Origin of the sequence: Burkholderia sp. E168m22 (assembly GCF_001319805.1) — a bacterium.
Classification (GTDB): Bacteria; Pseudomonadota; Gammaproteobacteria; order Burkholderiales; family Burkholderiaceae; genus Burkholderia; species Burkholderia orbicola.
On record NZ_BBSK01000094.1, the window covers coordinates 1 to 57671 of the forward strand.

The 57671-nt window shown below is 68.7% G+C and carries 50 protein-coding genes (1 of these 50 running past the window's edge); 24 read left to right on the forward strand and 26 right to left on the reverse strand.

Annotated elements, in window-relative coordinates:
- Nucleotides 1-123: 123 nt before the first annotated feature.
- Nucleotides 124-810 (reverse strand): type 1 glutamine amidotransferase domain-containing protein, encoded by a 687-nt coding sequence (locus tag AP428_RS20845; RefSeq protein WP_011547806.1) that lies wholly within the window; start codon nt 808-810, stop codon nt 124-126.
- Nucleotides 811-1165: 355 nt separating this feature from the next.
- Nucleotides 1166-2194 carry a substrate-binding domain-containing protein gene (locus AP428_RS20850; RefSeq protein ID WP_054928361.1) on the reverse strand — a complete coding sequence of 343 codons (1029 nt, stop codon included), beginning with the start codon at nt 2192-2194 and terminating at the stop codon, nt 1166-1168.
- 187 nt (nt 2195-2381) lie between these two features.
- Between AP428_RS20850 and AP428_RS20855 the strand changes: the two genes are divergently transcribed.
- Nucleotides 2382-3965, forward strand: coding sequence for a glycoside hydrolase family 68 protein (locus tag AP428_RS20855; protein ID WP_054928362.1), 1584 nt, complete (start codon nt 2382-2384; stop codon nt 3963-3965).
- A gap of 175 nt (nt 3966-4140) precedes the next feature.
- Nucleotides 4141-5778 carry a glycoside hydrolase family 32 protein gene (locus tag AP428_RS20860; RefSeq protein ID WP_054928363.1) on the forward strand — a complete coding sequence of 546 codons (1638 nt, stop codon included), beginning with the start codon at nt 4141-4143 and terminating at the stop codon, nt 5776-5778.
- A gap of 68 nt (nt 5779-5846) precedes the next feature.
- Here AP428_RS20860 and AP428_RS20865 read toward each other — a convergent pair whose 3' ends face one another.
- Both AP428_RS20865 and AP428_RS20870 read right to left on the reverse strand, forming a co-directional pair.
- Nucleotides 5847-6596: an SDR family oxidoreductase gene (locus AP428_RS20865; protein WP_054928367.1), complete on the reverse strand. Its 750-nt coding sequence runs from the start codon at nt 6594-6596 to the stop codon at nt 5847-5849.
- 122 nt (nt 6597-6718) lie between these two features.
- On the reverse strand, nt 6719-7636 hold the full coding sequence (locus AP428_RS20870; protein WP_011694720.1) for a LysR family transcriptional regulator: 918 nt from the start codon (nt 7634-7636) through the stop codon (nt 6719-6721).
- A gap of 165 nt (nt 7637-7801) precedes the next feature.
- Here AP428_RS20870 and AP428_RS20875 point away from each other — a divergent pair, with 165 nt between their 5' ends.
- The 3 genes from AP428_RS20875 (at nt 7802) to AP428_RS20885 (ending at nt 10250) form a co-directional block, all read left to right on the forward strand.
- A complete protein-coding gene (locus AP428_RS20875) occupies nt 7802-9286 on the forward strand; it encodes a PLP-dependent aminotransferase family protein (protein ID WP_011547812.1) in 1485 nt (494 codons plus the stop codon).
- Nucleotides 9287-9382: 96 nt separating this feature from the next.
- Nucleotides 9383-9820 (forward strand): carboxymuconolactone decarboxylase family protein, encoded by a 438-nt coding sequence (locus AP428_RS20880; protein ID WP_006479143.1) that lies wholly within the window; start codon nt 9383-9385, stop codon nt 9818-9820.
- A 10-nt stretch (nt 9821-9830) separates the two neighbouring features.
- The gene (locus AP428_RS20885) at nt 9831-10250 is read left to right on the forward strand and encodes a cupin domain-containing protein (protein ID WP_011547813.1); all 420 of its coding nucleotides are present in this window, start codon (nt 9831-9833) and stop codon (nt 10248-10250) included.
- Nucleotides 10251-10352: 102 nt separating this feature from the next.
- Here AP428_RS20885 and AP428_RS20890 read toward each other — a convergent pair whose 3' ends face one another.
- Nucleotides 10353-11573 (reverse strand): porin, encoded by a 1221-nt coding sequence (locus tag AP428_RS20890; protein ID WP_011547814.1) that lies wholly within the window; start codon nt 11571-11573, stop codon nt 10353-10355.
- 480 nt (nt 11574-12053) lie between these two features.
- A complete protein-coding gene (locus AP428_RS20895) occupies nt 12054-13121 on the reverse strand; it encodes a squalene/phytoene synthase family protein (protein WP_011547815.1) in 1068 nt (355 codons plus the stop codon).
- A 393-nt stretch (nt 13122-13514) separates the two neighbouring features.
- Here AP428_RS20895 and AP428_RS20900 point away from each other — a divergent pair, with 393 nt between their 5' ends.
- Nucleotides 13515-14660: a glycerophosphodiester phosphodiesterase gene (locus AP428_RS20900; RefSeq protein WP_011547816.1), complete on the forward strand. Its 1146-nt coding sequence runs from the start codon at nt 13515-13517 to the stop codon at nt 14658-14660.
- A 69-nt stretch (nt 14661-14729) separates the two neighbouring features.
- Here the strand turns inward: AP428_RS20900 and AP428_RS20905 are convergent, their stop codons facing one another.
- Both AP428_RS20905 and AP428_RS20910 read right to left on the reverse strand, forming a co-directional pair.
- Complete coding sequence (locus AP428_RS20905) at nt 14730-16355, reverse strand: rhodanese-related sulfurtransferase (RefSeq protein WP_041489399.1); 1626 nt, start codon at nt 16353-16355, stop codon at nt 14730-14732.
- Between the two features lie 105 nt (nt 16356-16460).
- Entirely contained in the window at nt 16461-17027 is a 567-nt protein-coding gene (locus tag AP428_RS20910) for a cysteine dioxygenase (protein ID WP_011547818.1), read from the reverse strand.
- 17 nt (nt 17028-17044) lie between these two features.
- On the opposite strand from AP428_RS20910, the gene AP428_RS20915 reads away from it, so the two are divergent.
- Nucleotides 17045-18019 carry a LysR family transcriptional regulator gene (locus AP428_RS20915; protein ID WP_011547819.1) on the forward strand — a complete coding sequence of 325 codons (975 nt, stop codon included), beginning with the start codon at nt 17045-17047 and terminating at the stop codon, nt 18017-18019.
- A 79-nt stretch (nt 18020-18098) separates the two neighbouring features.
- Here the strand turns inward: AP428_RS20915 and AP428_RS20920 are convergent, their stop codons facing one another.
- Entirely contained in the window at nt 18099-19457 is a 1359-nt protein-coding gene (locus AP428_RS20920; RefSeq protein ID WP_011547820.1) for an acyl-CoA dehydrogenase family protein, read from the reverse strand.
- A 246-nt stretch (nt 19458-19703) separates the two neighbouring features.
- Here AP428_RS20920 and AP428_RS20925 point away from each other — a divergent pair, with 246 nt between their 5' ends.
- The 8 genes from AP428_RS20925 (at nt 19704) to AP428_RS20960 (ending at nt 27821) form a co-directional block, all read left to right on the forward strand.
- Nucleotides 19704-20789 carry an LLM class flavin-dependent oxidoreductase gene (locus AP428_RS20925; protein ID WP_011547821.1) on the forward strand — a complete coding sequence of 362 codons (1086 nt, stop codon included), beginning with the start codon at nt 19704-19706 and terminating at the stop codon, nt 20787-20789.
- A 33-nt stretch (nt 20790-20822) separates the two neighbouring features.
- Nucleotides 20823-21662, forward strand: a complete 840-nt coding sequence (locus tag AP428_RS20930; RefSeq protein ID WP_011547822.1) for a class II aldolase/adducin family protein — start codon at nt 20823-20825, stop codon at nt 21660-21662.
- Between the two features lie 31 nt (nt 21663-21693).
- Complete coding sequence (locus AP428_RS20935; RefSeq protein ID WP_011547823.1) at nt 21694-22728, forward strand: ABC transporter substrate-binding protein; 1035 nt, start codon at nt 21694-21696, stop codon at nt 22726-22728.
- 4 nt (nt 22729-22732) lie between these two features.
- Entirely contained in the window at nt 22733-23830 is a 1098-nt protein-coding gene (locus tag AP428_RS20940; protein WP_011547824.1) for an ABC transporter permease, read from the forward strand.
- The gene (locus AP428_RS20945; protein ID WP_011547825.1) at nt 23824-24645 is read left to right on the forward strand and encodes an ABC transporter ATP-binding protein; all 822 of its coding nucleotides are present in this window, start codon (nt 23824-23826) and stop codon (nt 24643-24645) included. Before AP428_RS20940 ends, AP428_RS20945 begins: the two co-directional genes overlap by 7 nt.
- Nucleotides 24646-24695: 50 nt before the next feature.
- Complete coding sequence (locus AP428_RS20950; protein ID WP_011547826.1) at nt 24696-25880, forward strand: cytochrome c; 1185 nt, start codon at nt 24696-24698, stop codon at nt 25878-25880.
- A gap of 33 nt (nt 25881-25913) precedes the next feature.
- Complete coding sequence (locus AP428_RS20955) at nt 25914-26867, forward strand: ABC transporter substrate-binding protein (RefSeq protein ID WP_006479154.1); 954 nt, start codon at nt 25914-25916, stop codon at nt 26865-26867.
- An 87-nt stretch (nt 26868-26954) separates the two neighbouring features.
- Nucleotides 26955-27821, forward strand: a complete 867-nt coding sequence (locus AP428_RS20960; RefSeq protein ID WP_011547827.1) for an MOSC domain-containing protein — start codon at nt 26955-26957, stop codon at nt 27819-27821.
- Between the two features lie 55 nt (nt 27822-27876).
- Here the strand turns inward: AP428_RS20960 and AP428_RS20965 are convergent, their stop codons facing one another.
- The 3 genes from AP428_RS20965 to AP428_RS20975 all read right to left on the reverse strand — a co-directional run bounded on the left by AP428_RS20965 (nt 27877) and on the right by AP428_RS20975 (nt 31333).
- A complete protein-coding gene (locus AP428_RS20965) occupies nt 27877-29301 on the reverse strand; it encodes a sensor histidine kinase (RefSeq protein ID WP_011547828.1) in 1425 nt (474 codons plus the stop codon).
- Entirely contained in the window at nt 29298-29972 is a 675-nt protein-coding gene (locus tag AP428_RS20970; RefSeq protein WP_006479157.1) for a response regulator, read from the reverse strand. Before AP428_RS20970 ends, AP428_RS20965 begins: the two co-directional genes overlap by 4 nt.
- A 125-nt stretch (nt 29973-30097) precedes the next feature.
- Nucleotides 30098-31333, reverse strand: a complete 1236-nt coding sequence (locus AP428_RS20975) for a multidrug effflux MFS transporter (protein WP_054928364.1) — start codon at nt 31331-31333, stop codon at nt 30098-30100.
- Between the two features lie 101 nt (nt 31334-31434).
- On the opposite strand from AP428_RS20975, the gene AP428_RS20980 reads away from it, so the two are divergent.
- From AP428_RS20980 to AP428_RS21000, 5 genes are all read left to right on the forward strand, one after another.
- Entirely contained in the window at nt 31435-32916 is a 1482-nt protein-coding gene (locus tag AP428_RS20980; RefSeq protein WP_054928365.1) for a PLP-dependent aminotransferase family protein, read from the forward strand.
- 193 nt (nt 32917-33109) lie between these two features.
- The gene (locus AP428_RS20985) at nt 33110-34210 is read left to right on the forward strand and encodes an ABC transporter substrate-binding protein (RefSeq protein WP_054928366.1); all 1101 of its coding nucleotides are present in this window, start codon (nt 33110-33112) and stop codon (nt 34208-34210) included.
- A 108-nt stretch (nt 34211-34318) separates the two neighbouring features.
- The gene (locus tag AP428_RS20990; RefSeq protein WP_006479161.1) at nt 34319-36091 is read left to right on the forward strand and encodes an iron ABC transporter permease; all 1773 of its coding nucleotides are present in this window, start codon (nt 34319-34321) and stop codon (nt 36089-36091) included.
- Nucleotides 36084-37151 carry an ABC transporter ATP-binding protein gene (locus AP428_RS20995; RefSeq protein WP_006479162.1) on the forward strand — a complete coding sequence of 356 codons (1068 nt, stop codon included), beginning with the start codon at nt 36084-36086 and terminating at the stop codon, nt 37149-37151. Before AP428_RS20990 ends, AP428_RS20995 begins: the two co-directional genes overlap by 8 nt.
- Nucleotides 37152-37303: 152 nt before the next feature.
- Complete coding sequence (locus AP428_RS21000; protein WP_011547834.1) at nt 37304-38395, forward strand: porin; 1092 nt, start codon at nt 37304-37306, stop codon at nt 38393-38395.
- A 145-nt stretch (nt 38396-38540) separates the two neighbouring features.
- Here the strand turns inward: AP428_RS21000 and AP428_RS21005 are convergent, their stop codons facing one another.
- Together AP428_RS21005 and AP428_RS21010 are read right to left on the reverse strand one after the other, a co-directional pair.
- Complete coding sequence (locus tag AP428_RS21005; RefSeq protein WP_011547835.1) at nt 38541-39503, reverse strand: zinc-binding alcohol dehydrogenase family protein; 963 nt, start codon at nt 39501-39503, stop codon at nt 38541-38543.
- A 32-nt stretch (nt 39504-39535) separates the two neighbouring features.
- Entirely contained in the window at nt 39536-39787 is a 252-nt protein-coding gene (locus AP428_RS21010) for a hypothetical protein (RefSeq protein ID WP_006479165.1), read from the reverse strand.
- Between the two features lie 95 nt (nt 39788-39882).
- Between AP428_RS21010 and AP428_RS21015 the strand changes: the two genes are divergently transcribed.
- On the forward strand, nt 39883-40674 hold the full coding sequence (locus AP428_RS21015) for a helix-turn-helix domain-containing protein (RefSeq protein WP_011547836.1): 792 nt from the start codon (nt 39883-39885) through the stop codon (nt 40672-40674).
- Nucleotides 40675-40749: 75 nt separating this feature from the next.
- Here the strand turns inward: AP428_RS21015 and hpaI are convergent, their stop codons facing one another.
- The 7 genes from hpaI to AP428_RS21050 are packed head-to-tail and all read right to left on the reverse strand — an operon-like array spanning nt 40750 to nt 46664.
- The gene (gene hpaI, locus AP428_RS21020; protein ID WP_011547837.1) at nt 40750-41556 is read right to left on the reverse strand and encodes a 4-hydroxy-2-oxoheptanedioate aldolase; all 807 of its coding nucleotides are present in this window, start codon (nt 41554-41556) and stop codon (nt 40750-40752) included.
- A gap of 12 nt (nt 41557-41568) precedes the next feature.
- Nucleotides 41569-42372, reverse strand: a complete 804-nt coding sequence (gene hpaH / locus AP428_RS21025) for a 2-oxo-hept-4-ene-1,7-dioate hydratase (protein WP_006479168.1) — start codon at nt 42370-42372, stop codon at nt 41569-41571.
- 19 nt (nt 42373-42391) lie between these two features.
- Nucleotides 42392-42784 carry a 5-carboxymethyl-2-hydroxymuconate Delta-isomerase gene (locus AP428_RS21030; protein ID WP_011547838.1) on the reverse strand — a complete coding sequence of 131 codons (393 nt, stop codon included), beginning with the start codon at nt 42782-42784 and terminating at the stop codon, nt 42392-42394.
- A gap of 44 nt (nt 42785-42828) precedes the next feature.
- Nucleotides 42829-43677 (reverse strand): 3,4-dihydroxyphenylacetate 2,3-dioxygenase, encoded by an 849-nt coding sequence (hpaD, locus tag AP428_RS21035; protein WP_011547839.1) that lies wholly within the window; start codon nt 43675-43677, stop codon nt 42829-42831.
- 46 nt (nt 43678-43723) lie between these two features.
- Nucleotides 43724-45187, reverse strand: a complete 1464-nt coding sequence (gene hpaE / locus AP428_RS21040; protein WP_011547840.1) for a 5-carboxymethyl-2-hydroxymuconate semialdehyde dehydrogenase — start codon at nt 45185-45187, stop codon at nt 43724-43726.
- 26 nt (nt 45188-45213) lie between these two features.
- Nucleotides 45214-45978 carry a fumarylacetoacetate hydrolase family protein gene (locus AP428_RS21045; protein ID WP_006479172.1) on the reverse strand — a complete coding sequence of 255 codons (765 nt, stop codon included), beginning with the start codon at nt 45976-45978 and terminating at the stop codon, nt 45214-45216.
- Entirely contained in the window at nt 45975-46664 is a 690-nt protein-coding gene (locus AP428_RS21050) for a fumarylacetoacetate hydrolase family protein (RefSeq protein WP_011547841.1), read from the reverse strand. Before AP428_RS21050 ends, AP428_RS21045 begins: the two co-directional genes overlap by 4 nt.
- A gap of 152 nt (nt 46665-46816) precedes the next feature.
- Here AP428_RS21050 and hpaR point away from each other — a divergent pair, with 152 nt between their 5' ends.
- The gene (gene hpaR, locus AP428_RS21055) at nt 46817-47257 is read left to right on the forward strand and encodes a homoprotocatechuate degradation operon regulator HpaR (protein ID WP_012338289.1); all 441 of its coding nucleotides are present in this window, start codon (nt 46817-46819) and stop codon (nt 47255-47257) included.
- Between the two features lie 75 nt (nt 47258-47332).
- On the opposite strand, the gene AP428_RS21060 is transcribed toward hpaR, so the two are convergent.
- Entirely contained in the window at nt 47333-48547 is a 1215-nt protein-coding gene (locus AP428_RS21060) for an SDR family oxidoreductase (RefSeq protein WP_011694717.1), read from the reverse strand.
- A gap of 653 nt (nt 48548-49200) precedes the next feature.
- Here AP428_RS21060 and AP428_RS21065 point away from each other — a divergent pair.
- Nucleotides 49201-49548, forward strand: a complete 348-nt coding sequence (locus AP428_RS21065) for a DUF3564 family protein (protein ID WP_011547844.1) — start codon at nt 49201-49203, stop codon at nt 49546-49548.
- Nucleotides 49549-49968: 420 nt separating this feature from the next.
- Nucleotides 49969-51867, forward strand: coding sequence for a penicillin-binding protein 2 (locus AP428_RS21070; RefSeq protein ID WP_011547845.1), 1899 nt, complete (start codon nt 49969-49971; stop codon nt 51865-51867).
- Between the two features lie 27 nt (nt 51868-51894).
- Here AP428_RS21070 and AP428_RS21075 read toward each other — a convergent pair whose 3' ends face one another.
- The 4 genes from AP428_RS21075 to AP428_RS21090 all read right to left on the reverse strand — a co-directional run.
- On the reverse strand, nt 51895-53610 hold the full coding sequence (locus tag AP428_RS21075; protein ID WP_011547846.1) for a cation:proton antiporter: 1716 nt from the start codon (nt 53608-53610) through the stop codon (nt 51895-51897).
- 207 nt (nt 53611-53817) lie between these two features.
- Nucleotides 53818-55245 (reverse strand): cytochrome c, encoded by a 1428-nt coding sequence (locus tag AP428_RS21080; RefSeq protein WP_011547847.1) that lies wholly within the window; start codon nt 55243-55245, stop codon nt 53818-53820.
- A complete protein-coding gene (locus AP428_RS21085; RefSeq protein WP_011547848.1) occupies nt 55242-57020 on the reverse strand; it encodes a GMC family oxidoreductase in 1779 nt (592 codons plus the stop codon). Before AP428_RS21085 ends, AP428_RS21080 begins: the two co-directional genes overlap by 4 nt.
- Nucleotides 57020-57671: the 3' portion of a gluconate 2-dehydrogenase subunit 3 family protein gene (locus AP428_RS21090; RefSeq protein ID WP_012338290.1), read on the reverse strand. The gene runs 89 nt beyond the window's last position; 652 of the gene's 741 nt are visible here — the last part of the coding sequence; its start codon lies off the right edge, out of view; it ends in the stop codon at nt 57020-57022. The genes AP428_RS21085 and AP428_RS21090 overlap by 1 nt, the downstream gene beginning before the upstream one ends.

A 57671-nucleotide genomic window follows, 5' to 3' on the forward strand; every position in this document is an offset into this window, starting at 1 on the left:
GGTTCGAACAGGGCAGACATCCACGACTCCTTTGCTTGGTTCTGCAAAACGGCTGGAAATGCGCCATGCGGTGCGCACGACGCAGCGATGCGGGCCATCGGCGGGCCGGCCGGCGCCATGCTTTCAGCGGTGACCGAGCTTCGCGAGCAGCGCCTCGGCCGCGGGCGCCGACGACGCGGGGTTCTGCCCGGTGATCAGCAGCCCGTCGGTGACGACATGCGGCGCCCAGTCGGCGCTGCGCTCGAATTCCGCGCCGTTGGTCTTCAGCATGTCCTCGACGAGGAACGGCACGACTTCGGTCAGCTCGACGGCCGCTTCCTCGCTGTTGGTGAACCCCGTCGCGCGCTTGCCGCGCACGACCGACTCGCCGGTCTGCGGGTTCTTCACGTGGCGCAGCACACCCGGCGCGTGGCACACCGCCGCGACCGGCTTGCCGGCCGCGAGCGCGCGCTCGATCAGGCCGATCGAATGCAGATCCTCGGCGAGATCCCACAACGGGCCGTGGCCGCCTGGGTAGAACACCGCGTCGTAGTCGTCCACCGACACATCGGCCAGCTTGCGCGTCGACGCGAGTTCGGCCTTGGCCGCGGCATCGGCGTCGAAACGGCGCGTCGCGTCGGTCTGGGCCGTCGGGTCGCTGCTTTTCGGATCGAGCGGCGGCTGGCCGCCCTTCGGCGACGCGAGCGTCAGCTCGATGCCCGCATCCTTGAACGTGTAGTACGGCGCGGCCAGTTCCTCGAGCCAGAAGCCGGTTTTCTTGCCGGTGTCGCCGAGCGTGTCGTGCGAGGTCAGGACAACCAGGATCTTCATGATCGGACACTCCTTCGAAAATGAACGGGGAAACGGGGCCGCACGTCGGCGTGCCACGCCTGTCGGTTAGTCAGCCGGCGCGCGGCAACGTGCGATTCATTCATCCGCATGCGATATATGCCTATTAGACCAGTCGTCTAGACGCGGCCGAAATAAAACGACGACATCTCGCTGCTTGAATCTGCCTGAGGCGTCGCCGCATTCACAAGCACGGATGATAGCCTCGGATTAGACCGGTCGTCTAGAAGAACGCGTATTCGCCCCTGCCATCGTCATGGCCTTTGCGACGGGGGCGCCGTTCAGCAACGGCCGCCGTCGCTTGCCCGCCCGCCGTCGCCTCGCCGCTGGGTGCGGGCTACCCGCGCAACGGACCGTCCGTGTCGCCCGCCTCGATGGCCGGCGCTTCGAGCCGTTGATCGCACACGCCATCGTCCAGCAGCCGCAGCATCAGTTCCGCGAGCGCACGCCCCGACGCGTGGCCGGTCGGCTGCACGACCGCCGTGACGCGATACGGGTGCGCGATATCGGCCGGCACGCCGTCATAGACGATCAGCGACAGGTCCGTCCCCAGGCGCAGCCCGTTGTCGACCAGCACGCGAAACGCGCCGCTGCCCGCGATGTTGTTGTCGACCAGCAGCGCGGTCGGCGGCTCGGCGCGCGCGAGCAACGCCCGCGCCGCCTGCCGCCCGCCGTCGGGCGTGAACGGGCATTCCACGAGCAGCGCCGGATCGGCGTCGATACCGGCTTCGCGCAAGGCCGACAGATAACCGGCACGCCGCTGCGCGGCGAAATTCAGCGTCAGCGGCGCGCTGATCATCGCGATGCGCCGATGCCCGAAGCCGATCAGCCGGCGCACCGCGTCGCGCGCGCCCGCCTCGTTGTCGAAGTCGAACCACGCGTACGGGCCGGCGGCCTGCGTGCGACCGTACGCGACATACGGAAACGCGCTCGCTTGCAGGTACGCGATCCGCGGATCGTCGACCCGCGTGCGCGCGACGATCAACCCGTCGACGAGCTTGCCGTCGACGATCCGCCGATAGGTGTCCAGTTCCGCGTTCGGTCGCGCGGACGCGATGATGAAATCGAGATTGCGCTCGGCGAGCCGCTCGGTGATGCCCGCGACGACCTCGGCGAACCGCGGATCGCCGAGATCGCCGGCGCCGAACGGATACACGATCCCTATCATGTCGGCCCGTCCGGTCGCGAGCCGGCGCGCGGTCGGATCGGCCACGTACCCCATTTCCCGCGCGGCCTTCGCCACGCGTTCGCGCGTCGCCTCGCTCACGTCGTCGTAACCGTTCAACGCGCGGCTGACCGTCGTCCGCGACAGGCCGAGCGCGTCCGACAGCGCCTTCAGATTCACCTTCACCGTCACTCCTCGCATGCGTCGATCCGCCCGGCTGCCCGAATCCCGGGACGCGCCGACCGGGTAATTATTTCCAATTGGTAACGATTACCGTCAAATAAATATCTTTTGCGTTCCAAACCGGTTTGAAATAGCATCCAAACCGGTTTGGACATCGATGCCCACTCAGCCGTTCACTTTCACCTTTCCAGGAAACAACGACGAGATGACATACTTTCCCCTTTTCCGTCCGGTCGCGGCCAAACGTTTGCTGCTCGCTGGCGGCGCACTCGCCGCCTTCGCGTCCGTCGCGCACGCGCAGTCCAGCGGCACGGGCGCGCCCGTGCCCACGCCCCATACCCAGCAAGCCTACGATCCCGAAGGCAACTTCACGATGCGCTGGACGCGGGCGGACATCCGCCAGATCGTCGCGCAATCGCACACCGCGGGCGCCGACAAGAATTCGCTGCCGCAAGCGCTGACGATGCCGGACATCCCGCAGGATTTCCCGCTGATCAACTCGAACGTGTGGGTGTGGGACACGTGGCCGCTGGCTGACCTGCGCGCGAACCAGCTCAGCTACAAGGGCTGGGAGGTGATCTTCTCGCTCACCGCCGATCCGCACGCGGGCTACACGTTCGACGACCGTCACGTCCACGCCCGCATCGGCTTCTTCTATCGCCGCGCCGGCATCCCCGCATCGCAGCGCCCCGCGAACGGCGGCTGGACCTGGGGCGGCCACCTGTTCCCCGACGGCGCGAGCGCCCGGGTGTTCGGCACCGCGCCGATGACCAACAACGCCGAATGGTCGGGCTCCGCGCGCCTGACGAACGGCAGCAACGTCAGCCTCTACTACACCGCGACGTCGTTCAACCGCTCGGCGCCCGGCGGCGCCGACATCACGCCGCCGCAGGCGATCATCACGCGCGCCGACGGCAACATCCACGCCGACGACAAGCACGTGTGGTTCACCGGCTTCGACGATCACAAGGCGCTGCTGCAGCCGGACGGCAACTACTACCAGACCGGCCAGCAGAACACCTACTTCTCGTTCCGCGATCCGTTCGTGTTCACCGATCCCGCGCATCCGGGCAAGACCTACATGGTGTTCGAGGGCAACACCGGCGGCCCGCGCGGCTCGCGCACCTGCACCGAGACCGATCTCGGCTACGCGCCGAACGATCCGAACCGCGAAGATCTCAACGCGGTGATGAATTCGGGCGCAGTGTATCAAAAGGCCAACGTCGGCCTGGCGGTCGCGACGAACCCGCAACTGACCGCGTGGAAGTTCCTGCCGCCGATCCTGTCGGCGAACTGCGTCGACGACCAGACCGAGCGCCCGCAGATCTACCTGAAGGACGGCAAGTACTACCTGTTCACGATCAGCCACCGCACGACGATGGCGGCCGGCGTCGATGGCCCGGACGGCGTGTACGGCTTCGTCGGCAACGGCATCCGCAGCGACTTCCTGCCGCTGAACGGCGGCAGCGGCCTCGTGCTCGGCAACCCGACCGACTTCTCCGCACCGGCCGGCGCACCGTACTCGCAGGACCCGAACCAGAACCCGCGCGAATTCCAGTCGTATTCGCACTACGTGATGCCGGGCGGGCTCGTCGAGTCGTTCATCGATGCGATCGGCCCGCGCCGCGGCGGCACGCTCGCGCCCACGGTGAAGGTGAACATCAACGGTACGTCGACGGCGGTCGACCGCACGTATGGACGCGGCGGCCTCGGCGGCTACGGCGACATCCCGGCGAACCTGCCGGCGACGGGGGCCGGCCACAACGACGGCAACGGCCAGGGCAACTAGGCAACCCAAAATAACCGTCGTCGATAAAGGCACGAGGTTCAGGAGGTGCGTATCGCGCGTGTCGCGTGTGCGCCTCCTCTTTTTCTTTCGACTTTTCCTTTGACCGTTGCGCAGGCCGTCGTTGCAAACGGCCTGCGCCCTTTCCCGCTTCGCCCGACGAAGCGCCTGGTCCCGCATGAATTCGACGTCTTTCCGCTTTTTCGTCCGGCTCGTCCGGCTGCTGTTCGCCTGCGTGGCCTGCACGCAGGCCGTGGCCGCTCCGTGCCACGCGCCGCCCGACAACGGCACGCCGCGATGGCGGCCCGCCCTCCACTACACGCCGCAACGCAACTGGATGAACGACCCGAACGGGCTCGTCTACGCGAACGGCCGCTATCACCTGTTCTATCAGTACAACCCGCTCGGCAACGACTGGGGCAACATGTCGTGGGGGCACGCGACCAGCACCGATCTCGTTCACTGGCGCGAGCAGCCGGTCGCGATGCGCGCGAACGCCACCGAGGAAATCTTCTCGGGCTCGATCGTCGCCGACACCCTGAACACGTCCGGCCTCGGCACGCCGGGCCACACGCCGCTCGTCGCGCTTTATACGAGCGTCTACAAGCCCGGCTCGGGTCACGCGCCCGGCATCCAGGCGCAGTCGCTCGCGTACAGCCTCGATCAGGGCACGACCTGGCAGCCATATGCGCACAACCCGGTGCTGACGCTCGATCCGGAATCGAAGGAATTTCGTGATCCGAAAGTGTCGTGGTACGCGGCGGGCGGCTACTGGTTGATGACGACGGTCGTTGCCGACGCGCACGTCGTGAAGCTCTATCGCTCCGACGACCTGATCCACTGGTCGTTCCTGAGCGACTTCACGCTGCCGGACGTGCCGCATGCGGGCGCGCTGTGGGAAATGCCGGACCTCATACCGTTGCCGCTCGACGGCGATCCCCGCCGCATCAAGTGGGTGATGATCGTCAACGTGAATCCGTGGTCGATCGCGGGCGGTTCCGGCGCGATGTACTTCGTCGGCAACTTCGACGGCCGCACGTTCGTGCCCGACCGCGTCGCACCCGCCGGTTCGGACCCCGCGCAATTCCACTGGGTCGACCACGGCGCCGATTTTTACGCGGCCGGCACGTTCTCCGGCGCACCGGGCGCCCGGCCGGTCGCGATCGCATGGATGAGCAACTGGGATTACGCGGCCAAGGTGCCGACCACCCCATGGCGTGGCGCGACCACGCTGCCGCGCGAACTGGCGCTGAAGACGATCGACGGCGAGCCGACCCTCATCGTCGTGCCGGCCGCCGCCTTCGACGCGTGGGCCGACGGCCGGCCCGCCGTGCATGAAGGCGACCTGACGGTCGACTCCGCCACCCGCGCGCTGTCGGCCGCGACGCGCGGCGTCGTCCAGCGCATCACGGTGACGATCTCGCCGCAGCGTGCCGCGCGCGCGGGCCTGATCGTCCGGCGCTCGACCGACGGCTCGATCGGCACCCGGATCGTGTACGACACGGCGAAGCGCACGCTGACGCTCGACCGCTCGCAATCCGGCGAAGCGAATTTCGCCAGCACGTTCAGCCGCGAGCACATCGTCGATCTGCCGCTCGAACACGGGCAACTGCGGCTCGAAATCGTCGTCGATCGCGGCTCGGTCGAAGTGTTCGCGAACGGCGGTCGCGTCGCGCTGACGGACCTGATCTTTCCGCCGCTCGACGCGGATCGCGTGGCCGTGTTCGCCGAGCAAGGCCGCGCGACGTTCGCAGGGTTGACGGTGACGCAGTTGAAAACCGGCGACGACACGCGCGGTGCTTGTGCGCCACGATAGGTGCAGGTGACGGGGCCCGCTCGCCCGGCATCGCATCGCCGGTTACGGGCCCCGCCCGCGTCGCCCCCTTAGAGCAATCCCATCCCGCCCGACGCGATGATTTCCGCGCCGACGATGAACGCGGATTCCGGCGCGCTCAGGTGCAGCACCGTCGACGCGATTTCGTCCGGCGTGCCGAACCGGCCGATCGGCACGAGGCCCTTGATCTTGTCGGCCGTCGCGTCGAGCGTCGCCGCGTCGAGCCCGAGCTTGCCGTACAGCGGCGTCTGCACGGGCCCCGGGCTCACCACATTCACGCGCACGCCATGCGGCAGCAGTTCCGTCGACAGCGTCTTCGCGAACGAATTGACGGCCGCCTTGCTCGCCGCGTACACCGACGAGCCGGGCATCCCGATATGCGCGTTGATCGAGCCGTTGATCACGATCGATGCGCCGCGGTTCAGCAGCGGCACGAGCGACTGGATCTGGAAATACGCGCCCTTCACGTTGGTGTTGAACACGAGATCCCACATCGCTTCGTCGCTGTCGGCGAACGGCGCGAGTTTCGCGACGCCCGCGTTGACGAATACGGCGTCGAGCCGCACGCCGGCGGCGGCGAGCGCGTCGGCCAGCGCGCGGGCCGATGCGACGCTGCCGGCTTCGTTGCGAATTACCAGCGCGCCTTCGCCGAGCGTTTGACGGGCGGCTTCCAGCGTGTCGGCGTCGCGCCCGGTGATGACGACTCGCGCGCCTTCGACCGCGAATGCGCGGGCGGCCGCCAGGCCGATGCCGCTGTTGCCGCCCGTGACGAGGACCGTCTTTCCTTCGAAGCGTTGCATGATGTTCTCCTGTGAACCGGTGAGTTGACCGTGAACACAGGATGCGCGCGGCGCGCGGCCTTGCCGTGCGACGGGCACGACGGACATGTTCGAAAACGTCGAACATGTTTGAGCGAGCGCGCTCAGCCGATCACATCGATCCCGTCGAGCAGCCGCTGCGCGAGCCGCGGCTCGCGCAGTTGCTCCAGCCACCATTGCAGCGCGCGGCCGTCACGATCGCCGTGCCACGCGACGTACAGCAGATTCGGCTCGCGCGGATCGGCCGTCGGCTTCTCGACCAGTTCGCCGCGCGCGAGCAGCGACGCGACGCGCCGGCGCGGCACCCAGCCGACGCCGAGCGCATCGCGCTGCGCGAGGATCTTCGCGCGCATCGACGGCACCGCGAGCACCGCCTGCCCGCCGAGCAGGCCATACGCGCGGCCGGCCGCCCGCCGTGACGAATCGGCGACGACGACCGAGCGGTGCGCACCGATCGCGTCGCGCGTCAGCACCCCGCTCGCGGCCGCCAGCGGATGGCGCGGCGACACCGCGAACACCCACTCCATCGCGCCGAGTTCGAACCACTTGAGGCCCGGCATCGCCGGCGGCTCGTTGGTCGCGCCGACGACCAGATCCGCGCGGCCGTCGCGCAACGCTTCCCAGGTCCCGCCAAGCACCTCGTGCGTGAAACGCAGCGACACGCCGGAATCGAGCGCATCGAACGCGCGGACGACCGGCAGGAGCGTATCGAACTCCAGCACCTCGTCGCTGACGATCCACAGCCGGTCCTCCCAGCCGCTCGCGACCTGCCGCACGCGCTGCGTCAGCCGGGCGACGTCGAGCGCCAGCCGCGCCGCCTCGTCGGTCAGCAATTGTCCGGCCGGCGTGAGCTGCAGCCGGTAGCCGCGCCGGTCGAACAGCAGCGCGTCGAACCGGGTTTCGAGCTGGCGCGCCGCATGCGACACCGTCGACGGCGCCTTGCCGAGCCGCGCGGCGGCACGCGACAGGCTGCCGGTGGCGCGGATCGCGTCGAGCAGCGCCAGTTCGTCTTCGGACAGCATGAGGTCGCTCCGCGGTGAGGTTTGTGGTGGATCGTAAGGCAGCAGCGCACGGCGGTCCAATCGCGCGAGGGCCGGTGCGGCTGCGAGCCCGGAACCGCCGCCGGCGCGGTCGAGTTCCGGTATGCTGATCGAGGTGAAATCACACGAATCGAGGTAACCACTGCGATGGACATCGCGATCCGCATCGAAGGCCGTCACGACCTGACGGGGCAAATCTTCCGGCAACTGCGCACCGCGATCGTCGACGGGCGTCTCGAAGGCGGCGCGCGGCTGCCGTCGACGCGCGATCTCGCGAAACAACTCGGCGTGTCGCGCAAGACGACGCTCGACGCATTCGAGCGCCTGGTGGCCGAGGGTTACCTGACTACGCGCGCCGGCGACGGCACGTTCGTCGCCGATGGCCTCGCGCGCGTGCCGCACGCCGCGGTGACGTCGGCGCCGTCGATCGTCGACGAGCGGCCGCGCATCGATGCGGTCGATGCGCGCGCGCTGTGGAACGACCTGCCCGACGCGCTCGCGATGCCCGCGCCGCAGGATTCGCCCGGCTTCGACTTTCGCGGGGGCGTGACCGACAAGACGCTGTTCCCGTTCGACGCATGGCGGCGCTGCCTGCATCACGCGCTGCGCCAGCAGGCGCGCGGCCCCGGCCAGTACCACGATCCGGCCGGCGATCCGCAGTTGCGCGGCGCGATCGCGCGCTACGCGGGATTCAGCCGCGCGGTCGCCTGCAGCTGGGACGACGTGCTCGTCACGCAAGGCGCGCAGCAGGCGCTCGACCTGCTCGCGCGCGTCGTCGTGCGGCCGGGCGACGTCGTCGCGGTCGAGGACCCCGGCTATCCGCCCGCGCGCGCCGCGTTCGCGTCGCTCGGCGCGACGGTGATCGGCGTGCCGGTCGACGCGCAGGGACTCGTCACGGAACGGTTGCCGGACGACGCGCGGCTCGTCTACGTGACGCCGTCGCATCAGTTCCCGCTCGGCATGCCGATGACGCTCGAGCGCCGCGTCGCGCTGCTCGAATGGGCGCAGCGCCGCCGCGCGGTGATCATCGAGGACGATTACGACGGCGAATTCCGCTTCGAGGGCCGGCCGGTCGAATCGCTGAAGAGCCTCGACCGCACGGGCCTCGTCGCGTACGTCGGCACGTTCTCGAAGACGATCTTTCCCGAACTGCGGATCGGCTACGCGATTCCGCCGCGCGCGCTGCGCGGCGCGCTGGCCAAGGCGAAGCAGATCGTCGACTGGCACACCTGCGCGCTCACGCAGGCGGCGCTCGCGCGCTTCATGCACGAAGGCGATTTCGCGCGGCACCTGAAACGCGTGCAGAAGCACTACGACGCGCGCCGCAAGATGCTGATCGCGCACCTGCGCGGCGCACTCGCGCCGTGGTTCGACGCGATCGTGCCGACCGCCGGCATCCATCTCGCCGCGCGCCTGAAGCCGGGGCTCGACGAAGCGGCGCTGGTCCGCGCGGCGCGGGCGCAGGACATCGGCCTGTACGGGATCTCGGCGTTCCACGTGGGCGTGCCGGTGCGCCCGGGGCTGCTGTTCGGCTATGGCGGGATCGACGCGCTGCGCATCGACACGGCGCTCGCGAAGCTGGCGGGATTGCTGGATGCCGGCATCGCGGACGGGCCGTCACTGGTTACCTGAATTTCCGTTAAATTGGCTATTCAAGCAGGCCAGTGCGACTCGTAAAGTAGGTCCTGTCGCGCCACCCCGGCGCTACCCAACCGAAAAGGACCTGCCATGCAACCGCGCCTGAACTTCTATGCCGCCAGCCCGAATGCGATCAAGGTGATGCGCAACGCCGAGGAATTCCTCGCGAAGAGCTCGATCGAGAAGCCGCTCGCCGAACTCGTCCGCCTGCGCGCGTCGCAGATCAACGGCTGCGCGTTCTGCGTCGACATGCACACGACCGACGCGCGCAAGGGCGGCGAAACCGACCGCCGTCTCGCGACCGTCGTCACGTGGCGCGAAACGCCGTTCTTCACCGAGCGCGAACGCGCGGCGCTGGAATGGACCGAGGCACTGACGCTGGTGGCCAGCAACCACGTGCCCGACGCCGTCTGGGAAGCCGTGAAGCCGCATTTCACCGACGAGGAGCTGTTCGACCTGTCGATGCTGATCGCGACGATCAACTCGTGGAACCGCTTCGCGATCGCGTTCCGCAAGATGCCCGAGTGAGGCGGCGACGATGATCCGTTCCCCGCTCCCTCGCGTCGCGCTGTGCGCCGGGCTCATGCTGGCCGCCGCACTGCCGGCCGGCGCTCACGCGCACGACGCCGGCGACAGCGTGCACGCGATCATGCAGCAAGCCGTGCCCGAGGCGCCCGGCAAACTGGTGGTCGTCGCGACGGTCGACTATGCGCCCGGTCAGGCGTCCGAAGCGCACAAGCACCTCGGCTCGGTGTTCGCCGTCGTGTCGAAAGGCGAAGTGCTGTCGCAGGTGAACGGCGGCCCGCTGCGCCGCTATCGCGCCGGCGAAGGCTGGTACGAACCGCCCGGCTCGCGCCATCAGGTGTCGCGCAACGCGAGCGCGACCGAGCCCGCGCAACTCGTCGTGTTCGGGCTGACGGGCGAGCATCAGCCGCTGAAGTCGCCGATCGATCAGTGATCCGACGGATCGTGCATCGGCTCGCGACGTAAACGAAAAACCGGCCCGAAGGCCGGTTTTCATACCGCATGCCGTGAGCGGCGCTCGCGCGCCGCGCGACATTTAGAAGCGGTGGATCATGCCGACGCCGACGCCGATCTGGTTCTGCTTCGAACCTGCGCCCACGCCGTCACCGATCGACGTGGTCGCCGAGATGATTGCGTTGCCGCGGCCGTTCAGCGTGTTGCCGCTTGCGTGCTGGTAAGCCTCAACCGCGTACAGGCCCGTGCGCTTCGACAGGCTGTAGTACTGCGACAGCGTGACCTGGTGGTACTTGGCCGAGCTCGTGATGCCGTTCGACTGCGTTGCGGCCGTGTACGAGTAGCCTGCCGCGAAGTCCCACTGAGCAGCTGCCTTCCAGTGCAGCACGGCGCCAGCCGTGTTGAAGATTGCCTTGTTCCGGAAGAACGAACCCGTGCCCGGCGTGTACTGGACGTTCGAGTACGACGCCGAAATATCCCATGCCGGCGTGAACTGGTAGCCCGCCGTCACGGCGATACGCTGCTGCGATTGCGCGGTCGCGTAGCCGTTGTTGATCGACGAGACTGCCGGCTGGTTGCCGTCGCCCGCTGCCGTCAGGCCGTTCTGGACCGTCGAGTTCGCGCCCCACACGCCGCCGCCGAGCGTCGAGTTGTTGACCTTCTGATAGCCGACCGCGATGCCTGCCGGGCCGTTCAGGTACTGGATCGCCGCGCTCCACGTCGAGCCGCGGTTCGTCGCGCCTGCGACGCCGCCGAACGAGTACGAACCGCCGACCGTGAAGCCGTAGAACTTCGGCGACATGTAGACGAGCGAGTTGTTCGCGCGGTAGCTGGTATCCAGCGAATCGATATCGCCCGGGTGCGCGCCGTAGTAGCCGGTCAGCCAGGTCGTCGGGCTGTACGGCGACAGCAGCGTGTAGTACGCGGTGTACTGGCGGCCGGCCGTCAGCGTACCGTACGTGGCGTTGGTCAGGCCAACCCATGCCTGACGCGTGAAGATGCCGTTGGTCCACTGCGACGAGCCGTTAGCCGTGTTGACGCCGGCTTCCAACTGGAAAATCGCCTTCGTGCCGCCGCCGAGATCTTCGCTGCCTTTCAGGCCGAAGCGGCTGCCTGCCCACACGCCGGTGGACATCTGCACCTTCGAGTGACCACCCGAGGTTGCGCCGACTGCCGACGAGTTGTTCTGCCAAGCGATACCGTTGTCGACGATACCGTAGAGGGTCACGCTGCTCTGGGCGTGGGCGGCGGTAGCGGCTGCGAGACCGACTGCCGTCATGGCGAAAGCGACGCGCTTTTTCATTGATTCTCCGTCCTCAAAGAATGTTTCTTTTCTGGTGTGGTTTTATGACCGACACATGTGCGAGTACATGCCGACGCGATTCTGACGGATTACCAATTGTTTCCCAACATGTGCAGTCGGTCATCGTATGATCGACGCAACGCGCGGGTTCACCAAACGGTTACATGACAGCCCGAAACGCTTGTGCAGCGGGCGTTTCCGGCATTTGCCGGTGAAAACCCTAGCTTTACATTTTTACGGGCGCACCACGACCGCCCAATGTCGTCAGACGCCTTCGGCACCAAAAGGTCTTACAAATGCGCGATCGAAGCTGACGCCGCGATTCACGCCGCCGCGCAGGATCGCCCACGTTCGTGACACCCACATTTCGAGACACGAAATCATGAAAACGTTTTTAGTCGACGTGCCGGAGACCAGACGGGAACGGCCCGACGAACGCGGGCCGGGAGGCGATGCCGGCGCCTGCCGCGCCGGCGATCTTCAGAGCTGCGTCGCGGGGCGCGCGAGCCGCGCGGTCACCGCATCGGCGAGCGCGGTCAGACGCGAACGGACCGCCGTGTTCGAGCCGACCAGCGCGAGCGACGCCGCCATGATCCGGTAGACGCGCTTTCTCGGCACCTTGGCCGGCTTCGCCGGGTCGAGCCACGCCGCGTGGCCGGCCAGCAGTTCGAGCGTTTCGAGGCCGATCATGATCGGCCACAGGCAGGCGAGCCGCAGCCGCACGAAACGACGCGGAATCGCGAGCGTATACAGGTAGGCGTCGCGATACTGGTCGAGCGCGACGCGCAGCAGGTCGACCAGCACGCCGCGCGCACGTTCCGATGCTTCTGGCTGCATCAGGTCGGCCACCACGAGCCCGTGTGCGCCCAGCACGTCGTCGGGCAGGTAGCAGCGGCCGATGCGCAGATCCTTCGCGCAGTCGCGCAGGATGTTGGTCATCTGCAGCGCCTTGCCGAAACGGATTCCCTTCTCGCGCATGTCCGACAGATCCCAGCCGCGCGCGGCACGCGTGTGCGCGCCCGTCATGTCGGTCCAGAACTCGCCGACGCAGCCGGCGACCAGGTACGTGTAGCGGTCGAGCACGTCGCGCGTCGGCAGCGATGCGACCTGCCCCGACTGCTCGTGCGGAAACGTGCGCAGGTCGAACTCCATCCCCGCGGTGAGCGTCGCGACGACCTTGCGGATCGACGCGCGATCGGCCTCCGGCTGCGCGCGCAGCAGCGCGAGCATCGGCTCCATCGAACCGAGCAGCAGGTGTTCGTGCGAATCGGTCTGCATCCGCGTCACGTCCTCGAGCGAACGCGACAGCGCCGCGCCATCGCCGAGCCGTTCGATGTCGTCGCGCAGGTCGGTCAGCAGCGCCGCGCGGCGATCAGGCGCGACGAGCGCCGTGTCGGCGATCGTGTCGGCCGCGCGCGCGAGCAGATACGCGAGGCCGACCGGGTCGCGCATGCCGTCGGGCAGCACGCGCAGCGTCAGGTAGAAGGAGCGGGAAACGTTCTTCAGCAGTTCGCCGAGCAGATAGGCGGGATCGGTATGGGTCGTCATGGGTCGGGAAAAATCGGTCGGCGCGGGCCCCGGACGCACACGGGCGCCGGGCGCCCGCGCCGGCCCGCGAGTCGCCGCATCGTCGCGCCAGGCGGGCCTCGGCCCCGCTGCGGCGATGCAAAATTCCCGCAAGTTTAGTGCATCCGGCGCACGAACTCGTTGCGACGGCCGGAATGCGGTGCGCAGCAGCCCGCCGTCACTCGCGCTGCCCTGCACGTCGCGCCTTCAAAGCAAAACGGAAAGGTCGAAGTAATACATATGTAATTATTCGATGCGACGATCGCGCACCGTTCGACTCCGTTCAGCCCGGGCTCCCCGCCGGGCCGCCGGCGCGAGCTCCTTTCCGCCTCCTTTCCGCCTCCTTTCCGACTCCGTTTTCGAAGGTTCATCGACATGCTCCTCAAGCGCCCGACCTCCCTGCGCTACGCCCCGTTCGCCTGTGCCGCCGCGTTCCTGCTCGCCGCGTGCGGCGGTGGCGACGATCTGACGCGCGATCCCACGCAGCCAATTTCCGCGAAGGTCCAGGTGGTCGGCCATCGCGGCGCGAGCGCGCTGCGCCCCGAACACACGCTCGCGTCGTACCGCAAGGCGATCGAGGACGGCGCGGACGTGATCGAGCCCGACCTCGTGTCGACCCGCGACGGCGTGCTGGTCGCGCGCCACGAAAACGAGATCTCGGGCACGACGAACGTGTCCGCGCTGCCGCAGTTCGCGAGCCGCAAGGCGACCAAGACGATCGACGGCACGCAGTTGACGGGCTGGTTCACCGAGGATTTCACGCTCGCCGAGCTGAAGACGCTGCGGGCGCGTGAGCGCATCCCGCAGGTACGCCCCGCCAATACCGCGTACAACGACCAGTTCGAGATTCCGACGTTCGACGAGATCGTCGCGCTCGCGAAGCAGATGTCCGCGCAGACCGGCCGCACGATCCACCTGTACCCGGAAACCAAGCATCCGACCTACTTCCAGTCGATCGGCCTGCCGCTCGAGGATCGCCTCGTCGACGCGCTGCTGAAGGATGCGTACACGTCGCGCACCGCGACCGTCTACATCCAGTCGTTCGAAGTCGCGAACCTGAAGACGATCCGCAACCGGATCAAGTCGAGCCAGCCGAACTGGAAGCTCGTGCAGTTGATGGACGAAGCGCAGCAGCGCCCGTACGACTTCGTGAAGGCGAACGACACGCGCACCTACGGCGACCTGTCGACGCGCGACGGCATGCGCGAGATCGCGACCTATGCGAACGGCGTCGGGCCGTACAAGACGTCGATCATCGCGGTCGCCGCGGACGGCACGCTGCAGCAGCCGACGCCGTACGTGCGCTACGCGCACGAGGCCGGTCTCGTCGTGCATCCGTACACGTTCCGCCCGGAGAACAACTTCCTGCCCGCGTCGCTGAAGGACGGCGGCACGCCGGCCACGCGCAACACGGCCGGGTCGGTGCGCGAGATCCAGGCATACCTGCGCGCGGGGATCGACGGCTTCTTCACCGACGATCCGGCCGTCGGCCGCACGGCCGTCGATACGTTCAAGCGCTGATACGAAGCGCCGATCCGCTTCGTGACCGGGCGCCGCGCACGACGCGCCGCACCCGGTTGCCCGCATCGCTCAGATCACGTTGAAGTGGTGCGTGCCGTCCCGCTTCAACTGGTCGACCAGCCCGTATTCCCAGTCGAGATACGCCTGCATCGCGGCGGCCGCGTTGTCGGTGCCTTCGTACGGACGCCGGTAGCGATCGACGCGCGGCGACGCCAGATGCGTCTCGCCGCTCTCCAGCGGCAGCCCGGCCTCGATCCACGCGGCCGTGCCGCCGGTCAGCACCCGGATCTCGGCCGATGCCGGCAGCAGCGCACGCGCGTCATCCGCCGCGAACCGCGCCAGCAGGCTCGATCCGCACGTGAACACGTAGCGCTTCGCGGGCGGAATCGTCGCCAGCGCGTCGCGCAACTGCGCGCGCACGGCAAACCACGCGCCGGGAATATGCCGCTTCACGTAGTTCGCGCTGGCCGTCACGTCGACGATCGCGAGCTCGCCGGGCGCGGCCTCCTTCAGCCAGCCGGCGAGCGTCGCGGGCGACACGTCGGCGGCGGGCGGCGTTGCCGGCACGTCGCGCGGCGGCTGGCCGCGCTCGGAGAATGCCGCGGTGCCCGCCGGCTCGACCACGCGCACGTCCCAGCCCATCTGGGCAAGCCACGAGGCGGTCATGTCCGCGCGCACGCCGTCGTCGTCGGCCAGCACGATCCGCGCGCCGCGCACGGCCGCGTGATGGTCGGTCTCCTGCACGAGCTGGCCGCCCGGCGTGCTCAGGAAGCCCGGCAGATGCCCGGCTTCGTATTCCTCGGGCGTGCGCACGTCGAAGCGGTACAGCGTGCGGCCCGGTTCGTCGAGCGTGGCGACGTCCTCGAGCGCGATGCGCGGCACGCCCGCGCGCTCGGCCACCGCGCGGGCAGCCTGACGGGCTTCGGCGCGCTGCGTCGCGTCGATCTCGTCCGGAAAGCGGCGCGCCGCACCGCGCTCGAGCGTCTGGCCGGCCAGCGTCCAGCCGATCGTGCCGTTGCGCAGCGCGGCGACCGGATTCGGCAGCCCCGCGTTGACGAGCGATTGCGTGCCGATGATGCTGCGCGTGCGGCCCGCGCAGTTGACGATCACCTGCGTGCGCGGATCGGGTGCAAGCGCGCGCACGCGCAGCACGAGTTCCGCGCCCGGCACGCTGGTCGACGTCGGGATGTTCATCGTCTGGTACTCGTCGAAGCGGCGCGCGTCGACGATCACGACATCGGCTTTCGCATCGATCAGCGCCTGGACCTCCTGCGCGGACAGCGACGGCGTATGGCGCTCCGCCTCGACCCATTCGCCGAACGACTTGCTCGGCACGTTCACGTCGATGAACAGTTCGCCGCCCGCCGCGACCCAGCCCGCGAGGCCGCCGTCGAGCAGCCGCACGTCGGTGTAGCCGAGCCGCGCGAGCGTCGCGGCCGCGCGCGGCGCGAGATCCTCGCCGCCCGCTTCCCCGAACACGACGATCGGCGTGTCGCGGCGCGGAATCCGCGTCCATGCGTCGAGTTCGAGCTTCGACAACGGAAAGTTGGCCGCCCACAGCGGGTGGCCCTGTGCGTACGGATCTTCCTCGCGTACGTCGATCAGCGCGATCTCGTCGCGGGCCAGCAGGCGCGCGCGTACATCCTCGTACGACGCGACGGGAAAGCGGGAAATGGAATCGGCGGATTGCGTCACGATGTCTCTATGTTGAATGCGTTGAAGTCGGTGAATGAAGCGGAACGGATCGAGCGTGGCCCTGCCGGCGCGCGCCCGCAACGGGTCACGCCAGCGGGCCGTGCGTCAGGCATTCGAATAGCCCGACACGAACGGCTTCACGGTCCCGTCGTCCAGGTACACCGCGCGCTCGACCTTGCCGATGTTCGCGCCGTACACGTGGATGCTGATCGATACCTGGTCGGCGAACGCGTTGGTCACGCGATGCACGTCGCCGATGCGCGGCGACACGGCCTCGACCTCGCCCGGCCGCAGCCGCACGGCGTCGCCGGCAGGCACCGGCTTGCCGGCCGCGTCGAACCGGTACGGCTGCGAGAACTCGCCGCCGCGCAGCATCCCGATCAGCCCCCACACCGTGTGGTCGTGGATCGGCGTCGCCTGGCCGGGCCCCCACACGAAACTGACGATCGAGAAGCGTTCGTCCGGGTCGAGATGCAGCAGGTACTGCCGGTAGCGCTCGGGATCGGGCTGCGCGAACGCGTCGGGCAACCAGTCGTCGTGTTCGACGAGCGCGGCGAGCAGCGCGCCGCCCTCGTCGAGAATGCGCGCCTCGTTCGCGCCGGACGCGAGCAGCGCATCCAGACCCTCGACGAACGGGCGCAGCGGCGTCTGTTGCAACGAAAGCGTACTCATCGGCCGTCTCCTCGAATATGATGCCGAATATAATGGATCGTCATGATGCACCTGAAAGACCATGCAGAACAAACATGAAAATTAGCGATATCGACGCTTTTGCAGCGGTCGTCCGCTGCCAGACCCTGAGCCAGGCCGCGGCCGAGCTCGGGATGACGCAGCCCGCGATCACGCGGCGCGTCCAGAATCTCGAGGAAGCGCTCGGCGTGACGCTGCTCGACCGCAACACGAAGCCGCCGCGCCCGACCGACATCGGCCGGCAGGTGTTCGAACAGTGTCGCGCGATCCTGCGCGAGGTCGACGCGCTGCGCGAACTGACGGCCGGCCAGCAGCCGCCGGCCGGCGAATTCCGGATCGGGGTCACGCAGGGGCTCGGCGAGCTGATGCTGCCGGCGCTCATCGGCGATCTCGCCGCGCAATGGCCCGCGCTCGCGACGCAGGTCACGACTGCATGGGGCGGCCTGCTCGTCGAACGCATCGCCCGCCGCGAACTCGATGCGGCGCTCGTCTTCCTTGCCCGCGAAATGGTGCTGCCGGCGCAGGTCGAAGGCGTTCGGCTGCTGGACACGCGGCTCGTCGCGGTCGGCCGCAAGGGCGACTGGCCGCGCCGCAGCTACCGGCTCGCCGATTGCCATGCGCGCGGCTGGGTGCTCAATCCGGACGGCTGCGGTTTTCGTGCGGGCCTGCGGCGCGCGCTCGACGCCCAGGGTCTGCCGATGCCGGTCACGCTCGACGCGTACGGCCGCGACCTGCAACTGCAGAGCGTCGCGAACGGGTTCGGCCTCGGGCTGATGCCGCTGCCGCTCGTCGAAGGCAGCCCGCTGCGCGACGCGCTCGACATCGTGCCACTCGCCGATTTCAAGCCGCAGATCGATCTGTGGCTGCTGCGCCGGCACGATGCGGCCCGTTTCGACGCGCCGCTCGCGGCCATCGCCGCGCATGCGCGCGCCGCGTTCGCGCTGCCCGAGCGATCGCACGACAAGGCCGCTTGACCTGACTGTGGCGGCCGTCGTGGCCACGACGGCCGCGCGGCGCGCCACGCCGTTGCCGTGCCCGGCACCCCGGCCCGGCTCACGCATCATGTCGACCGCGTTCGCCCCCGTTGCGTGACGCTGCGTCCGCCGCCGCGTGCGTCTGCCCGCGCGGCGCCGCATCGAGCGCCGCCCGCCCCGCCGCCACCGCGATCGCATCGTCCTGCGGCGTATGCACGCGGCTGCACAGCACGTCGCGATAGTGGCGCTCCAGCGGATTGGTGCGGCTCAACCCGTGATTGCCCGACAGTTTCAGCGCCTGCTCGACCGTCCGGATCGCCTGCTCGGTCACGGTGCGCTTGACGAGACCGCTGGTCGTCACCGACGGCGCATTGCCGGCGTCGGTGCGCGCGATGTGATCGTCGAGCAGCACCCGGTTCGTGTGCAGCCAGCCCTCGATTTCGCCGACCGCCTCCTGCACGCGCGGCAGCGTCGCGAGCGGCGCGCCGAGCCCGCTCGGCGCACGCGTCGTCGCGAATTCGACCAGCCAGTCGCGCGATGCGCGCGCCACCGCGTCGTACAGGCTGCCGAGCAGCGCGACCATCCACGCCTGCTGATCGGCCTGCGCGTCGGCATCCGCATGGGTGGCGGCCGACACGGCCCATGCGTCCGGCGCGCGCACGTCGACCGCATATTCGGCCGGCAGCGGCACCTCGTCGAACACGACTTCATGGCTGCCCGATGCGCGCAGGCCAAGATGATTCCAGCTTTCGATCACGCGGATGCGCTCGCCGTCGGTCGCGCGCTCGCGCGGCACGAGAAACACGCCGACGCGCGGCGCCGGTTCGTCGGTGCGCGCCCACACGGCCAGCCAGCGCAGCGCCGGAATGCCGGTGCTGTAGAGCTTGTGGCCCGACAGCCGCCAGCCGTCGCCGTCGCGGCGCGCAATGGTCGCCGGCAGCCCGCCGCGCGACGGCGAACCGAGCGCGGGCTCGACGCGCAGCGCGTTGATCAGCGCGCCGTGCGCGACCGCGCTGTCGAACACCGCGCGCCGCACCTGCGCCGGCCAGCGGTTGTCGGCGCGGCCGAGCGCGCGATGCTGCAGATACGTCATCGTCAACACCAGCGCGGTGGCGGGATCGGCCCCGGCGACGGCCGCGACGATCCGGCTCGCCTGCGCGAGCGTCGCCCCGGCGCCGCCATGCTCGCGCGGCACGACCTGCGCGATCAGCCCGGCGCGATGCAGCCGCGCGAAGTTCTCGTGCGGAAAGCGGCCGTCGATGTCGTTGCGGGCCGCATCGGCGGCGAGTTCGGGGGCGAGGCGCTCGAGCAGCGCGGCGAGGCGCGCGTCGTTCGTCTCGTCGGCGTCTGCAACGTCAGCGGTGCCGGCCGCATCGGCAGGCAGAAGGCGCAGCGCAGGTTGCGGTGACGGCGAGGAAGCGGCAAGGCTGGCGGACATCGAAACGGATTCCCTGGGTAGGTCGAACACGGCGGCGAAAAGACGACAAAGGCGGCAAACGCGGCACCCGCGCGCGCCCGATCATTCACGAGCCCACAGCGTATGCGCAACGCATGCGCCCCCAAACCATGCAAATCTGATATTCAAATCGGGATTGATTATTTCCATTCCGCATGATCGCGGCGTTAACCTGCGCTCCATTCCCGCCCGGCCGTGCGCCGGAACGTCCCTGCACCGGAGACCCAGATGAGCGTCGAATTCATCGGCATGATCCAGAGCCAGAAACAGTCGGAAATCCACCCGGCGTCCGGCCCCGTGGTCGATCCCGACTATGTGCGCGACTTTGCCCGCGCCCACGAAACGGCCGGCTTCGACCGGATTCTCGTGCCGCATCACTCGACCGGCCCGTCGGCGACGCTGACGATCGCGTTCGCGGCGGCCGCGACCGAGCGCATCCACTTCATGCTCGCGCATCGCCCGGGCTTCACCGCGCCGACGCTCGCCGCGCGGCAGATCGCGACGCTCGACCAGTTCAGCCGCGGCCGGCTCGCCGTGCACTTCATCTCCGGCGGCTCGGACAGCGAGCAGCAGCGCGACGGCGATTTCCTCGATCACGACGCGCGTTATGCGCGCACCGACGAATACCTGGGCATCCTGCGGCGGATCTGGACGGAACCGCAGCCGTTCGATCACGACGGCGCGCACTACCGGTTCAAGCAGGGTTTCTCGGAAGTGAAGCCGTTTCAGCAGCCGCATGTGCCGATCTACTTCGGCGGCGCGTCGGAAGCGGCGCTCGCGGTGGCCGGCAAGCACGCGGACGTCTACGCGCTGTGGGGCGAATCGCTCGACCAGGTGCGCGACCTGACGACCCGCGTGCGCACCGAAGCCGCGAAGCACGGCCGCCAGGTGCGCTTCTCCGTGTCGTTCCGCCCGATCCTCGCGGCGACCGAGGACGAAGCATGGGCGCGTGCGCACCGCATCCTCGACGAAACGCGCCGGCTGCGCGAAGCGGCCGGGCTCGGCGCCGGCGGCCCGCAGCAGAGCGAAGGCGCGCGCCGCCTGCTCGCCGCGGCCGAGCGCGGCTCGCGCGTCGACAAGCGGCTGTGGACCGAGATCGCGAAGCTCACCGGCGCGCGCTCGAATTCGACGGCGCTCGTCGGCACGCCCGAACAGGTCGCCGACGCGCTGCTCGACTACTACGACCTCGGCGTGACGACGTTCCTGATCCGCGGCTTCGATCCGCTGGAAGACGCGATCGACTACGGCCGCGAACTGATTCCGCGCGTGCGCGGCGCCGTCGCCGCACGCGACGCGGCCCGCCGCGCCGCCTGAGCCCCACGGAACCATACGGAGCCCTACGCCACCATGTCCGCCGTCCTTTCGTCGCCCGACCGTACCGCATCGGGCCTCGTGCTCGCCGACACCCCGCGCCAGCACTTCTGGTTCGACCCGCCCGCGCCGCGCATCGACGTGGCCGCCGAGCGCCGCCACCGGCAGGAGCGGCTCGCGGCCGCGTTCCGCCTGTTCGCGCGCTTCGGCTTCGCGTCGGGCCTCGCCGGCCACATCACCGCGCGCGATCCGGAGCTGCCCGATCATTTCTGGGTGAACCCGCTCGGCGTGCATTTCTCGCAGATCAAGGTCTCCGACCTGCTGCTCGTCAACGCGCGCGGCGAAACCGCGATCGGTCAACGGCCGCTGAACAAGGCCGCGTTCGCGATCCATGCGGCGATCCACGAAGCCCATCCGCACGTCGTCGCCGCCGCGCACACGCATTCGACCTACGGCAAGGCCTGGTCGACGCTCGGCCGCCCGCTCGATCCGCTCACGCAGGACGCGTGCGTGTTCTATGAAGACCACGCGCTGTTCGACGATTTCACGGGGATGGTCGTCGACACCAGCGAAGGCGCGCGGATCGCCGATGCGCTCGCGAAGCCGGACGGCACCACGCACAAGGGCGTGATCCTGAAGAACCACGGCATCCTGACGGCTGGCCCGACGGTCGAGGCCGCCGCGTGGTGGTACATCGCGCTCGACAATGCCGCGCACACGCAGTTGCTGGCCGAAGCGGCCGGCACGCCGCAACCGATCGATCACGCGACCGCGCGTCATACGCATGGCCAGATCGGCGGCCCCGACGGTGCGCTGCATGCGTTCGACAGCCTGTTCGCGCGCGTCGTCGCCGACGAACCCGATCTGCTCGACTGAGCCGCCCTTGCGCCACCCCGGAGACCACACAATGACCCACACCACCGCACCCGCGCCCGCCGACACGCACGACGACCAACGCCGCCGGCTGCTGCGCGCGGCCGGCGCCGCCGCGCTCGCCGTCCCTGCGATCACGCTCGGCCGCAAGGCGTGGTCCGCGCCGCCGCTGAAGAAACTCACGTTCGCGTGGAACCAGAACGCGTTCTGCCTGACGCCGATCGTCGTCGCGCAGGAGCGCGGCTTCTTCGAGAAGAACGGGCTGCAGGTCGATCTGATCAACTACAGCGGCTCGACCGATCAACTGCTCGAATCGATCGCGACCGGCAAGGCCGATGCGGCGGTCGGGATGATCCACCGCTGGCTGAAGCCGCTCGAAGCCGGCTTCGACGTGAAGATCATCGGCAGTTCGCACGGCGGCTGCGTGCGCCTGCTCGGCGCGAAGGCGGCCGGCGTCACGACGCTGCAGGCGCTGAAGGGCAAGACGGTCGGCGTCAGCGATCTCGCCGCGCCCGGCAAGCACTTCTTCTCGATCCTGCTCGCGAAAAATGGCGTCGATCCGGAGCGCGACATCACGTGGCGGCAGTATCCGGCCGACCTGCTCGGCGTCGCGGTCGACAAGGGCGAGATCCACGCGATCGCCGACGGCGACCCGAATCTGTATCTGCTCGAAAAGCGCAGCAACGGCGCGTACACCGAACTCGCGACCAACCTGTCCGGCGAATACGCGCGCAAGGTGTGCTGCGTGATCGGCGCGCGCGGCGACCTCGTGCGCAACGACCGGCCGTCGGCCGCCGCGCTCGCGCGCTCGATCGTGCAGGCCACCGAATACACGCACGACAACCCGAACGAAGCCGCCAAGGTGTTCGCGAAGTATTCGCCGAAGATCAGCCCCGAGGATCTGCGCAAGCTGTATGCGACGCTCACCTACACGCATCACCCGACCAACGTCGACCTGCAGCAGGAAATCGCGTTCTATGCGGACGATTTCCGCCGCATCAGCGTGCTGAAGAAGAGCACGGACCCGCAGCGCTTCGCGCAGCAGGTCTATGCGAACGTACTGGGGTAACGCGATGTCGACGATCGAACACGCTTCCGCCGCACGCACCGCGTCGGCTCCGGCCGGCGCCGCCGCCAACGCTCCAGGTTCCGCGCGCGCAGCCTGCACGACGTGCGAAGCCACGCTGGCCGCGCAAGCGCGGCGCGAGCGCATCTGGCCGACCGGGATCGCCGCCGCATTCGCATGGGCCGCGCTCGGCGCGCTCACGCAACTGTGGCCGAACCGGATCGTAGGCTTCAGCGACTGGGCGTACACCGACACGTTCGGCACGGCCGCGTGGACAATCGCCGCGCTGCTGCTCGCCGCCGCGACGCTCGGCCATCTCGTCCCTGCGACCCGCACGCGGCTCGCGCGGGTACGGCCGGCCGGCCCGTGGCTCGTCGCGCTGCCGCTCGTGCTCGCCGCGTGGGAAATCGTCACCGCCAAAACCGGCTGGCTGCCGACGCCGTTCTTCGCGCCGCCGCAGGCGCTGATCGAGGTCTACGTCGACGACTGGCCGCGCCTCGCCGGCAGCGCCGCCAACACGCTGAAGCTGCTCGCACTCGGCTTCGCGTACGGCGTCACGGTCGGCTTCGCGGTCGGCGTGTCGATCGGCTGGTCGCGCCGGATCGGCTACTGGGTGCATCCGGTGCTGCGCGTGCTCGGGCCGGTGCCGGCCACCGCGCTGCTGCCGCTCACGTTCTACTTCTTCCCGTCGAGCTATTCGGCCGCCGCGTTCCTGATCGCGCTGGCGACGGGCTTCCCGGTTGCCGTGCTCACGTGGTCCGGTGTCGCGAGCGTGAACAAGCAGTACTACGACGTCGCGCGCACGCTCGGCGCGAACGCACGCTTCCTCGTGCTGCGCGTCGCGATTCCGGCCGCGCTGCCGCACGTGTTCGTCGGCATCTTCATGGGGCTGAGCGCGTCGTTCACCGTGTTGGTCGTCGCCGAGATGATGGGCGTCAAGTCGGGGCTCGGCTGGTATTTGAGCTGGGCGCAGGGCTGGGCGTCGTACGTGAACATGTATGCGGCGCTGATCGTGATGGCGCTGCTGTTTTCCGGGCTGATCGCGCTGCTGTTCGCCGTGCGCGACCGTGTGCTCGCCTGGCAGAAAGGAACCGTCAAATGGTAAGCGCCGCCGTACTCGAACCGTCCGCGGCCACTGCCGCGGCGCCCGCCGTCACGCCGCCGCGCGGCGCGCGCATCGACATCCGCCGCGTGAGCCATGCGTTCGACGGCCCCGACGGCGCGCTGCCGGTGCTCGACGACGTGTCGCTGTCGGTCGCGGCCGGCGAATTCGTCGCGCTGCTCGGCCCGAGCGGCTGCGGGAAATCGACGCTGCTGCGCCTCGTCGCGGGGCTCGACGCCGCACGGCAAGGCACCATCGCGCAGGATGGCGTGCCGATCGAGCGCCCCGATCCGTCGCGCATCGTCGTGTTCCAGGACCCGACGCTGTACCCGTGGCGGCGCGTGCGCGCGAACGTCGCGCTCGGCCTCGAAGCACGCGGCGTGGCGCGTGCCTCGCAGCATCGCGTCGACGATGCGCTCGCGCGCGTCGGGCTGCAGGACTTCGCGAACGTGTTTCCGCATCAGTTGTCCGGCGGGATGGCGCAGCGCGTCGCGCTCGCCCGCGCGCTCGTCAACGATCCGCGCCTGCTGATCCTCGACGAACCGCTCGGCAAGCTCGATTCGCTGACGCGGCTCACGATGCAGGCCGAGCTGACCGCGCTGTGGCAACGCGACGGTTTCTCCGCGCTGCTCGTCACGCACGACGTGGAAGAAGCGCTGTTCCTCGCGCAGCGCGTGATCGTGTTCGGGCCGCGCCCGGCAACGATCGTCGCCGAACTGCGCGTCGACCTGCCCTACCCGCGCCATCGCGGCGACCCGCGCCTCGCCGAATTGCGGCACGACGCGCTGCGGCATCTCGGGCTCGATGCGAGCTGGTAGATGCCGGATGCCGTTCGACGTTTGACCGCGATCCACCGGGGACGCGCGCGATGAACGCGCCGCCGTTCGCCGACTGGGCCATCGCGTTCCTGCAACTGCTGTATCGCGCGCAAATCGCGTTGGCGCGTGGGCTGCACGCGATCGGCCTGACCGGCGACGCCGACGGACAGGCCGCGTGGCCGTGGGCGCATCGCATCGCGCTCGAGACGCTGCGCATCGACGCGGGGCTCACGCGGCAGCTCGCGCTCGCCTGTGGCGCGACGGCGCTGGCCGTCGTGCTCGCGTGCACCGCGCTGGCTTCGCGCAAGTGGCGTGTCGTGCTGGCCATCGCCGCGCTGGCCGTCGCGTGGTTCGCGCCGTGGCCACCCGCGTCGCTGTGGCTCGCGCCGGCCGTGCCGACCAGCTTTCAGCGCGATCCCGCGCCGTTTTCCGTAGCGAACGTGATGCGCGGCGCGCACCTGTACACGCAACATTGCGCGGCCTGCCACGGCACGGACGGACGCGGCGAAGGGCCGCTCGCGGCCACGCTCGCGCACTGGCCGCCGACCTTCGCCGGCGCGCTGCTCGCGCGTCGCCTCGACGGCGAACTGTTCTGGCGCGTGCGCCACGGCACGCAGGACGAGCACGGCGCGCCGACGATGCCCGGCTTTGCGGCGACCCTCGGCCCGCAGGACACCTGGGCCGTGCTCGACTACCTGAAAGCGCTGGCTGCCGGCAGCGGCGCGCAGGCAGAAGGCGCGTGGCCGGTGCCGGTCCCGCTGCCGGCCCTCGACGTGCGGTGCGGCGACGCCGCGCCTCAAGCGCTCGAGCGCTGGCGCGAAGGCCAGCGCGTGCGCGTCGTCGCGCTTGCGCCCGGCGCGACGCCACCGCAGGAAGACGCCCGCTGGCAGACCTTGCTGGTCACCGAAAACGGGGTGTCGGTGCCATCGTCGACCGGCTCGCGTGCGAACTGCGTCGCGACGACCGTCGATGCGTGGCGCGCGTTCGCGACGATTGCCGGCGTCGCGCCCGATGCGCTCGGCGGCACGCAACTGCTTGCGGATCGACGCGGCTGGCTGCGCGCGCGTGCGTTGCCGGGCAGCGCCGGCTGGTCGGACGCCGACCTGCTGTGCCGCTCGGATACGGCGGCTGTCCGGCCGTCCACGCCGGCCACCCGCGGCGACGCGCTGACCGCACTGCTGCTGCGCGTCGATCGGGAACCAGTGCGCGACGTACAAGCCGGGCTCCCGCATTGAATTCATGAACCCTTCCCTCAACCGAACTTCACGATGAATCCGACCCGACGCCACTTCCTCGCCCAGGCGAGCGCCCTTGCCACGATCGCCGCCGCCCCCGCCGTCGTGCGCGCGCAATCGGGCGCACGCCCGCTGCTGCGCGCCGGCGACCAGAAAGGCGGGCTGCGCGCACTGCTCGAAGCGGCCGGCGAACTGAACGGCCTCGCGTACGACATCGCGTGGACCGAATTTCCTGCCGCCGCACCGCTCGCCGAAGCGCTGAACGCGGCCGCCGTCGACTGCGGGCCGATCGGCGACGCGCCGGTGATCTTCGCGCTGGCATCGGGCGCCCGCATCAAGGTGATCGGCGCGAACCGTTCCGATCCGTACGGCACGGCCGTGCTCGTGCAGCCCGACGCCGCGCTGAAAGGCGCGGCCGACCTGAAAGGCAAGCGCATCGGCACCACGCGCGGCTCGATCGGCCATTTCGTCACGCTGAAGGCGCTCGACGCGGCCGGCCTGCCGCCCGACGCCGTGTCGTTCCGCTTCCTGCCGCCGGCCGACACGATGCTGGCGCTCGCCACCGGTTCGATCGACGCGTGGGCAACCTGGGAGCCCTATACCGCGCTCGCCGAAACGAGCGGCCGCGCGCGCGTGCTGGTCAACGGCCGCGGGCTGTGGTCGGGCCTCAGCTATCTGGCGGCGACCGACGCGGCGATCGCATCGAAACGCGACGTGCTGCACGATTTCCTGCGGCGCGTCGTGCGCGCGCAGGCCTGGTCGTACCGGCACGTCGACGCGTATTCGGCGGCGCTCGCGCGCATCATCGGCATTCCGCCGGCCGCCGCGAAGCTGCAATTCGAGCGCCGCGGCACGCGCTGGCTGCCGATCGACGCGCCGGTGATCGCCGAGCAGCAACGCACGGCCGACTTCTACCTGAAGGCCGGGCTGCTGCGCCAGCCGCTCGACGTACGCACGACCTTCGACACGGGCTTCCCGCTCGCGTGACGAGCGCGGGCGGCGCGCAGCCGCCCAAACGGCTGCGGCACGATCTGGCACAATCGCGCTTCGATCAGCCCGCCTTCAGCCAGCGTCATGCCAGCCATCACCGAACTCTTCGTCTATCCGATCAAATCCTGCGCCGGCATCGCGCTGACACGCGCGCAACTGCTGGAAACGGGCCTCGCGTACGACCGCCACTGGCTGATCACCGATCCGCACGGGCAGATGCTCACGCAGCGCACGCACCCGCGCCTCGCGCTGATCCGCCCGACGCTCGACGGCGATGCACTCGTGCTGAACGCGCCGGGCATGCCGGAAATCCGCACGCCGCTCGATGGCGACGCGACGCCCGCCACGCCGAAGATCGCCGCGACCGTGTGGCGCGACACCGTCGACGCGATCGACACCGGCGCCGACACGGCCGCATGGCTCACCGAATTCCTCGGCGTGCCGACGAAGCTCGCACGCTTCGGCCCCGACGCGCGCCGCGGCTGCAACCGCAAATGGACCGGCGAGATCGATACGCATACGCAGTTCGCGGACGGCTATCCGCTGCTGGTGATCGGCCAGTCGTCGCTCGACGACCTGAACGCGCGGCTCGCCGCGAAAGGCGCGCCGGCCATTCCGATGAACCGCTTCCGGCCGAACATCGTCGTGTCGGATCTCGATGCGTACGAAGAGGATTTCGTCGAGCATCTCGACGTCGACGGCGATACGCCGGTGCGGCTGCGGCTCGTGAAGCTGTGCACGCGCTGCCCGATGCCGACGATCGACCAGGCCACCGGCGCACCCGATCCGGCATGGCCGCACGAGCCGACCGACACGATGCAGACCTATCGCGCGAACCCGAACTACGACGGCGCGCTGACGTTCGGCATCAACGCGATCGTCGTCGCAGGCGCGGGCGCGTGGCTCGAAGTCGGGCAGCCGGTCGAAGCGGAGATCGGCTTCGGCGATTGAGCCGGAGCCGGACAGCGCCCCGCATTCCCTTCACGCGCCGTCTCGTCGCGTCCGATCACGCGGCGCGCGGCATCGCGTCGCTCGCCGCCGCCGCCGGCAGCCGGATCGTCACGACGAGGCCGCCGCCGGCCGCATCGGCCAGCGTCACGCTGCCCTGATGCACGCGCGCGATTTCCCGCACGATCGACAGCCCAAGCCCGGTGCCTTCGACCGTCTGCGTCTTGCTGCCGCGATGGAAGCGCTCGAACACCGCGTCGCGTTCGTCGGCCGGAATGCCCGGCCCGTTGTCGATCACGTCGAGCCGCGCCTGTTCGCCGTCGCGCGAGATACGCACCGTGATCACCGCATGGTCGCCCGCATAACGGATCGCGTTGTCGATCAGGTTGCCGATCATCTCGCCGAGCAAGTCGGATTGGCCGAGCACGTCGACGTCGGCTTCGTGTTCGAAGCCGAGATCGATGTCGCGCGCGCGGGCGACGGGCGACCAGTCGAGCGTCACGCTGCGGGCAAGCCGGTGCAGCGCGACCGGCTTGTGCGCGACCGCATGACCGCTGTCCGAATCGAGCCGCGACAGCGACAGCAGTTGCTGGACGATCTTCGCGGCCTGCCGCACCGCGCCGTTCGCGCGCCGCAGATGCACGTTCGCGCGCGGCTGCTCGTCCGGCCGCAGCGCGAGTTCGACGCCCGCCTGGACGGCCGCGAGCGGCGTCTTCAACTGATGGGCCGCATCGGCGAAGAAGCGCCGCCGCGCCACCTGCATCCGCTGCGTGCGGCCGATGTACTGGTTGATCGAATCGACGAGCGGCGCGAGTTCGCTCGGCATCGCGCCCGTGTCGAGCGGCGTCGTGTCGTCCTCGCTGCGCGCGGCGACGGTGGCCGACAGCCGGTTCAGCGGCCGCAGCCCGCGGCCGACGCCGAGCCACACGATCCCGAGCGCCAGCACGACGAGCAGCCCTTCCTGCAACAGCGACCCGATCAGGATCTCGCGCGCGAGCGCCTGGCGCGCCTCGATCGTCTCGCCGACCATCACCCACACGATGCGCGACTGCGCGGTCGGCACGTCGTGCACCGGGATGCGCAGTGCGGCCATCCGCAACTGTTCGCCGCGATACACGACGTCGTAGTACCGCGTGACGAACAACGCGCCGTCGCCCGCGTCGCGGCCCTGCGGCAGCGGCAGGTCCGGATAGCCGGTGATCGTGTGGCCGTTGTCCTCGCGGATCAGGTAGTAGATCTTGCCGCCGTCGCTCGATTCGAGCATTTCGAGCGCGAGATACGGCAGGTCGACCTCGATCTCGCCGTCGTTGAGCCGCACGCCTTCACGGATCGACTTCAGCGACGACGACAGCGTGCGGTCGAACGCGACGTGCGCGGCGCTCATCGCACGCTGGTACGTGAGCCACGAGTCGAGCGCGAGCAGGCCCAGCAGCGGCAGCAGCAGCCACAGCGCGACCTGCGCGCGCAGGTTCGGGCGGGTCATCCTTCCGCCTTCGCTTCGAGCAGATAGCCCAACCCGCGCAGCGTGACGATCGCGACGCCCGTGTTCTCCAGCTTCTTGCGCAACCGGTACACGTAGATCTCGATCGCATCGGCGTTGACCGATTCGTCGAGCCCGAAGATCTTCTCCGACAGCGTGTCCTTGTTGATCGCGCGGCCGTTGCGCAGGATCAGCACCTCGAGCACCGAGCGCTCGCGCGGCGTGAGCGACAGCGGCTCGCCCGCGAGATGGAAGCTGCGGTCGATACTGTCGTACGAAAGCGGCCCGCACTCGACGCGCGAATGCTCGTGCCCAAGACTGCGCCGGATCAGCGCGCGGGCGCGCGCCTCGAGTTCGGTCAGCTCGAACGGCTTCGCGAGATAGTCGTCGGCGCCGAGATCGAGCCCCTTCACGCGGTCCTCGACCGACCCGTGCGCGGTGAGGATCAGCACCGGCACCGGGTTGCGGCGCGCGCGCAGTCGTCGCAGCACCTCGAGCCCGTCCAGTTTCGGCAGCCCGAGGTCCAGAATCACCAGCGCGTAATCCTGCGTGCGCAGCACGTGGTCCGCCGCCTCGCCGTCGGCCATGTGATCGACCGCGAAGCGCGCGGCGCTCAGCGCATCGTTCAGCGACTGGGCCAGGTTCGGGTTGTCTTCGACGAGCAGCACACGCATGGGGATTCCGGTAAGGTCAGCGACAGCCCGCTACATTACATGATCCTTTCCGTCTCCACGCCTCGCGCAAACACGGGTTGCGCGGGTGTCGCGAAGCCGCCGCGCGCGATGCCGGCCGCAGCGACTCAGCGCTCGGCAGCAGGCTGGTTGCGCGCCACGATGCGCGCGTCGCCGGTCACGCGCCGCTCGCGGAAACCGGCCACCACCGCGACGAACGCGACGCTCGCGCCGACCGTGACGACGATCATCGGATGCACGGTGCCGTCCGATAGCCACGCCAGCACGCCGCCGCACGCGGCCGTGATCGCCATCTGGATAAAGAAGAACAGCCCCGACGCCGTGCCGGCGATCTTCGTGTACGGCTGCATCACCGCGAACTGACAGGCCGGAATCGCGATCCCGACCGCGATCATCACGACGAACATCGGCGCGACGAGCGCCGTCACCGAAGCCGGCGCGAGCGCGCCGCCGACCCACAGCACGGCGGCGCCGACCAGATTGACGGCCGCCGCCGCCGCGATGACCGAATCGGCTGTCCGGCGCGTACCGGTCCTCGCGAACGCACTTGAACCGATCAGGTAGCCGAGCACGGTCACGCCGAAGATCGCCGCATAGACCGGCCCGGACACGCCGATGTGCCGCTGGAACAGCGTCGACGATTCCGCGATGAACGGATAGTAGGTGCAATAAGCAAAGCTGATCGCGAGCGAATAGCGCAGGAACCGCCGCTCGCGCAGCAGGCCGGCGTAGGTCCGCAGCAGCCCGGCGCCGGCGGGCGGCCGCGCGTCGCGCTCGCGGGTCTCGGGCAGGTAGCGCAGCACCATCGCGGTCGCGACCAGCCCGCCCGCCGCCAGCCAGCCGAACACGCCGCGCCAGCCGAGCCACTCGGCAATCGCGCTGCCGGCCAGCGGCGCGACCACCGGCGACAGCGCCATGCTCGCCGAAATATGGCCGAGCATCGTGGCCTGCGTCGCGGCCGGAAAACGCTCGCGCACGATCACCCGGCCGATCACGGTGCCGCAGCAGCCGCCCAGCGCCTGGAACACGCGCGCGGCGATCAGCGCCGGAATGCTGGTCGACCATGCGCAGGCAACGCTCGCGACGACGTACACGCACAGGCAGCCGAGCAGCACCGGCCGTCGGCCATAACGGTCGGACAGCGGCCCCGACACCAGCATCGACAGCGCATAGCCGACCATGTACAGGGTCAGCGTGAGTTGCAGCTGCGCGTCGGTGCCGTGCAGCGCATCCGCCATCGCGGGCAGCGACGGCAGGTATGCGTCGATCGTGATGCGCGGCAGGCACACGACGAGCATCAACAGGAACAGCCAGCCCCGGCGGGGTAATGAACGCGTCTTCATGCGGTAAGTCCGGATCGGCCGGATGAGTGGGGTCGACAGCAATCTAAGGCGAAAGTGATATAAGCTGAAGGACCATTAAATCGACTGTCGACTGGACCACTATGCCGCGAGGCAAAGCCGCGATTCCGCTGGACCTGCCGCGCCCTGCCGGGCTGTCGGGCGGCAGCCCGCACTCGAAGCAGGAATGCATCGCCGACACGATCCGCGACGCGATCCTGAAACGCCTGCTGCCCGGCGACAGTCCGCTGCCATCCAGCCGGACGCTGGCCGCGCGCTGGGGCATCGCGCGCGGCACCGTCGAAGCGGCGTACGACATCCTGTGCGCCGAGGGCTACATCGCCCGCACGCAAGGCTCCGGCACACACGTGTGCGCGGTGGTGCCGGACAGCTATCTGCGCGCGGCCGCGCGGTCGCGAGACGGCAGCCCGCTCCCCGCTACCATCGCGCCCCCGGCGCCCACCACCCCGGCCGAGCCCGAGCACGGCGTGCGTCCGGGCGTCCCGTTCGTCGCGCGGCTCGCCGATCCCGGCCTGCTGCCGATGCAGCAATGGAAGAAGGCGCTCGGCGCCAGCCTGCTCGCCGCGACTGCGGACGATCTCGGTGCGACACCGGCACAGGGCGTCGAAAGCCTGCGCGCCGAGATCGCCGCGTACCTGCGGGAATACCGCGGCATCCCGTGCGAGGCCGGCGACATCGTCATCACGACCGGCATCCGCCACGCGATCGACCTCGTCGCACGCACGCTGCTCGCGCCCGGCTCGGCGGTGCTGATGGAGGACCCCGGCTATGCGTCGGCGTGGCAGATCTTCACGATCGCGGGCGCGACCGTGATCGACGTGCCGGTCGATCGGGAAGGCATCGACACCGCATCGCTGAATCGCCATCCCGATGCGCGCGCCGCCTACGTGACGCCAGCCCATCAGGCGCCGCTCGGTGTCACGATGTCGGTCTCGCGCCGGCTCGAACTGCTCGACTGGGCGCAGCGCAACCGCACGTGGATCATCGAGGACGACTACGACGGCGAATTCAGCTACCAGACCGCCCCGCTGCCCGCGCTGAAATCGCTCGACGCGTGCGACCGCGTGATCTATTGCGGGTCGTTCAACAAGACGCTGTTTTCCGGGCTGCGCATCGGCTTCATGATCGTGCCGTCGGCACTGCGGCCGGCGCTGTCCGCCGTGTGGCACGCGACCGCGCGCTCGGTCGGCGTCGCGCCCCAACTGGCGCTGGCCCGCTTCATCGGTCAAGGCGATTTCGCGAAGCACCTGCGCGCCGCCCGCCACGCGTACCGCCAGCGGCGCGACATCGTGCTCGACCAGATCGAGAAACATGCCGGCGGCCGGTACAGGGTGACGGGCGAGCACGCGGGCTTTCATTTCGTGCTGTGGCTGCCGCCCGGCATCGACGATGCCACGTATGTCGCGCAAGCCCGCGCGGCCGGCGTCGAGCTGCAACCGATCCGCGGCTTCTGTCGAAGCGCCCGCCGCGAAGCGGGCGTCGTCGTGGGCTATGCCGCGCTGACGGCCGCCCGCGCGCGGCATGGCGGCCGCCTCCTCGGCCAACTGCTGGCCACTTCCGCGTAACCCGCGCCCCCGCGTCGCCCCACCTTTCAAGCCCTGCCGCGCGCCGCGAAACCCGCGGTCGGCGCCGCGTCGACCTCGGGAAATCCATGACACGAACGGCGCGATTGCGAACCGGAATGAAAGCAGGCTGAAAGTGCCCCGCAATTAACATCCGCGTCACTCGAACAAAACCCACGCATCACTGGAGGAAGACATGCCGTTTGCACCGAAGCAACTCGCCGTCGCGCTGGCGATCGTTCTGGGCACTGCCGCCGGCAGCGCCGTCGCGCAGGTTCCGGCCGGCTACCCGGGGAACTACCAGGGCGTGATCGACGCCGCGAAGAAGGAAGGCAAGCTGATCGTCTACTCGACCACCGACACGGGCCTCGTGCGTCCGCTGATCAAGGACTTCGAAAGCCTGTACGGCGTGAAGGTCGAGTACAACGACATGAACAGCACCGAGCTGTACAACCGCTACATCAGCGAGAACGCGGCGAGCAGCACCAGCGCCGACGTGCTGTGGAGCTCGGCGATGGACCTGCAGGTCAAGCTCGTCAACGACGGCCTGATGGCATCCTACGATTCGCCCGAAAGCCCGAACGTGCCGCAATGGGCGCAGTACCAGAAGCAGGCGTACGGCACGACGTTCGAGCCGCTCGCGATCGTCTACAACAAGCGGCTGATCCCCGAGAACGAAGTGCCGACGACGCGCGCCGACCTGATCAAGCTGCTCACCACGCAGGCCGACAAGTTCAAGGGCAAGGTCACGACCTACGACATCGAGAAATCGGGCGTCGGCTTCAACTATCTGACCCAGGACGCGCACGTGAACGAGAAGGTCACGTGGGAACTCGTCAAGGCGATCGGCGCGACCGGCCCGAAGCTGCAGTCGAGCACGGGCGCGATGATGGAGCGCATCTCGTCGGGCGAGAACCTGATCGGCTACAACATCATCGGTTCGTATGCCTATGCAAAGGCGAAGAAGGACAAGTCGATCGGCTACGTGTTTCCGAAGGACTACACGCAGGTCGTGAGCCGCCTCGCCACGGTGTCGAAGAAGGCGAAGAACCCGAACGCCGCGAAGCTGTGGGTCGACTACCTGCTGTCCAAGCGCGGCCAGACGCTGATCGCGAACCAGGCGAACCTGTACGCGATCCGCGCGGACGTGACCGGCGAAACGTCGGCCGCGAGCCTCACGAAGGAACTCGGCGATTCGCTGAAGCCGATCCAGATCGGCACCGGCCTGCTGGTCTATCTCGACCAGTCGAAGCGCCTCGCGTTCCTGAAGCAATGGCAGCAGGCGATCAAGCGCTGATGCGCTGAGCCGCTGACCTCGGGCCGCCCGCCGCACCGCGCGCGGGCGCCCCCTTCCCCTTACCGACTTCCTTGAGGCGGCCATCCGGATGGCCGCAGGGGCGAACTCATGCTTTCAACCAGCACACGCGGCACGGCACCGGCCGTTCCGCCCGCCACCGGCCCGCGCGACGCGATTCCCGCACTGCCGGTCAGCAGCCTGCAGCCGCTCGCCGGCATGCTGCGCTGGATCGTCGTCGCGGTCCTGACCATCGCGGTCGCGCTGCCGCTCGGCTTCATCCTGTTCCAGAGCCTGCTGTCCGCACCTTTCTTCGACGCGAACAAGACGCTCGGCATCGAAGGCTTCCGTTTCATCTTCAGCGATCCCGACTTCTGGTCGGCCGTGAAGAACTCGTTCATCATCGCCGGCGGGATGCTGTTCATCTCGATCCCGCTCGGCGGCATCCTCGCGTTCCTGATGGTGCGCACCGACCTGCCCGGCCGCCGCTGGCTCGAACCGCTGCTGCTCACGCCGGTGTTCGTGTCGCCGATGGTGCTCGCGTTCGGCTACGTGGTCGCGGTCGGCCCGGTCGGCTTCTACTCGGTGTGGTTCAAGGAACTCTTCGGGGTACAGAACGTGCCCTGGAACGTGTATTCGATCTTCGCGATCACGGTGATCGTCGGCCTCACGCACGTGCCGCACGTGTACCTGTATTCGTCGGCCGCGCTGCGCAACCTCGGCTCGGACGTCGAGGAAGCCGCGCGCGTGACGGGCGCCCGCCCGTTCCGCGTCGCGCTCGACGTGAGCCTGCCGATGACGATGCCCGCGCTGCTGTTCGCCGGCGTGCTGGTGTTCTTCCTCGGCTTCGAGGTGTTCGGGCTGCCGCTCGTGCTCGGCGATCCGGAAGGCCACCTCGTGCTCGCGACCTACCTGTACAAGCTGACCAACAAGCTCGGCGTGCCGTCGTATCACCTGATGGCCGCGGTCGCCGTGTGCATCGTCGCGATCACGTTCCCGCTCGTGCTGCTGCAGCGCCGCCTGCTGAAGACCGCGAGCCGCTTCGTCACCGTGAAGGGCAAGGCCGGCCGCGCGACCGTGCTGCCGCTCGGCGTGTGGCGCTGGGTCGCGCTCGCGATCGTCGCGCTGTGGCTGATGCTGACCGTGATCGTGCCGATCTCGGGCATCGTGCTGCGGGCGTTCGTGACCAACTGGGGCGAAGGCGTCGCGCTCGCCGAAGTGCTGACGTTATCGAACTTCATCGAACTGTTCGAGCAGGACAACCTGGTGCGCGCGATCGTCAACACGCTCGGCATCGGCGTGATCGGCGGCGCGCTCGCGATCGGCTTCTACTCGCTCGTCGCGTTCGCCGGCCACCGCCGCCCCGACTGGGCGACCAAGCTGCTCGACTACCTCGTGCTGCTGCCGCGCGCGGTGCCGGGTCTCCTCGCCGGTCTCGCGTTCCTGTGGATCTTCCTGTTCGTGCCCGGCCTTCGTGAGCTGAAGAACTCGATGTGGAGCATCTGGATCGCGTACACGGTCGTGTGGCTCGCGTACGGGATGCGGCTCATCCAGAGCGCGCTGCTGCAGGTCGGCCCGGAACTCGAGGAAGCTGGCCGCAGCGTCGGCGCGACGCGCAGCCGCGTGTCGCTCGACGTGACGCTGCCGCTCGTGCGCTTCGGCCTGCTCGCCGCGTGGCTGCTGATCTTCATGATCTTCGAGCGCGAATACTCGACGGCCGTCTACCTGCTGTCGCCCGGCACCGAAGTGATCGGCGCGCTGCTCGTGTCGCTGTGGGCGACCGGCGCCGTCGACCAGGTCGCGGCGCTCTCTGTCATCAACATCGCGATGGTCGGCGCCGGTCTCGGCGTGGCCCTGCGCTTCGGAGTGAAACTTCATGGATAAGCTCATCGTCGACGATCTGCACCTCAGCTACGGCGCCAACCCGATCCTCAAGGGCGTGTCGTTCGAACTGAAGGCCGGCGAAGTCGTGTGCCTGCTCGGCGCGTCGGGCAGCGGCAAGACCACGCTGCTGCGTGCGGTGGCCGGCCTCGAACAGCCGTCGGACGGCCGCATCCAGCTCGACGACCGCGTGTTCTTCGACGGCGCGCGGCGCGTCGACCTGCCGGTCGAACAGCGCTCGCTCGGCCTCGTGTTCCAGTCGTACGCGCTGTGGCCGCACCGCACCGTCGCCGACAACGTCGGCTACGGCCTCAAGCTGCGCCGTGTCGCACCGGCCGAACAGAAGCGCCGCGTGCAGACCGCGCTCGACCAGCTCGGCCTCGGCCATCTCGCGGAACGCTTTCCGCATCAGCTGTCGGGCGGCCAGCAGCAGCGCGTCGCGATCGCCCGCGCGCTCGTCTACAACCCGCCGGTGATCCTGCTCGACGAGCCGCTGTCGAACCTCGACGCGAAGCTGCGCGAGGAAGCGCGTGCGTGGCTGCGCGAGCTGATCGTGTCGCTCGGGCTGTCGGCGCTCTGCGTGACGCACGACCAGACCGAGGCGATGGCGATGTCCGACCGCATCCTGCTGCTGCGCAACGGTCGCATCGAGCAGGAAGGCACGCCGGCCGAGCTGTACGGCGCGCCGCGCTCGCTGTACACCGCCGAATTCATGGGCAGCAACAACCGGATCGACGCGCGCGTCGCCGCGATCGACGGCGAATGCGTGACGCTCGCCGGCGACGGCTGGGAGCTGCAGGCGCTTGCCCGCGACACGCTCGCGCCGGGCCAGGACGCGCAGGCCGTGATCCGTCTCGAACGCGTGCAGGTCACCGACGGCCCGGGCGCGAACCGCCTGCAGGCCGACCTCGTCACGTCGATGTATCTCGGCGATCGCTGGGAGTACCTGTTCCATTGCGGCGAGATGCGCCTGCGTGCGTTCGGCCATGTACCGCGCGCGGCCGGCAAGCACTGGATCGAATTCCCGACCAACGACTGCTGGGCGTTCGCGAAAGCGGGCTGACCCGATCGTGGCGGTCAGCGTGCCGCCGCCTGTCACTCCACGCAGCCGCCTTCCTGCCCGGCGGACGCTTCCCGGCGTCCGCCGCGGGCAATTGCGCGGTTGCGTGCCGTATCCGTTTCACCCAACCCACAAGAACCAAGGAGACACCGTCAATGAAGTCACGCGCAGAACGTTCGATTCGAACAGTAGTCCTCACCGGTTCAGCCGCGGCCGCCTGCCTCGCCGCGCCGGCCGCGCACGCGCAGTCGTCGGTCACGATGTACGGGATCATGGACGCCGGTATCGAATTCACGAACCATGCGGCGCCGCAAGGCGGCAATTCGGTCAAGCTGAAGTCGGGCAACAAGAACACGTCGCGCTGGGGCCTGCGCGGCGTCGAGGATCTCGGCGGCGGGCTGAAGGCCGTGTTCCGGCTCGAAAGCGGAATCGACCTCGCGAACGGCGCCTCGGACGACGGCCCCGACTCGATCTTCGCGCGCCGCGCGACGGTCGGCCTGAAAGGCAAATGGGGTGAGCTGTCGCTCGGCCGCAACTTCACCGTCACTTACGATTACATGCTGCCGTTCGATCCGATGGGTTACGCGCAGAACTACTCGTGGGCGACCTCGTCGATGGCGACCGGCGGCCGCAAGGACGGCCTGTTCACGCGCTCGTCGAACGCGGTGCGCTACGACGGCGAATTCAGCGGCTTCAAGTTCGGCGCGCTGTACGGGTTCGGCAACGTGCCGGGCAGCATGAAGACCAGCTCGAAATACGATTTCGCGGTGGGCTACGAGACGGGGCCGTTCGCGGCGGTCGTCACGTTCGACCGGCAGAACGGCGCGGCCGACAGCGTCACGCCGGCCGATACAGTCAACTACATTCAGGGCATCCACGCGGGCCTGAGCTACGACTTCGGCAACCTGAAGACGATGGCCGGCTATCGCAACTATCGGCGCACGTTCCACACCACGGCCGCGAACCAGTTGAGCGACATGTATTGGCTCGGCGGGTCGTACCAGTTCACGCCGACGTTCTCGCTGATCGCGGCCGTCTATCACCAGAACATCAAGGGCGGCACGGATACCGATCCGACGCTGGTGTCGGTGCGTGCGCAGTACGCGCTGTCGAAGCGCACGGTGCTGTATGCGGCCGGGGCGTTCGCGATCGCGAAACACGACCAGAAGGTCGGCGTGTCGCGCGATTTCAACGGGTATGGCACCACGCAGGTCGGGGTGACGGCGGGGATTCAGCAGCGGTTTTGAAGCCGACGTGACGAGCGGCAGCGGTTGATCAGCCGCCCCGCCTGCTTTCCACGCTACGCGCGGCGGCATGACGGCGACCGGCCGAACGCTGCCGCGCAACTCGACGCTCACGCCGCATCCGGCCCGCTGCCTGGCGATGCGCTGCTCACTCGCCACGCATCGTGAACACCGGACGCACGACGCTGCTCGCATCGCCCCAGTGTTCACCGACCGCCGACAGCGGCACCGTGCGCGTGTCGATCGTGAGGCCCGCATCCCCGGCCGCCTCGAACACGCCGTGCACCGACGCCAGCAGGCGCGGCAACGGCACGCTGCCCAGGCCGCTGCCCATCAGCTCGATCGCGGTCGCGCGCAGCACGGCGCCCGGCAACAACACGTCCGCGCCGCTGATCGAGCCGATCTCCACGAAGCGCACCCGCTGTCCGCCAGGGGGCGCCTTCGCGGCGGCAACCAGCAGCGTCTGCGCGCTGGCGCCCCACAGATAATCGAGCACGACGTCCACGCCCGCGCGGAAATGCGGTTCGAGCGCCCGCGCCAGATGCACGTCGTCCTGCTGCAGCGACACCACCGCGTCCGCGCCGGCACTCAGCAACGCCTGCAGCGCGGCCGCGTTGCGGCCTGTCGCGATCACCTTCGCCGCGCCGAGATGCTTCGCGATCCGCACCGCGAGCCGCCCCGACGTCCCCGTTGCGCCGTTGACGAGCACCGTCTCGCCCGCGACGAACCCCGCGCGTTCGGTCAGCGCCGCCCACGACGACATCCCCGGAATCGCGATCGCCGCCGCCGTGACATCGTCGAGCGCGTCCGGCAGCGGCACGCACTGCGTATCGGGCGCGATCGTACGTTCGGCCATTGCGCCGAACGGCGCGGGCGCACCGAAGAAGTAGACGCGCCGACCATCTTCGAGACGCCCCACGCCGTCGACACCGACGACGAACGGATAACCGCCAACGGACGAATAATGCGTCCCCGCCGCACGCCCCTGCGCGATGCGGCTCAGCGCGGACGCCGTCACGTCGATCAGGCTGTGGCCCGGCATCGCGCCCGGCGGTTCGAACTCCGTATAAACCGGACGTTGTCCAGCGCCTTCAACGACTGCTGCTTTCATGGTGATTCCTTCAATTCTGGAGGGGTGGGCCTTTATCGGGCATCGAGCCATGCGCGCAGCGCGGGATCGCGTACTTCGAGCACGTCGAACAGGCCGAGCGCACGCAGCGCGGGCAATGCGTCGATCGCATCGGCCTCCGCGCGCGCCCTCTCGGCCGGCGCGGCGTTCGGATCGGTCAATACACGCGCATTGACCAGAAACGCGCCGACGGTCCCCTTGCGGATCGTCGTTCCGCCGGCATCGACTTGGTTGGCATGGTCGGGAAGCATCTGTTCGGCTCGCATCGCGTCTTGCTCCGGTTGTCATCGATGGACGCAGTGTAGGCGTGCGAAACCGGCCGATCTCCGGTATAACAGCCATTCGATACCGATATCCGGCCATGTCCGATCCGCTCCTGCCCGCCCGCTTCGTCACGTCCGACGACGGCCCGTTCGTGGTCGCCGCCGTCCTGTCGCAACGCGACCCGCGTATCACCGCGCCGCATTCGCATGCGCGCGGCCAGCTCGTCGGCGCGCTGAGCGGGCTGGTGACGATCGGCCTCGACGATCAGGAGTGGGTCGTGCCGGCGATCCATGCGATCTGGATTCCGCCGCATTGCCGGCATTCGCTGCGCTCGTTCGGGCCGATCGCCGGCTGGTCGGCGTTCGTCGCGGAAGCCCGCTGCGCGACGCTGCCGGCCACGCCGCGCGCGATCCGCACGACGCCGCTGCTGCGCGAAGCCGTGCAGCGTGCAGCGAGCTGGGGCGATGCCGATCTGGATGCCGCGCAGACCCGGATCGCCGACGTGATCCTCGATGAAATCGCGGCATCGGAAGCCGAGGCGCTGGGGCTGGTCCGGCCGCGAGACCCTCGGCTCGTGAAGATCACCGATGCGCTGGCTGCTGATCTCGCGAACGACCGGCGGCTCGAGGAATGGGCCGAATGGGCCGGCATCGGCGCGCGGACGATGAGCCGCCGCTTCGTCGCCGAAACGGGGCTGACGTTCGCGCAGTGGCGTCAGCAGGCCAGGCTGCTGCGGGCGCTGGAGCGCATTGCCGACGGCGTGCCGGTGACGACGATCGCGCTCGATCTCGGATACGACAACGTGAGCGCGTTCATCGACATGTTCCGGCGCGCGCTGGGGACGACGCCGGGGAAATACATGGAAACGGGAAGCCAAGCGCAGCGATAGGTGCGGCCATGCGCATGCATGAAGCCGCGCGGCGAAAAGCCAGCGGTCGGCACGGGAAAACCGCCCGCCGCCGCATCAATACGTGCCGTCGCCCTGCTTCACGGCGTCGTCGCCGTTTCGTTTGAACTGCGCGGCGAGCCGCTCCGCGCTCCGTGCCAGCAACGTCGTATCGACACCGACCGCGACGAACAACGCGCCCGCTTCCAGATAGCGCCGCGCGGCCGCTTCATCCGCGCTCAGGATGCCCGGCGCCTTGCCGGCCGCCTTGATCGCGCGGATCGCACCGTCGATCGCGGCCTGCACGTCCGGGTGCCCCGGATGGCCGAGATGGCCGAGATCGGCAGCAAGATCAGCCGGCCCGATGAACACGCCATCGACGCCGTCGACCCGCGCAATCGCATCGATCGCATCGAGCCCCGCGCGCGTCTCGACCTGCACGAGCACGGCCATCTCGTCGTTCGCGCGATGCAGGTACTCGCCGACGCGATTCCACCGCGACGCGCGCGCCAGCGCGCTGCCGACACCGCGCATCCCGTGCGGCGGATAACGCGTCGCGGCCACCGCCGCACGCGCCTCGTCCGCGCTCTGGACCATCGGCACGAGCAACGTCTGCGCGCCGAGATCGAGCACCTGCTTGACGATCACCGGATCGTTCCACGGCACGCGCACGACCGGATGCGACGGATACGGCGCGATCGCCTGCAGTTGCGCGAGGATCGTCGGGATCGTGTTCGGCGCATGTTCGCCGTCGATCAGCAACCAGTCGAAACCGGCGCCCGCGACCACTTCGGCGCTGTACGGATTCGCGAGGCCGAGCCACAGGCCGACCTGCGCGTCACCGCGCGCGAGCGCGGCCTTGAAGACATTCGACGGAATCTGCATCGTTCGCTCACCTCACTCGAAGTAGCACTGGATCGTCCCGAGCGGACCGTAGTCGACGCTGAACGTGTCGCCCGATCGCGCCGCGCAGGGCCGCGTAAACGACCCGCCGAGCACGATCTGCCCCGGCTCCAGCGCGACGTCGAAACGCGACAGCCGGTTCGCGAGCCACGCGACGCCGTTCGCCGGATGGTTCAGCACGCCGGCCGCGACGCCGGTTTCCTCGACCACGCCGTTGCGCGACATGATCGCCGCGACCCAGCGCAAATCGACGTCCTGCGGGCGCACCGGCCGGCCGCCGATCACGACGCCCGCGTTCGCCGCGTTGTCGGCGATCGTGTCGAACACCTTGCGCGGCCGCTTCGTATCGGGGTCGATCGACTGGCTGCGCGCGTCGATGATCTCGAGCGCCGGCACGACGTAATCGACGGCGTCGTACACGTCGAAGATCGTGCAGTTCGGCCCCGTGAGCCGCTTGCCCAGCACGAACGCGAGCTCGACCTCGACGCGCGGCACGATGAAGCGGCCGGTCGGGATCGTGCCGCCGTCGTCGAAGAACATGTCGTCGAGCAGCGCGCCGTAGTCGGGCTCGTCGATCTGCGACGTGTTCTGCATCGCCTTCGACGTGAGGCCGATCTTGTGCCCCTTCAGCGTGCGGCCTTCCGCGAGCTTGAGGGTCACCCACGCACGCTGGATCGCATACGCGTCGTCGATCGTGATGTCGGGATGGTCGAGCGAGATCTGGCGGATCTGCGTGCGTGCGCGCTCGGCGTCGTGCAGACGGTGCGCGAGCTGGTCGATGAGGGCGGGTTCGAGCATGGTCGGATCGGGAATGGGTTCAGCCGGCCCGCTTGTAGCGGGCGTGGATGTTGTTGTGCTTGTACGAGCCGCTTTCGCTGAACTCGGTCAGTTCCATCGACAGCGCGAGGTAGCGTTTCGCGTACAGCTCGGCGAAATGGGCCTTGATCGCATCGAACAGCGCGTCGCACGCCGCTTGTTTCGTTTCGTCGCTGCGGCCCGCGCCGATCTTCAGCGTCACGTGGACGAACGCGTCGTCCTCCGTGCCGTCCGCGACGCAATAGTCGTGCAGCTCGATCGCGCGCGAACGGATGCCGCCGGTCGGAAACACGCCGCCCTGCGCGATCAGCGTCGCGTTGATCGTGCGCAGCAGCGCGGGAATGCGGGCGTCGTCGCGGATGTTCGCGGTGTATTCGACGACGATGTGTGGCATGGCAACTCTCCAGTCGGATTCGAAGGCGTGGCGGGCGGCAACGCTCAGGGCAGCGGGAAGATCGCGTTGATCTGCCCGGTGCCGGAACTCGCGAAATAGTCGGTGACGATCTCGACCGGCTTGTCGTAGCGATCCCAGCCGAGCAGCCCGAGCAGCATCGCCGTGTCGTGCATGCCGCCTTCGCCGTGGCAATGCACGTTGTATTCGGGCAGCATCGCGCAGAAGGTCTTGAAATCGCCCTGCTTCCACAGCTCGACCACGCGCAGGTCGACCTGCCGGAAGAATTCGCGGCTGATCTGGTGAATCGATTCCTCGGGGCTGCCGTTGTCGTTGAAGCGGTGCGACAGCGAGCCACTCGCGAGGAACGCGACGTTCGAATCGCTCTTCTCGATCGCCTCGAGCAGCGCCTCGCCGAAGCGCCGGCTTTCGTCGAGCTGATGCCACATGCACCAGCCGGCAATCGACACGACCTTGAAGTGCTGGTCGCCGTTCATGTAGCGCATCGGCACGAGCGTGCCGTATTCGAGCTCGAGGCTGTCGATTTCGTGCGCACGCGTCGCGACGCCGCGCTCGGTGGCCGTTTCCGCGATCAGCCGGCCGAGCGCCGGGTTGCCCGGATACGCGTACTGCATGTCGCGGATGAAATGCGGCAGCTCGTTGCTCGTATAGGTGCCCGCGAACCGCGCATTGCAGTTCACGTGATAGCCGGCGTTGACGAGCCAGTGCACGTCCGACACGACGATCGTGTCGACGCCGAGCGCGCGGCAGCGCTCGCCGATCAGCTGGTGGCCGCGGATCGCCGCTTCACGGCAGCCGTGATGCTTGCCGGGCAGTTCCGACAGGTACATCGACGGCACGTGCGTGATCTTCGCGGCGAGGGACAGTTTGCCCATCGTTCAAGTCTCCCTATCGTTCTTGCGACAAAACGGCCGGCGCCCGTCACACGCCCCAGCGCGGAACGTGATGCGAACCCATCGAGATGCACACGTTCTTGATCTCCGCGAACACCTCGAAACTGTACTCGCCGCCCTCGCGCCCGGTGCCCGATTCCTTCACGCCGCCGAACGGCTGGCGCAGGTCGCGCACGTTCTGGCTGTTCACGAACACCATCCCGGCCTCGATGCCGCGCGCGAGCCGATGCACCTTGCCCACGTCCTGCGTCCAGATGTACGACGCCAGGCCGTACGCCGTGTCGTTCGCGAGCCGCAGCCCGTCGTCTTCGTCGTCGAACGGGATGATGCACGCGACCGGCCCGAAGATTTCTTCCTGCGCGATGCGCATCCGGTTGTCGACGTCGGCGAACACGGTCGGCCGCACGAAATTGCCGTTGCGCAGATGCTCGGGCAGCCCGGCCGGCTTGTCCGCGCCGCCCGCGACCACGCGCGCGCCTTCCTGCTCGCCGATGCGGATATAGCCCGTCACCTTCTCCCAGTGCTGGCGCGTGATCATCGCGCCGAGATTCGTGCCCGGATCGGTCGGATCGCCGACCACCAGGTTGTTCGCGCGGCGCGCGAATTCCTGCACGAAGCGGTCGTAGATCGTGCGCTGCACGAAGATCCGCGAGCCCGCGGTGCAGCGTTCGCCGTTGATCGAGAAGATCGTGAACAGCGACGCGTCGAGCGCGCGGTCGAAATCGGCGTCGTCGAAAATCAGCACGGGCGACTTGCCGCCGAGTTCCATCGAATACTTCTTGAGGCCCGCGCGCTCCATGATCCGCTTGCCGGTGACCGTGCCGCCGGTAAACGACACCGCGCGCACGTCCGGATGCCGCACGAGCGCATCGCCGGCCGTCGCGCCGTAACCCTGCACGACGTTCAGCACGCCCGGCGGGATACCCGCTTCGAGCGCGAGCCGGCCGAGCTGGTCGGCCGTCAGCGGCGACAGCTCCGACATCTTCAGCACGGCCGTGTTGCCGAGCGCGAGGCACGGCGCCGTCTTCCACGTGGCGGTCATGAACGGCACGTTCCACGGCGACACCAGCGCGCACACGCCGACCGGCTGGTACAGCGTGTAGTTCAGCATCTGGTCGTCGACCGGATAGGTGCGGCCGTTCATCTGCACGCACACTTCGGCGAAGAAGTTGAAGTTCTCGGACGCGCGCGGAATCAGCTGCTTGCTCGTCTGCGCGATCGGCAGGCCGGTATCCTGCGTTTCCAGCGCGGCGAGCATCGGCACGTTCTTCTCGATCAGCTCGCCGAGCTTGCGCATCAGCTTCGCGCGCTCCTTCGCCGGCGTGTTCGCCCATTTGGGGAACGCTTCCTTCGCCGCGCGCACGGCCGCATCGACCTCGGCCTCGCCGCCCGACGCGACGTCGGTGATGACGTCGCCCGTCGCCGGGTTCAGCGTCGTGAAGGTTTCGCGGCTCTCCACTTCGCGGCCGCCGATCCAGTGCTTGATGGTCATGTGCTCTCCTTCCTTGGGCGACGGGCTCAGCCGGCGCGATAGTAGTCTGCCTCGCCGACGATCGTGTTCACGAGCCGGCCGATTCCTTCGATTTCGGTCACGACCTCGTCGCCCGGCTGCGTGTCCGCCAGCCCCTCGGGCGTGCCGGTCAGGATCAGGTCGCCCGGCGAGAGCGTCATGAAGCTGCTGATGTGCTCGATCAGCGCCGGCACGTCGAACACCATGTCGCGCGTGCTGCCGCGCTGCGTCTCCCGGCCGTTCACCGTCGTGCGCAGCGTCAGGTCGCCCGCGTCGCCGATCTCGTCGCGGCTGACGAACCACGGCCCGAGCGGCGTGCAGGTGTCGCGGTTCTTCACGCGCAGGTTCGGGCGGTAGTAGTTCTCGAGATAGTCGCGGATCGCGTAGTCGTTCGCGACCGTATAGCCGGCCACGTAGTCGATGGCCTGCGCGCGGCTCACGTGGCGCGCGGGCCGGCCGATCACGACGGCCAGTTCGCACTCGTAGTGCATGTGCGTGGCGTCCGCGGGGCGCACGGTCAGCGACCGGTGACCGACGAACGTATTCGGCCCCTTCAGGAAAATCAGCGGCTCGCTCGGCGCGTTGAACGCGAGCTCCTTCGCATGGTCGGCGTAGTTCAGGCCGAGCGCGAACGTCGTGCGCGGCGCGACGGGCGGCAGCCACGCCACCGCGTCCTCGGCCACCACGCGGCCCGTATCGAGGCGGATCGCGCCGTCGCCGGCCGGTTCGGCCGCATGCAGTGCGCCGTTGTAGATCACGCGCGCCGTCTTCATCGCGCTTCCTCCGCGATCAGCGTATGCCTCAACGTGCCGATGCCGGCCGCGGCGATCTCGATCGTGCTGCCCGCACGGGCATGCGGTGCGCCGCCCGCGACGCCGAGCAACAGCACGTCGCCCGCGTCGAACGACATGAAGGCCGTCACGTCGGCGATCAGCGCGCGCACCGGGCGAATCAGCGTCGCGGTCGACGCGGATGCCGCCACTTCGCCGTCGATCCACACCGTCAGGCCGATCGCGTCGACATCGGCGAGCGCGGCGGCCGGCACGATCGTGGGCCCAAGCGGGCAGAAGCCGTCGCGGCACTTGAAGCGCACGGCCGGACGGTAGTAATCGGGATGCGGCACCGACACGTCGCTCGCGAGCGTGAAGCCGTGCACGTAGTCGAGCGCCCGCGCGGCCGGCACGCGCGTCGCGCGCCGCGCGAACACGACGGCCACCGACGCGCCGATCTCCAGCGTGTCGACACCGGCCGGCACGATCACGGCGGCGCCGTCGGCTGCATGCGTGTTGGCGGATTTGATGTACAGGATCGGCGCCTGCGGCGGGCGGCCGTAAGGCGGTGCGTTCACCGCATCGCCGAGCGCGTCGAGCGCCGCGCGCTCGTTGAGCAAGGCCCCGTAGACGGTACCGATGGCGACCGGCAACGGCGGCGCCGCGGCGGTCGTGCAAGACAGCTCCATGCGTCATTCCCCTGCCGCGCGTCGCGGCGCATCGTCAATAGTTAATATCTTAAGTAAACAATCGAGTGGTGGCAACCTCGATTACCCTGAGATGCGAAATTCATCAGCTTCGGCTGTTAAGATTGATGCGTCCCCGTCCTCTGCTCATCCCGATGAACCGTACGCTCGACCATCGCAACCTGGCCATGCTGCTGCTCGAGGCCCGCGAAACGCTGATGGGTCTGTTTCGCCCCATTCTCAAGGAATTTTCGCTGACCGAACAGCAATGGCGGATCATCCGCGTGCTCGACGGCGAACCGACGGAGGCGCTCGAAGCCGGACAGATCGCGAAACGCTGCTGCATCCTGAGCCCGAGCCTGACTGGCGTGCTGGAGCGGATGGAGCGCGACGGCCTGATCACGCGCACGCGCGCGCAGGAGGATCAGCGCCGGCTGCTGGTCAGCCTGACGCCGCAAAGCAGGAAACTGGTGACGGAGATCGGGCCGCGCATCGACGCGCAATATCGTCAGCTCGAGTCGCGGTTCGGCCAGGACGGCCTGGAAGACATCTACCGCGCGCTCGACCGGCTCATCGAGCTCGGCAGCCAGGCGTAAAGACGGCGCCCGCGCCCGCCACGCGCGGGAGCGGACGCCGCCGGTGCGACGCGGGCGGTCAGCGGGCGATCAGTATCAGTGGATCGCGCCGCGCATCAGCTCGGTCACGGCCACGCCGCGCGACGTGCGCATGCACTCCTCGACGTAATCGATGAACGGCAATGGCTCGAAGTCGATTTCGTCGCGCACGCGGCGATTGTCGAACACGCGATCGACCGTCGCGAATTCCCCGCAGCGCTGCAGGGCCCGGCCGATCACACGCTCGAGTGCCGGATCGGGGCGCCCCAGCACATCACGCACGACGAGCGGCAGTTCCGCCGGCGCGCACGCCGCGTAGCGCGGCGCACCGGTCATTCCCGCCGCCTCGTCCATCGCGCGCACGATCTGCGCGACCTGCGGCGCCTCGTCGCCGGCCGACACGTGATAGACGTCGTGCGCCAGCGTCGGCTTGACGGCCAGCAGCATCGTCGCGCGCGCCACGTCGTCCACCGACACGATGTCGATGCGCGTCATCGGCCGCGCGGTGAAGCGGCGCGCCGCATGCGCGAGCCGGAACATCCAGAACGAATTCGGTGCGGGCCGCGTCCCGAGCACCGTATGGCCGACCACGTGCGACGGCCGCACGACGACGAGCGGCAGCCCGAGCGCGCGCAGACGCTGCTCCGTCCGGGCCTTCGCATGCAGGTAGTCGGCCGCCAGCACCGCGCCGGGCAGGCCTTCGTCGGCCTGCGGCGCGACGTCGTTCTCCGCGTCGCGTTCCGCCTCTTCCTGCACGATCCCGCCGCGGCCCGCATGCGCGTAGGCCGTGCCGACGTACACGAAGCGCTGCAGGCGCGGCGCGCGGGCAAAGCGTTCAGCGAAGTGCACCGCGTCGGCGATGTCGGCCTGCAGATGCGCGCCGTCGGCCGGCGACGCATGGCCCGCGCAGTGAATCACGTGCGTCGCGCCGGCCAGGCGCGGCGCATCGGCGCCGTGCCACACGTCGCCGAGCGCACCGACGATCACGTTCGCATCGGTCAGGCGCGACGCCCAGTACGGCGCGAGCCCCGCGCGCAACGCCGCTTCCCGCAGCCGCGCGACCGCATGGCCGCGGTCCTGCGCGCGCACGACGCACACGATGCGTTCGAGCAGCCCCGCATTGACGAGCGCCGTCAGCACGGTACTGCCGATGAAGCCGGTCGCGCCGGTCAGCACCAGCCGGCCCACGTTCGCCGCCGCGACCGGTGCGCTGGCCGGCGACACGAGGCTCGTCCGCCAGTTGAGCGACAACGCGGTTTTCCAGATCAGCACGATAGTCTCCTTCGAAGAGTCGGCCGGGCGGCGCGGTGCCCGCGGTTGCGGGCGGCGCACGGCTCACCGGCCGGGCCGGGGCTGACGCGCGCCCCGGCGCCTCCCGATCCGGCGTGCGGCCTGCGATCGCGTCGATCGCGCTCTGGCACGAGGCGGCGGCAGCCGGCGCGGACCGGCGTCCGCGGCACAGGATCGGGAAGTTCCCAGTGTGGGGCCCGACCGCATGCAAGTCTGTCCCGAAAGTTTCGTGAAAGTGTGCCGATTTGTACGCGATTGTCGGAGTGTGTCGTGCCGGCCGCCGCGTCAACACGCTGAAAGGTTCGGTCCGGCTGCATCCGAGGAGCGCCAGAGCATGTCCTTCGCCCCGCTTTCCGTCGATCGGTCGGCGCGCGACCGATCGACGCGGCCGGCGGCCCTGTCATCCCATGTCTGGGCCTCCGCGCGCGCCGGCCCGGCCACCGCTGGTCGCCGCTATCGCCCGCGTGGGCTGACGCCTCGGGAATGACCATGAATCGTCAGACATCGTTTCATCTGAAACGGAAATAGACTCGATCCGGGTTTATTGCGGATTATCACTTGCGTTTCACACCAGTCTATCTAGACTGTTCAAGTCAAAACGGTCGAATGTGTCATCTTTTTCAGGAGACGATCCAATGCGCCTCACCATTCGGATTAATGGCAGCGAATCGGCAACCCGGCATTCCTTCGCGGTCTTGTGGGTCGATACCGACGAAGGGCTGTGGTCGCGCGAGGCACATCAGGGCATCGACCTTCCGACCTGGGGCAAGATCCGCGACGTCGAAGGCGCGATGGCGCTGTGCGCGGCCGACAGCGGCAATGCCGTCTGTCAGTTGAAGGGGCTGTCGTTCGATGCGATGCGCCGCGAACAGGGCCCCGCGGTGCTCGCCGGCGAGCACCCCGACGGCGCGTGGCGCCTGCAGGCGGTCGATACCTGCACGACCCAGCCGGAATACCGGGAATTTATTTCCGTTGCCCGATAGGTATTATTGACATCAATCGTCTACGGTTTTCGGGTTTATTCCGGTAGCAGTGATATTCATTTCGATATTCAGCAATAATGGCGCCTCGGTTCGAGGCGCTTTTCATTTTATGGATTAAAGAAATAACCGGCGTGCGGGCAATTGATCGCGCGCCACGGGCGATCGCGAGCGAGCGATATCCCGAACCGCCTGCCCGAATCGGCATGCGATGATCGCGCAGGTTTCGTCCTCATCCGCCGCCGCCGAATCCCGCGTTGGCCCCACCTTTCCTGCCGTTTCCCTTCCCCTGTTCCAGATGGCCTGACCTTCGCCTTTTTGAAGGGCCGGAACATACTTTCCCCACACGATGTTTACTCCTTTATTACAATCGCATTATTCAGACTGACCCGCCGCCGCCCGGCGGCCCGACCCGGCCATTGCATGAGCGTGAAAAAGAAGACCCACCCTGCCGATCCATACGCGGCGGCGACCAAGAATCCGATGCTCGCGTCGCGCCTGCCGATGTGGCGCTCGAGGCTGATCGTGGTCGTCGTGTTCCTCGCGTTCGCCGCGCTGATCGCGCGCGCTTTCTGGGTGCAGGTCGCGAACCAGGATTTCTACGTCGGTCAGGGCCAGAAGCGCTACCAGCGCACGATCGAGCTCGATGCGATGCGCGGGCGCATCGTCGACCGCAACGGCGCGATGCTCGCGGTCAGCCTGTCGACCTATGAAATCTGGGCGAACCCGAAACAGGTCGCCGACACCGACTACCCGCAGATCGCGAAGCTGCTCGACCTGCCGCTCGTCGAGGTGAAGCGGCGTCTCGGCAACGACAAGACGTTCGTGCTGCTCAAGCGGCAGGTCGACGCGGACACCGCGAGCCGGCTCGACAAGCTCGCGATCGACGGCATCACGCAGATCGCCGATTCGAAGCGCTTCTACCCGGAAGGCGAATCGGCCGCGCACGTGGTCGGCTTCACGAACGTCGAGGACAAGGGCCAGGAAGGCGTCGAGCTCGCGGCGAATGCGCGCCTGCAAGGCACGTCCGGCCAGCGCGAGGTGATCCGCGACCGGCTCGGCCGCATCGTGTCGGACACGCGCCCGCTCGTCCCCGCGCAGCACGGCGCGACGATCGAACTGACGATCGACCGCCGCATCCAGCAGCTCGCCTTCAGCCAGCTCAAGGCGGCCGTGATCGAGAACAACGCGGTGGCCGGCAGCGTCGTCGTGCTCGACGCGCAGAACGGCGAGATTCTCGCGCTCGCGAACTATCCGACCTTCGACCCGAACGACCGCGCCCGCCTCACCGGCCAGCAATTGCGCAACCGCGCGGTGATCGACACGTTCGAACCGGGCTCGACGATCAAGCCGCTCGTCGTCGCGCTGTCGATCGACGAGCGCAAGGTCACGCCGAACACGGTCATCAACACGTCGCCGGGCACCTACAAGATCGGCCCGGCGGTGATCCACGATACGTCCAACCACGGCTCGCTGACGGTATCGCAGGCGCTGCAGAAGTCGAGCAACGTCGCGCTCGCGAAACTGGCGCTGAACCTGCCCGCCGAAACGATCTGGAACAAATACCAGGAGTACGGGATCGGCCGCGCGCCGGAACTGACGTTCCCGGGCGTCGCGTCGGGGCGGCTGCGCGGCTACAAGCGCTGGCGGCCGATCGAGCAGGCGACGATGGCGTACGGCTACGGGCTGTCGATGTCGCTGCTGCAGATCGCGCAGACCTACACCGCGTATGCGGGCGACGGCACGCTGCACCCGGTGTCGCTGCTAAAGAACGGCACCGACCAGCAGACGATCGACGCGCACCGCGGCCACCGCGTGACGTCGCCGCAAACGGCCGCCGCGATCCGCTCGATGCTCGAGATGGCGGTCGGCGAAGGCGGCACGGGGCGCCGCGCGCGCGTCGACGGCTACCGGATCGGCGGCAAGACGGGTACCGCGCGCAAGCAGGTCGGCGCGAGCTATGCGAAGGGCAAGTACCGCGCGCTGTTCGCGGGGATGGCGCCGATGAGCAACCCGCGCCTGATCGTCGCGGTGATGATCGACGAGCCGCGCGGCAAGGGTTACTACGGCGGCACGGTAGCCGGCCCGGTGTTCGCGTCGGTCACGAGCGGCTCGCTGCAGTTGCTGGGCGTGCCGCCCGATGCACCGGTCGAACCGGAAAAGAATGCGCCGGCGAAGGCCGCCGCGCCGCAGAAGACGGTCGCGGCGCCGAAAGCGGCGGCGCCGGCCACGGCGACCGTCGCGCAGAAACCGTCGGCCCAACTCAAGACGGCTGCGCAATCCAGTCGCCCCGCGCCCGCGAAGATGGCCGCAGCGGGCTGACGACGCCAGGCGCGCCGCCGCGCGCCGTCAATGCGCGGCCGCGACCGGCTTCGCCATCCGGCCGAGCACGTGCTCGGTCATCCCGCGCGCGAGTTCGGTCTCGCCCATGAACACGGTGCCGATGCCCTCGCTCGACAGCAGCGCGGCCTCGTCACCGCTGTTCGTGCACAGCACGACCTCGAGCGCCGGGTTGAGCGTGCGCGAGATCTCGACGATCTGCCGCACGTCGAACACGTCGGGCAGCGTGACGACCAGCATCCCGGCGCGGGCGATATGCGCCTGCACGAGCACGATCGGCTCGATCGCGTCGCCCGACACGGCCGCGATGCCGTCCGCACGCAGCTTCTCGACGAGCTCGCGATTCTGCTCGACGACGACATACGCGATCCCGCGCTCGTCCAGTGCATGCGCGATTCGCGTGCCGACCTTGCCGTAGCCGACGATCACGACCTGCCCGGTCAGATGCGTCTGCGGCGTCGACATCGGCAGCGCGGCGAGCGGATCGTCGCGCGCCTCGAGCTTGCGCGCGAACGCCGAATGCTTGCGAATCCACGCGAGCGCCGGATCGATCATCGCGAACAGCAGCGTGTTCATCGCGATCGAGATCAGCGCGACCGCGAGAATCAGGCTCTGCCCTTCGGCCGACAGCAGCCCGAGCGCACGGCCGAGCCCCGCGAGGATGAACGAGAATTCGCCGATCTGCGCGAGGCCCGCGCCGACCGTCAACGCGGTGTTTAGCGGATAGCGGAACGCGATCACGAGCGCGACGGCCGCGACCGTCTTGCCGATCAGCACGATGGCCGCGACCTCGATCACGTGCAGCGGCTCGTCGAGCAGCACCTTCGGGTCGAACAGCATGCCGACCGAGATGAAGAACAGCACCGAGAACGCGTCGCGCAGCGGCAGCGTCTCGTCGGCCGCGCGCCGGCTGAATTCCGACTCGCGCATCATCATCCCGGCGAAGAACGCGCCGAGCGCGAACGACACGTCGAACAGCTTCGCCGCGCCGAACGCGATGCCGACCGCGGCCGCGATCATGCACAGCGTGAACAGCTCGCGCGAGCCGGTGCGCGCGACGAGCCACAGAATGCGCGGGAACACGCGCTTGCCGACCACCAGCATCAGTGCAATGAATGCGGCGACCTTCAGCATCGTGACGCCGAGCGTGCCCCACACGCTGCCGCCGGCCGCATGCGTATCGCCGGGCGGCGTGCCGCCGAGCAGCCCGGCCACCGGCGGGAGCAGCACCAGCACGAGCACCATCACGAGATCCTCGACGACCAGCCAGCCCACCGCGATGCGCCCGTTGACCGTCTCGACGAGCCCGCGCCCTTCGAGCGCGCGCAGCAGCACGACGGTACTCGCGACCGACAGCGCCAGCCCGAACACGAGCGCCGCACCGAGGCTCCAGCCCCACGTGAGCGCGAGCCCGCCGCCGAGCAGCGTCGCGACGGTGATCTGGACGATGGCGCCCGGCAGCGCGATCTTGCGCACCGCGAGGAGATCGCCGAGCGAGAAATGCAGGCCGACGCCGAACATCAGCAGCATCACGCCGACTTCCGCAAGCTGCTGCGCGAGCGACAGGTCGCCGACGAAACCGGGCGTGCCGGGGCCGATCACGATCCCGGCGAGCAGATAGCCGACGAGCGGCGGCATTTTCAGCAGCGACGCGAGGTAACCAAAGATCATCGCGAGACCGAAACCGGCCGCGAGCAACGCAATCAGGCTGACGTCATGAGGCATCCCCCCTCCCAAGCTCTTGTAACTATTTAGTAAGGTTCAAGAGTGAAAGGATAAGGGATGAGGCGGAAAAATGGCGCGCAGCCGCGAAAATTTCACGCGGCGGCGCGGGTTGCGGGGCGTGACCCCGGCGAAGGGAAAGGCGTTGCCGCCCGGCCGCACATTGACGTGAACCGGGCGGCAGGCGGGGCGGACGCCCCGCCGCTCCGGTCAGCGCGACGCTTGCGGGAAGCGCGCGCCCGGCGGCGGCTCGGGCCGCGTCGACGGCACGCTCTTGCGCACCTTCGCGACCTGCGCGGCCGTCACCGACGCACCCGTGTTGCCCCAGCTCGTGCGCACGAAGTTCGACACGTCCGCGACTTCCTGGTCCGACAGGCGCCAGCCGAACGGCGGCATCGTGAAGGTCGACGGCGCGGTGCGCGTGCCTTGCAGCGCGCTGCCTTCGAGCACGACGTGGATCAGCGAGGTCGGGTCGTCGCCCTGCACGACCGGGTTGCCGGCGAGTGCCGGGAACACGCGCGTGTAGCCGTGGCCATCGCTGCGGTGGCAGGCCATGCAGTTGTCGCGATAGACGGCCGCGCCCGGCTTGCTCGCGTCGCCGGTCTGCAGCGCCTTCGCCGCGGCCGCGTCGTACACGTGCGGCTGCTCGCCCTGCACGCGCGGCGGCAACGTCTTCAGGTAGCGCGCGATCGCGTTCAGGTCGTCGTCGGTCATGTGCTGCATGCTGTGGCCGACCACGTCCGTCATCCCCCCGAACGCGGCCGTGCGCAGCGTGCGGCCGGTTTTCAGGAACTGCACGATCTCGGTTTCGCTCCACGTGCCGAGGCCCGTGCGCGGCTCGCCGCGCAGGCTCGTCGGCACCCAGCCGTCGATCGCCGCGCCGCCGGCCAGGAAGTCGAGGCCGTCCGCGTCGGTCAGCCCGCGCTCCTGCATCGTCGGCGCGCGCGGCGTATGGCACGCGCCGCAGTGGCCGAGCCCCTGCACCAGATACGCGCCGCGCGCGACCACCGGGTCGGTGTACGACGCCGCGTCGAACGGCTTCGGCGACGGCGCGAACATCTTGCGCCAGATGCCGAGCGGCCAGCGCATCGACAGCGGCCACACGATGTCCACCTTGCGGTTCTCGTGCTCGACCGGCGCGACGCCGTGCATGAAGTACGCGTACAGCGCCTTCATGTCGTCGTCGGTCAGGCGCGCGTACGACGGGAACGGCATCGCCGGATACATCGTGTCGCCGTTCTTGCGCACGCCTTCGCGCACCGCGCGGGTGAAGTCCTCGTAAGTCCAGCCGCCGAGGCCCGTCTTCGGGTCCGGCGTGATGTTCGTCGAGTAGATGCCGCCGATCGGCGTGTCGAACTTCAGGCCACCCGCGAACGGCTTGCCGCCGCTCGCGGTGTGGCAGGCGATGCAGTCGCCCGCGCGAGCAAGGTATTCGCCGCGCTTGATCAGGTTCGCGTCGGCCGACTGGGCGGCCGGTGCGGCCACCGCGCCCGAAGCCGCGGACGGCGTGGACGCCGGCTGCGCGAACGCGCCGCCGCCCGCCAGACCGAATGCCGCCCATGCCGTGCCGATCGCCAGCGCGCGCCGCAGCGGGGACACCGGACGCGCGGCGTTGTGGTGGTTCATCGTCCTCTTCATACGGTCACCAGCGGGGCGGGATTTTTCAGGTATTGCTCGCGGATCGCGCGTGCCGACCAGTAGGCCAGCGCCGCGATGATCCCGGTCGGGTTGTAGCCGATGCCCTGCGGCAGCGCGGACGCGCCCATCACGAACACGTTGTGCACGTCCCAGCACTGCAGATAGCGGTTCAGCACGCTCGTCTTCGGGTCGGTGCCCATGATCGCGCCGCCGACGAGGTGGGTCGTCTGGTACTGGCGCGAGTCGAAGTGCTTGCCGAATTCGCGCGTCGACACGCCGATCGCCTTCGGCCCCATCGCTTCCGCGATCTTCTTCATCTGCCCGGTCACGTACTGCGCCATCTTGATGTCGTTGTCCTTCCAGTCGAACGTCATCCGCAACAGCGGCTGGCCGTACGAATCGCGATAGGTCGGGTCGAGGTCGAGATACACGTCGCGGTACGACATGTTGGTGCCGTGCGCGTCCATCGAGATCGTGTGCGCGTAGTTGTCCTTGACGGCCTTCTTCCACGCCGAGCCCCACTGCGGCGTGCCGGGCGGCGTGGCGATGCCGCTGATCGGCTTCACGCCGGCCTGGTTCACCCACAGCGGCGAGCCGCCGACGAAGCCGAGCGGGCCGTGGTCGAAGTTGTCCGCGTTGAAGTCGTCCACCGCGACGCCGTTGCCGCCCGCGCCGATGAACGGGTTCGTGTAGGTATCCTTGTCGAAGAACGCCTTGATCGTCGACAGGTTCTGGTACGCGAAATTGCGGCCGACCACGCCTTCGCCCGAGATCGGATCGTACGGCTTGCCGATGCCCGACAGCAGCAGCAGGTGCACGTTGTGATACTGGAACGCGGCCACGATCACGAGATCGGCCGGCTGGTGCACTTCACGTCCGGCCGGATCGACGTAGGTGACGCCGGTCGCGCGCTTCTTCGTGTCGTCGAGGTCGACGCGCAGCACGTGGCACTTCGAGCGCAGCTCGAAGTTCGGCGCCTGCTTCAGCGCGGGCAGGATGTTCAGGTTCGGCGACGCCTTCGAATACATGTAGCACGCGTAGCCGCTGCAGTAGCCGCAGAAGTTGCACGGGCCCATCTGCACGCCGTACGGGTTCGTGTACGGGCCCGACGTGTTCGCCGACGGCAGCCGGTACGGATGCAGGCCGAGCGAATGCGCGGCATCGAAGAAGCGCTGCGCCGAATAGGTATTGAGCTGCGCGGGCAGCGGGAAGTTGTCGCTGCGGTTCGCCTCGAACACGTTGCCGTCGCCGACCACCTTGCCGCCGACCTTGTACGCCTGCCCCGACGTGCCGAACACCTTCTCGGCGAAATCGAAATGCGGCTCGAGCTCGTCGTAGGTCACGCCCGTATCCTGGATCGTCATCCCTTCCGGGATGAACTTCTTGCCGTAGCGCTCTTCATAGTGGCTGCGCAGGCGCAGCTCTTCCGGCGTGATCCGGAAGTGCACGCCCGACCAGTGCAGCCCCGCGCCGCCGACGCCTTCGCCCGGCAGGAACGCGGCGAGCTGCCGGTACGGCAGCGCGGTGTCCTGCAGGCCGTGACGGATCGACACGGTCGTCTTCGACAGGTCGAGGAACAGCTTCTTGCGGATGTTGTAGGTCAGCTCGTCGATCGTGTTCGGATACGCGCCGTCCGGATAGGTGTCGCGATATTCGCCGCGCTCGAGCGCGACGACGTTCAATCCCGCTTCGGTCAGTTCCTTCGCGAGAATCGCGCCGGTCCAGCCGAAGCCGACGATCACCGCATCGACGTGCGGCTTCTTGTCTGCGGCCATCAGCTGCGCTCCCCGTTGATCGAGACGGGGCCGTACGGATAGGGCTTGCCGCTCTGGTTGACGAAATCCATGAAATCCGCGCGTGCGCCCGGGAAACCGATCATCTTCCACGCGGCCATGTCGCGATTGCCGCCATGCACCGGATCGCAGAAGTAGCCTTCGCGCGTGTTCTGCAGCAACTGGCCGAGAAATACGCCGGGCGGGACGTCGTCGATCTGCGCGCCGCCCTTCTCCAGCGCACCGAGCACCGTGTCGCGCGTCGGCGCGTCGAGATCCGCGAACGCCTTGCCGTGCGTCTTCTCGCAATAGCGGTTGACGGCCGCGATGCCGAGCCGGTAGATGTCGCGCGGCACCAGCTTCAACTGGTAGCCGAGCTCGGGCACGCCCTGCTGGAACGGCCCCTGCATGTACCACGTCGCGCCGTGCGCATACGGCGTCTCCATCTGGCGATCGATGAATTCGGGCACGCCCGCCTCGAGCGCGCCGGGGCCTTCGGCGTCGGCCGGAATCAGCCGGTCGACGGCGGCCTGGACGAACGCCCATTCCTTCGCATCGAAAAAGGTCGGCTTGTACGGCGCGCGTTCGGCGCTGGCCGATGCAGCGGACGCGTTGCCGGCGGTCGTCGCGGACGGCGACGACGAGTGCAGGTCG

Coding starts and splice junctions, on each gene's coding strand:
- AP428_RS21045 (WP_006479172.1), bottom strand. CDS start 45,978: ATGAAGACGGCGCGCGTGATCTACAACGGCGCACTGCATGCGGCCGAA.
- hpaI (WP_011547837.1), bottom strand. CDS start 41,556: ATGCAGATTCCGTCGAATGTCTTCAAGGCCGCGCTCGCGCGCGGTGAC.
- AP428_RS21000 (WP_011547834.1), top strand. CDS start 37,304: ATGAAGTCACGCGCAGAACGTTCGATTCGAACAGTAGTCCTCACCGGT.
- AP428_RS20970 (WP_006479157.1), bottom strand. CDS start 29,972: ATGCGTGTGCTGCTCGTCGAAGACAACCCGAACCTGGCCCAGTCGCTG.
- AP428_RS20950 (WP_011547826.1), top strand. CDS start 24,696: ATGAACGCGCCGCCGTTCGCCGACTGGGCCATCGCGTTCCTGCAACTG.
- AP428_RS20875 (WP_011547812.1), top strand. CDS start 7,802: ATGGACATCGCGATCCGCATCGAAGGCCGTCACGACCTGACGGGGCAA.
- AP428_RS21065 (WP_011547844.1), top strand. CDS start 49,201: ATGCGCCTCACCATTCGGATTAATGGCAGCGAATCGGCAACCCGGCAT.
- AP428_RS21005 (WP_011547835.1), bottom strand. CDS start 39,503: ATGAAAGCAGCAGTCGTTGAAGGCGCTGGACAACGTCCGGTTTATACG.
- AP428_RS21015 (WP_011547836.1), top strand. CDS start 39,883: ATGTCCGATCCGCTCCTGCCCGCCCGCTTCGTCACGTCCGACGACGGC.
- hpaR (WP_012338289.1), top strand. CDS start 46,817: ATGAACCGTACGCTCGACCATCGCAACCTGGCCATGCTGCTGCTCGAG.
- AP428_RS21080 (WP_011547847.1), bottom strand. CDS start 55,245: ATGAAGAGGACGATGAACCACCACAACGCCGCGCGTCCGGTGTCCCCG.
- AP428_RS20940 (WP_011547824.1), top strand. CDS start 22,733: ATGTCGACGATCGAACACGCTTCCGCCGCACGCACCGCGTCGGCTCCG.
- AP428_RS20870 (WP_011694720.1), bottom strand. CDS start 7,636: ATGCTGTCCGAAGACGAACTGGCGCTGCTCGACGCGATCCGCGCCACC.
- AP428_RS20985 (WP_054928366.1), top strand. CDS start 33,110: ATGCCGTTTGCACCGAAGCAACTCGCCGTCGCGCTGGCGATCGTTCTG.
- AP428_RS20975 (WP_054928364.1), bottom strand. CDS start 31,333: ATGAAGACGCGTTCATTACCCCGCCGGGGCTGGCTGTTCCTGTTGATG.
- AP428_RS20900 (WP_011547816.1), top strand. CDS start 13,515: ATGCTCCTCAAGCGCCCGACCTCCCTGCGCTACGCCCCGTTCGCCTGT.
- AP428_RS20980 (WP_054928365.1), top strand. CDS start 31,435: ATGCCGCGAGGCAAAGCCGCGATTCCGCTGGACCTGCCGCGCCCTGCC.
- AP428_RS21085 (WP_011547848.1), bottom strand. CDS start 57,020: ATGGCCGCAGACAAGAAGCCGCACGTCGATGCGGTGATCGTCGGCTTC.
- AP428_RS20885 (WP_011547813.1), top strand. CDS start 9,831: ATGATCCGTTCCCCGCTCCCTCGCGTCGCGCTGTGCGCCGGGCTCATG.
- AP428_RS21070 (WP_011547845.1), top strand. CDS start 49,969: ATGAGCGTGAAAAAGAAGACCCACCCTGCCGATCCATACGCGGCGGCG.
- AP428_RS20880 (WP_006479143.1), top strand. CDS start 9,383: ATGCAACCGCGCCTGAACTTCTATGCCGCCAGCCCGAATGCGATCAAG.
- AP428_RS20965 (WP_011547828.1), bottom strand. CDS start 29,301: ATGACCCGCCCGAACCTGCGCGCGCAGGTCGCGCTGTGGCTGCTGCTG.
- AP428_RS20890 (WP_011547814.1), bottom strand. CDS start 11,573: ATGAAAAAGCGCGTCGCTTTCGCCATGACGGCAGTCGGTCTCGCAGCC.
- hpaD (WP_011547839.1), bottom strand. CDS start 43,677: ATGGGCAAACTGTCCCTCGCCGCGAAGATCACGCACGTGCCGTCGATG.
- AP428_RS20920 (WP_011547820.1), bottom strand. CDS start 19,457: ATGTCCGCCAGCCTTGCCGCTTCCTCGCCGTCACCGCAACCTGCGCTG.
- AP428_RS21030 (WP_011547838.1), bottom strand. CDS start 42,784: ATGCCACACATCGTCGTCGAATACACCGCGAACATCCGCGACGACGCC.
- AP428_RS20995 (WP_006479162.1), top strand. CDS start 36,084: ATGGATAAGCTCATCGTCGACGATCTGCACCTCAGCTACGGCGCCAAC.
- AP428_RS20990 (WP_006479161.1), top strand. CDS start 34,319: ATGCTTTCAACCAGCACACGCGGCACGGCACCGGCCGTTCCGCCCGCC.
- AP428_RS21075 (WP_011547846.1), bottom strand. CDS start 53,610: ATGCCTCATGACGTCAGCCTGATTGCGTTGCTCGCGGCCGGTTTCGGT.
- AP428_RS20915 (WP_011547819.1), top strand. CDS start 17,045: ATGATGCCGAATATAATGGATCGTCATGATGCACCTGAAAGACCATGC.
- AP428_RS20945 (WP_011547825.1), top strand. CDS start 23,824: ATGGTAAGCGCCGCCGTACTCGAACCGTCCGCGGCCACTGCCGCGGCG.
- AP428_RS20955 (WP_006479154.1), top strand. CDS start 25,914: ATGAATCCGACCCGACGCCACTTCCTCGCCCAGGCGAGCGCCCTTGCC.
- AP428_RS20960 (WP_011547827.1), top strand. CDS start 26,955: ATGCCAGCCATCACCGAACTCTTCGTCTATCCGATCAAATCCTGCGCC.
- hpaH (WP_006479168.1), bottom strand. CDS start 42,372: ATGCTCGAACCCGCCCTCATCGACCAGCTCGCGCACCGTCTGCACGAC.
- AP428_RS20930 (WP_011547822.1), top strand. CDS start 20,823: ATGTCCGCCGTCCTTTCGTCGCCCGACCGTACCGCATCGGGCCTCGTG.
- AP428_RS20865 (WP_054928367.1), bottom strand. CDS start 6,596: ATGCAACGCTTCGAAGGAAAGACGGTCCTCGTCACGGGCGGCAACAGC.
- AP428_RS20855 (WP_054928362.1), top strand. CDS start 2,382: ATGACATACTTTCCCCTTTTCCGTCCGGTCGCGGCCAAACGTTTGCTG.
- AP428_RS20910 (WP_011547818.1), bottom strand. CDS start 17,027: ATGAGTACGCTTTCGTTGCAACAGACGCCGCTGCGCCCGTTCGTCGAG.
- AP428_RS20935 (WP_011547823.1), top strand. CDS start 21,694: ATGACCCACACCACCGCACCCGCGCCCGCCGACACGCACGACGACCAA.
- hpaE (WP_011547840.1), bottom strand. CDS start 45,187: ATGACCATCAAGCACTGGATCGGCGGCCGCGAAGTGGAGAGCCGCGAA.
- AP428_RS21010 (WP_006479165.1), bottom strand. CDS start 39,787: ATGCGAGCCGAACAGATGCTTCCCGACCATGCCAACCAAGTCGATGCC.
- AP428_RS20860 (WP_054928363.1), top strand. CDS start 4,141: ATGAATTCGACGTCTTTCCGCTTTTTCGTCCGGCTCGTCCGGCTGCTG.
- AP428_RS20850 (WP_054928361.1), bottom strand. CDS start 2,194: ATGCGAGGAGTGACGGTGAAGGTGAATCTGAAGGCGCTGTCGGACGCG.
- AP428_RS20925 (WP_011547821.1), top strand. CDS start 19,704: ATGAGCGTCGAATTCATCGGCATGATCCAGAGCCAGAAACAGTCGGAA.
- AP428_RS20895 (WP_011547815.1), bottom strand. CDS start 13,121: ATGACGACCCATACCGATCCCGCCTATCTGCTCGGCGAACTGCTGAAG.
- AP428_RS21050 (WP_011547841.1), bottom strand. CDS start 46,664: ATGGAGCTGTCTTGCACGACCGCCGCGGCGCCGCCGTTGCCGGTCGCC.
- AP428_RS20845 (WP_011547806.1), bottom strand. CDS start 810: ATGAAGATCCTGGTTGTCCTGACCTCGCACGACACGCTCGGCGACACC.